Annotated in this window: 50 protein-coding genes; 46 read left to right on the top strand and 4 right to left on the bottom strand. The window is 36.6% G+C overall.

The features are described from left to right. Positions 1-92: 92 nt before the first annotated feature. The 6 genes from ACTJJ9_RS14450 (at position 93) to pruA (ending at position 8,799) form a co-directional block, all read left to right on the top strand. On the top strand, positions 93-401 hold the full coding sequence (locus ACTJJ9_RS14450; RefSeq protein WP_095303127.1) for a YerC/YecD family TrpR-related protein: 309 nt from the start codon (positions 93-95) through the stop codon (positions 399-401). 257 nt (positions 402-658) lie between these two features. Beyond that, positions 659-1,345: a heptaprenylglyceryl phosphate synthase gene (locus ACTJJ9_RS14445; RefSeq protein WP_440768698.1), complete on the top strand. Its 687-nt coding sequence runs from the start codon at positions 659-661 to the stop codon at positions 1,343-1,345. A 122-nt stretch (positions 1,346-1,467) separates the two neighbouring features. Then, a complete protein-coding gene (pcrA, locus tag ACTJJ9_RS14440; protein WP_145581956.1) occupies positions 1,468-3,696 on the top strand; it encodes a DNA helicase PcrA in 2,229 nt (742 codons plus the stop codon). Positions 3,697-3,731: 35 nt separating this feature from the next. Further along, positions 3,732-5,738 carry an NAD-dependent DNA ligase LigA gene (gene ligA / locus ACTJJ9_RS14435; RefSeq protein ID WP_145581958.1) on the top strand — a complete coding sequence of 669 codons (2,007 nt, stop codon included), beginning with the start codon at positions 3,732-3,734 and terminating at the stop codon, positions 5,736-5,738. 14 nt (positions 5,739-5,752) lie between these two features. After that, a complete protein-coding gene (locus ACTJJ9_RS14430) occupies positions 5,753-6,991 on the top strand; it encodes a CamS family sex pheromone protein (protein ID WP_145581960.1) in 1,239 nt (412 codons plus the stop codon). 260 nt (positions 6,992-7,251) lie between these two features. Beyond that, on the top strand, positions 7,252-8,799 hold the full coding sequence (gene pruA, locus ACTJJ9_RS14425; protein ID WP_145581962.1) for an L-glutamate gamma-semialdehyde dehydrogenase: 1,548 nt from the start codon (positions 7,252-7,254) through the stop codon (positions 8,797-8,799). Between the two features lie 61 nt (positions 8,800-8,860). Here pruA and ACTJJ9_RS14420 read toward each other — a convergent pair whose 3' ends face one another. Continuing rightward, the gene (locus tag ACTJJ9_RS14420; RefSeq protein ID WP_145581963.1) at positions 8,861-9,280 is read right to left on the bottom strand and encodes a hypothetical protein; all 420 of its coding nucleotides are present in this window, start codon (positions 9,278-9,280) and stop codon (positions 8,861-8,863) included. A 494-nt stretch (positions 9,281-9,774) separates the two neighbouring features. Here ACTJJ9_RS14420 and putP point away from each other — a divergent pair, with 494 nt between their 5' ends. Further along, entirely contained in the window at positions 9,775-11,247 is a 1,473-nt protein-coding gene (gene putP / locus ACTJJ9_RS14415; protein ID WP_145581965.1) for a sodium/proline symporter PutP, read from the top strand. Between the two features lie 61 nt (positions 11,248-11,308). Here the strand turns inward: putP and ACTJJ9_RS14410 are convergent, their stop codons facing one another. After that, complete coding sequence (locus ACTJJ9_RS14410; protein WP_249922093.1) at positions 11,309-11,608, bottom strand: DUF3219 family protein; 300 nt, start codon at positions 11,606-11,608, stop codon at positions 11,309-11,311. A gap of 152 nt (positions 11,609-11,760) precedes the next feature. On the opposite strand from ACTJJ9_RS14410, the gene ACTJJ9_RS14405 reads away from it, so the two are divergent. The 33 genes from ACTJJ9_RS14405 to ACTJJ9_RS14245 all read left to right on the top strand — a co-directional run bounded on the left by ACTJJ9_RS14405 (position 11,761) and on the right by ACTJJ9_RS14245 (position 47,473). Then, complete coding sequence (locus ACTJJ9_RS14405) at positions 11,761-12,135, top strand: Hsp20/alpha crystallin family protein (protein WP_145581967.1); 375 nt, start codon at positions 11,761-11,763, stop codon at positions 12,133-12,135. Positions 12,136-12,308: 173 nt separating this feature from the next. Beyond that, positions 12,309-12,599 (top strand): Asp-tRNA(Asn)/Glu-tRNA(Gln) amidotransferase subunit GatC, encoded by a 291-nt coding sequence (gene gatC / locus ACTJJ9_RS14400; protein WP_145581969.1) that lies wholly within the window; start codon positions 12,309-12,311, stop codon positions 12,597-12,599. A gap of 13 nt (positions 12,600-12,612) precedes the next feature. Further along, positions 12,613-14,070, top strand: a complete 1,458-nt coding sequence (gene gatA / locus ACTJJ9_RS14395) for an Asp-tRNA(Asn)/Glu-tRNA(Gln) amidotransferase subunit GatA (protein WP_145581971.1) — start codon at positions 12,613-12,615, stop codon at positions 14,068-14,070. Positions 14,071-14,085: 15 nt separating this feature from the next. Further along, positions 14,086-15,516 carry an Asp-tRNA(Asn)/Glu-tRNA(Gln) amidotransferase subunit GatB gene (gene gatB / locus ACTJJ9_RS14390; RefSeq protein ID WP_145581973.1) on the top strand — a complete coding sequence of 477 codons (1,431 nt, stop codon included), beginning with the start codon at positions 14,086-14,088 and terminating at the stop codon, positions 15,514-15,516. Between the two features lie 399 nt (positions 15,517-15,915). Further along, positions 15,916-17,043, top strand: a complete 1,128-nt coding sequence (locus ACTJJ9_RS14385) for an AI-2E family transporter (RefSeq protein ID WP_095302751.1) — start codon at positions 15,916-15,918, stop codon at positions 17,041-17,043. A gap of 329 nt (positions 17,044-17,372) precedes the next feature. Then, complete coding sequence (locus ACTJJ9_RS14380) at positions 17,373-17,993, top strand: DUF47 domain-containing protein (RefSeq protein ID WP_095302752.1); 621 nt, start codon at positions 17,373-17,375, stop codon at positions 17,991-17,993. A gap of 19 nt (positions 17,994-18,012) precedes the next feature. Then, entirely contained in the window at positions 18,013-19,014 is a 1,002-nt protein-coding gene (locus ACTJJ9_RS14375; RefSeq protein ID WP_145581974.1) for an inorganic phosphate transporter, read from the top strand. A gap of 394 nt (positions 19,015-19,408) precedes the next feature. After that, positions 19,409-20,323, top strand: coding sequence for a diacylglycerol kinase (locus ACTJJ9_RS14370; protein WP_095302754.1), 915 nt, complete (start codon positions 19,409-19,411; stop codon positions 20,321-20,323). A gap of 86 nt (positions 20,324-20,409) precedes the next feature. Next, entirely contained in the window at positions 20,410-21,807 is a 1,398-nt protein-coding gene (gene rlmD, locus ACTJJ9_RS14365; RefSeq protein ID WP_145581976.1) for a 23S rRNA (uracil(1939)-C(5))-methyltransferase RlmD, read from the top strand. 234 nt (positions 21,808-22,041) lie between these two features. After that, on the top strand, positions 22,042-22,302 hold the full coding sequence (locus ACTJJ9_RS14360) for a hypothetical protein (RefSeq protein ID WP_095302756.1): 261 nt from the start codon (positions 22,042-22,044) through the stop codon (positions 22,300-22,302). Continuing rightward, on the top strand, positions 22,299-22,682 hold the full coding sequence (locus ACTJJ9_RS14355; protein ID WP_095302757.1) for a retropepsin-like aspartic protease: 384 nt from the start codon (positions 22,299-22,301) through the stop codon (positions 22,680-22,682). The genes ACTJJ9_RS14360 and ACTJJ9_RS14355 overlap by 4 nt, the downstream gene beginning before the upstream one ends. Before the next feature lie 156 nt (positions 22,683-22,838). Beyond that, complete coding sequence (locus ACTJJ9_RS14350) at positions 22,839-23,339, top strand: DUF1456 family protein (RefSeq protein ID WP_145581979.1); 501 nt, start codon at positions 22,839-22,841, stop codon at positions 23,337-23,339. A 29-nt stretch (positions 23,340-23,368) separates the two neighbouring features. Next, positions 23,369-24,076, top strand: a complete 708-nt coding sequence (locus ACTJJ9_RS14345; RefSeq protein WP_145581980.1) for a YgjP family zinc-dependent metalloprotease — start codon at positions 23,369-23,371, stop codon at positions 24,074-24,076. Positions 24,077-24,410: 334 nt separating this feature from the next. Then, a complete protein-coding gene (locus ACTJJ9_RS14340; protein ID WP_141231577.1) occupies positions 24,411-25,619 on the top strand; it encodes a quaternary amine ABC transporter ATP-binding protein in 1,209 nt (402 codons plus the stop codon). A gap of 4 nt (positions 25,620-25,623) precedes the next feature. Then, positions 25,624-27,354 (top strand): glycine betaine ABC transporter substrate-binding protein, encoded by a 1,731-nt coding sequence (locus tag ACTJJ9_RS14335; RefSeq protein WP_145581981.1) that lies wholly within the window; start codon positions 25,624-25,626, stop codon positions 27,352-27,354. 557 nt (positions 27,355-27,911) lie between these two features. Beyond that, positions 27,912-29,009: an ABC transporter ATP-binding protein gene (locus tag ACTJJ9_RS14330; RefSeq protein ID WP_145581982.1), complete on the top strand. Its 1,098-nt coding sequence runs from the start codon at positions 27,912-27,914 to the stop codon at positions 29,007-29,009. Next, the gene (locus ACTJJ9_RS14325; RefSeq protein WP_440768697.1) at positions 28,999-29,802 is read left to right on the top strand and encodes an ABC transporter permease; all 804 of its coding nucleotides are present in this window, start codon (positions 28,999-29,001) and stop codon (positions 29,800-29,802) included. Before ACTJJ9_RS14330 ends, ACTJJ9_RS14325 begins: the two co-directional genes overlap by 11 nt. Continuing rightward, entirely contained in the window at positions 29,803-30,603 is an 801-nt protein-coding gene (locus tag ACTJJ9_RS14320) for an ABC transporter permease (RefSeq protein ID WP_095302762.1), read from the top strand. Continuing rightward, on the top strand, positions 30,600-31,676 hold the full coding sequence (locus ACTJJ9_RS14315; protein WP_145581984.1) for a polyamine ABC transporter substrate-binding protein: 1,077 nt from the start codon (positions 30,600-30,602) through the stop codon (positions 31,674-31,676). Before ACTJJ9_RS14320 ends, ACTJJ9_RS14315 begins: the two co-directional genes overlap by 4 nt. A gap of 537 nt (positions 31,677-32,213) precedes the next feature. Then, entirely contained in the window at positions 32,214-32,927 is a 714-nt protein-coding gene (locus ACTJJ9_RS14310) for a GntR family transcriptional regulator (protein ID WP_440768696.1), read from the top strand. 223 nt (positions 32,928-33,150) lie between these two features. Continuing rightward, positions 33,151-33,990 carry an ABC transporter permease subunit gene (locus tag ACTJJ9_RS14305; RefSeq protein WP_145581989.1) on the top strand — a complete coding sequence of 280 codons (840 nt, stop codon included), beginning with the start codon at positions 33,151-33,153 and terminating at the stop codon, positions 33,988-33,990. Positions 33,991-34,026: 36 nt separating this feature from the next. Beyond that, positions 34,027-35,130, top strand: a complete 1,104-nt coding sequence (locus tag ACTJJ9_RS14300) for an ABC transporter ATP-binding protein (protein ID WP_440768695.1) — start codon at positions 34,027-34,029, stop codon at positions 35,128-35,130. Continuing rightward, positions 35,117-36,277 (top strand): extracellular solute-binding protein, encoded by a 1,161-nt coding sequence (locus tag ACTJJ9_RS14295; RefSeq protein ID WP_145581992.1) that lies wholly within the window; start codon positions 35,117-35,119, stop codon positions 36,275-36,277. The genes ACTJJ9_RS14300 and ACTJJ9_RS14295 overlap by 14 nt, the downstream gene beginning before the upstream one ends. After that, the gene (locus tag ACTJJ9_RS14290; RefSeq protein WP_255451882.1) at positions 36,274-37,146 is read left to right on the top strand and encodes an ABC transporter permease subunit; all 873 of its coding nucleotides are present in this window, start codon (positions 36,274-36,276) and stop codon (positions 37,144-37,146) included. Before ACTJJ9_RS14295 ends, ACTJJ9_RS14290 begins: the two co-directional genes overlap by 4 nt. 22 nt (positions 37,147-37,168) lie before the next feature. After that, complete coding sequence (locus tag ACTJJ9_RS14285; RefSeq protein WP_145581993.1) at positions 37,169-38,443, top strand: hypothetical protein; 1,275 nt, start codon at positions 37,169-37,171, stop codon at positions 38,441-38,443. Between the two features lie 20 nt (positions 38,444-38,463). After that, entirely contained in the window at positions 38,464-40,014 is a 1,551-nt protein-coding gene (locus ACTJJ9_RS14280) for a CehA/McbA family metallohydrolase (RefSeq protein WP_145581995.1), read from the top strand. Positions 40,015-40,452: 438 nt separating this feature from the next. Further along, entirely contained in the window at positions 40,453-40,830 is a 378-nt protein-coding gene (locus ACTJJ9_RS14275; RefSeq protein WP_145581996.1) for a hypothetical protein, read from the top strand. A 43-nt stretch (positions 40,831-40,873) separates the two neighbouring features. Beyond that, complete coding sequence (locus tag ACTJJ9_RS14270; protein WP_145581998.1) at positions 40,874-41,116, top strand: DUF4926 domain-containing protein; 243 nt, start codon at positions 40,874-40,876, stop codon at positions 41,114-41,116. Further along, positions 41,109-41,690, top strand: coding sequence for an SMI1/KNR4 family protein (locus tag ACTJJ9_RS14265; RefSeq protein ID WP_145582001.1), 582 nt, complete (start codon positions 41,109-41,111; stop codon positions 41,688-41,690). Before ACTJJ9_RS14270 ends, ACTJJ9_RS14265 begins: the two co-directional genes overlap by 8 nt. 47 nt (positions 41,691-41,737) lie before the next feature. Further along, the gene (locus ACTJJ9_RS14260; protein ID WP_145582004.1) at positions 41,738-43,135 is read left to right on the top strand and encodes a right-handed parallel beta-helix repeat-containing protein; all 1,398 of its coding nucleotides are present in this window, start codon (positions 41,738-41,740) and stop codon (positions 43,133-43,135) included. Between the two features lie 238 nt (positions 43,136-43,373). Then, complete coding sequence (locus ACTJJ9_RS14255; protein WP_145582006.1) at positions 43,374-44,336, top strand: processed acidic surface protein; 963 nt, start codon at positions 43,374-43,376, stop codon at positions 44,334-44,336. 2 nt (positions 44,337-44,338) lie between these two features. Next, entirely contained in the window at positions 44,339-44,935 is a 597-nt protein-coding gene (locus tag ACTJJ9_RS14250) for a class D sortase (protein ID WP_145582008.1), read from the top strand. 282 nt (positions 44,936-45,217) lie between these two features. Further along, positions 45,218-47,473: a PxKF domain-containing protein gene (locus ACTJJ9_RS14245; RefSeq protein ID WP_145582010.1), complete on the top strand. Its 2,256-nt coding sequence runs from the start codon at positions 45,218-45,220 to the stop codon at positions 47,471-47,473. 361 nt (positions 47,474-47,834) lie between these two features. Here ACTJJ9_RS14245 and ACTJJ9_RS14240 read toward each other — a convergent pair whose 3' ends face one another. Continuing rightward, positions 47,835-48,341, bottom strand: coding sequence for a type 1 glutamine amidotransferase domain-containing protein (locus ACTJJ9_RS14240; protein ID WP_145582012.1), 507 nt, complete (start codon positions 48,339-48,341; stop codon positions 47,835-47,837). Between the two features lie 362 nt (positions 48,342-48,703). On the opposite strand from ACTJJ9_RS14240, the gene ACTJJ9_RS14235 reads away from it, so the two are divergent. The 5 genes from ACTJJ9_RS14235 to ACTJJ9_RS14215 all read left to right on the top strand — a co-directional run bounded on the left by ACTJJ9_RS14235 (position 48,704) and on the right by ACTJJ9_RS14215 (position 55,885). Beyond that, on the top strand, positions 48,704-50,227 hold the full coding sequence (locus ACTJJ9_RS14235) for a glycine betaine uptake BCCT transporter (RefSeq protein ID WP_145582014.1): 1,524 nt from the start codon (positions 48,704-48,706) through the stop codon (positions 50,225-50,227). Positions 50,228-50,468: 241 nt separating this feature from the next. Next, positions 50,469-52,667: an acid phosphatase gene (locus ACTJJ9_RS14230; protein WP_145582016.1), complete on the top strand. Its 2,199-nt coding sequence runs from the start codon at positions 50,469-50,471 to the stop codon at positions 52,665-52,667. Between the two features lie 153 nt (positions 52,668-52,820). Then, positions 52,821-53,588: a class B sortase gene (srtB, locus tag ACTJJ9_RS14225; protein WP_145582018.1), complete on the top strand. Its 768-nt coding sequence runs from the start codon at positions 52,821-52,823 to the stop codon at positions 53,586-53,588. 182 nt (positions 53,589-53,770) lie between these two features. After that, entirely contained in the window at positions 53,771-54,274 is a 504-nt protein-coding gene (locus ACTJJ9_RS14220; protein WP_145582019.1) for a hypothetical protein, read from the top strand. 345 nt (positions 54,275-54,619) lie between these two features. Beyond that, on the top strand, positions 54,620-55,885 hold the full coding sequence (locus ACTJJ9_RS14215; RefSeq protein WP_145582021.1) for an erythromycin esterase family protein: 1,266 nt from the start codon (positions 54,620-54,622) through the stop codon (positions 55,883-55,885). Positions 55,886-55,986: 101 nt separating this feature from the next. On the opposite strand, the gene ACTJJ9_RS14210 is transcribed toward ACTJJ9_RS14215, so the two are convergent. Further along, on the bottom strand, positions 55,987-56,580 hold the full coding sequence (locus tag ACTJJ9_RS14210; protein WP_145582023.1) for a uracil-DNA glycosylase: 594 nt from the start codon (positions 56,578-56,580) through the stop codon (positions 55,987-55,989). A 321-nt stretch (positions 56,581-56,901) separates the two neighbouring features. On the opposite strand from ACTJJ9_RS14210, the gene ACTJJ9_RS14205 reads away from it, so the two are divergent. Next, positions 56,902-57,513, top strand: coding sequence for a LysE family translocator (locus ACTJJ9_RS14205; protein WP_145582025.1), 612 nt, complete (start codon positions 56,902-56,904; stop codon positions 57,511-57,513). Positions 57,514-57,671 lie beyond the last annotated feature (158 nt).

Here is a 57,671-nt window from a genome sequence, read left to right as displayed (position 1 = left end):
ATTAGCGGCTGGAATGAGCTTCATTTCGATTAGGGGGACCTTAGCCCCCTACGTATTACTAATAAGGCAAAAGGCAAAAGGAGAATGGATATATGCAAATTGAAAAGCTACGAGGAAGAGAGCTTGATCAGCTTTTTGAATCGATTTTATCATTAAGAGATTTAGAGGAATGCTATCGTTTTTTTGATGATTTATGTACTGTAAATGAAATTCAATCATTAGCTCAAAGGCTAGAGGTAGCTAGAATGCTAAGAGAAGGGAATACATATCACAAAATAGAAACAGAAACAGGTGCTAGCACGGCAACGATTTCTCGAGTAAAACGCTGTTTAAACTATGGGAATGATGCCTATCAAATGGCACTTGAGCGTGTACACAATAAAAAGGAAGAAACAGAATAAGAGCGGGGCAGTCTTAATGACTGCTCCTTTTTTATGAGAAACAAGTAAAAGGTGCTTATTTCCATAAATAATCAATAGTTTCTTCTTTACTATGTCTCTTGCTCAGCAGAACGTCTTCTTTTCCCTTGCGTCCTGTGCTCGTCGGGCGGACCAAGGTGCATTTCGCTTTTCAAAATATGGATCCTTCTTATAGTTTTTTGCTAGTATGTAATTTGCTATAATAGTGAAATGGATGTTTTGAATGGAGGATTCTATACATGTATGATATTAACGAGTGGAAGCATGTGTTTAAACTCGATCCTGATAAAGAAATAAGTGATGAAGATTTAGAAAGAATATGTGAATCTGGAACAGACGGAATTATTATCGGAGGCAGCGATAATGTGACAGAGGATAATGTGTTAAATTTAATGTCTAGAGTCCGTCGGTATCTAATTCCATGTATATTAGAGGTTTCAACAGCGGATTCCATTATTCCGGGATTTGATTTGTATTTTATTCCAACTGTATTAAATAGTAGAAGAACAAAATGGATGATAGAATTGCATCATGAAGCTGTAAAAGAATATGGAGAGATTATGAATTGGGATGATATTCTTGTTGAGGGTTATTGTATCGTAAATCCTGATTGCAAGGCAGCAAAATTGTCAGAAGCAAATACAAATCTTTCAACTGACGATGTCATCGCCTATGCTCGTGTAGCAGAAAAAATGTATAACCTCCCAATCTTCTATTTGGAGTACAGTGGCATGCTTGGAGATATCGCCTTAGTAGAGGAATGCAAACGAGTATTAACAAATACAAGGTTATTTTATGGAGGAGGAATTAGCTCCCCTGAAGAAGCGAAGCAATTTGCAAAGCATGCAGATGTTGTCGTTGTTGGAAATGCTATTTATACTAACCTTGAAGCAGCTTTACAAACTGTAGCTGCTGTTAAAGAGTAAAGACTTTTAAGAAGACGAAACGCTATAAAAGGGGTTTCGTTTTATGTTGTAGATAAAGGTTTAAAAATTTAAGTGAATTTGTTAAAATTAGAACATATGTTCCTAGAAGGACGGTGAAGACGTTGCAATTTTTATCAAATCAACTCCTTACTGGTTTGAATGACAAGCAACAGGAAGCAGTAAAAACAACTGATGGACCATTGTTGATTATGGCTGGAGCCGGAAGTGGAAAAACGCGTGTGTTAACACATAGAATTGCTTACTTAATGGTAGAAAAGCAAATTGCACCATGGAATATTTTGGCGATTACGTTCACAAATAAGGCAGCGCGTGAAATGAAAGAAAGAATTCAGCATATATTAGGGCCTGGTGCAGATGATATATGGATTTCTACGTTTCACTCAATGTGTGTAAGAATTTTGCGTCGAGATAGTGACAGAATGGGAATAAATCGTAACTTTTCGATTCTTGATACGACAGATCAATTGTCGGTCATAAAAACCGTTTTAAAGGAAAAGAATCTCGATCCTAAAAAGTATGATCCAAGAAGCATTTTAGGAACGATAAGCAGCGCGAAAAATGAATTGCTTACGCCAGATGAGTTTGATAAAACGGCAAGCAGTCATTATGAACAAGTTGTAAGTGATGTTTACAAGGAGTACCAACGAAAGCTGCGAAAAAATCAATCACTCGATTTTGATGATTTAATCATGACAACAATTCAATTGTTCCAACGGGTGCCTGAAGTGTTAGAAACTTATCAACGAAAGTTCCAATATATTCATGTAGATGAGTACCAAGATACGAATAGGGCTCAATATATGTTAGTTAAGTTTCTGGCAGCACGTTTCCAAAACCTCTGTGTCGTAGGGGACTCCGATCAATCCATTTATCGTTGGCGTGGAGCAGATATTGCAAATATTCTTTCCTTTGAAAAAGATTACCCTCAAGCGAAAGTCATCTTACTTGAACAAAATTATCGTTCAACAAAATTAATTCTCGAAGCAGCGAATGAAGTTATAAAGCATAATTCAAATCGAAAGCCGAAAAAATTATGGACGGAAAACCTAGAAGGCTCTAAAATTACCTACTATCGTGCTGATAGTGAAGCAGCGGAAGGACAGTTTGTAGCAGGGAAGATTAAACAGCTCGTAGACTCTGGTCAGAGAAAATTTTCCGATATCGCTATTCTCTATCGTACAAACGCACAATCGCGGATTATTGAGGAAGTTTTACTCAAATCAAATATTAACTATACAATCGTTGGCGGAATTAAGTTCTATGATAGAAAAGAAATTAAAGATTTACTTGCATATTTACGACTAATCGCAAATCCTGATGATGATATTAGTTTATTAAGGGTCATTAATGTACCGAAACGAGGCGTCGGTTCTACTTCAGTAGATAAAATCGCAAACTATGCAATAGCCAATGATTTATCAATTTTTCAAGCGTTAGAAGAAATTGAACAGGTTGGTGTTAGTGCAAGAGTAGTCAATGCATTAGTAGAATTCCGCGAATTAATTCGAAACCTAGGTAATATGCAGGATTATTTATCGGTAACAGAGCTTGCAGAAGAAATTATCGAAAAATCAGGTTATCGGGAAATGCTAAAGCAAGAAAAAACTTTGGAAGCACAAAGTAGACTTGAAAATATTGATGAGTTTTTATCTGTTACACAGACATTTGAAAAGCAAAGTGAAGATAAAAGCTTAGTTGCCTTCTTAACAGATTTGGCTCTCGTATCAGATATTGATAAGCTTGAGGAAGATGAGCAGCAACAAAATGATGCGATTGTCTTAATGACCCTTCATTCTGCTAAGGGATTAGAGTTTCCAGTTGTCTTTTTAATCGGCCTTGAGGAAGGTGTTTTCCCACATAGCCGTTCGTTAATGGAAGAGGACGAAATGGAAGAGGAACGTCGATTAATGTATGTTGGGGTCACGCGAGCGGAACAAGAGCTATACATCACAAATGCTCAAATGCGGACATTATTCGGTCGGACTAGTATGAATCCTGAATCACGGTTTATAAAGGAAATACCGAGTGAATTAATTGAAAATCTAAATGAAGAGATAAAGAAAAAGCAGGCGTCAACAGCGACATCAAGCTTTGCAGCAGCACGCCGTCAGGATAAACGTCCACCTGTTATGAGACCAATTGCAGCCTCAACAGGAGGAGATCAGCTTTCATGGTCTGTTGGCGACAAAGCAGAGCATAAAAAATGGGGAATAGGTACAGTTGTCAGTGTCAAAGGCTCTGGTGAAGGAACAGAATTGGATATCGCGTTTCCGAGCCCAGTAGGCATTAAACGTCTACTTGCAAAATTTGCACCAATTAATCGTATATAAGTAAAGAAATGTTCTAGAAAGGATTGAACATCTGAATGGACAAACAATCAGCGCTCAAACAGGTTCAAGAATTACATGAATTGCTAAACACCTATAACTATGAATATCATGTTCTTGATAAACCGAGTGTTCCCGATTCTGAGTATGACAGATTAATGCAGGAATTAATCAAGCTAGAGGAGCAATTCCCTGAGTTGAAAACCCCTGATTCACCAACACAACGGGTCGGTGGTGTTACGTTAGAGGCCTTTCAAAAGGTTGAACATAGAACGCCAATGCTCAGTCTCGGCAATGCATTTAATGAAACAGATTTACGTGATTTTGACCGTCGGGTAAGACAGGCAGTTGGGGACGATGTTCAATATGTTGTTGAGTTAAAAATTGACGGTTTAGCAGTTTCATTACGATATGAAAATGGTTTGTTTGTACAAGGTGCAACAAGAGGGGACGGGACGACAGGAGAAGACATTACGGAAAACCTGAAAACCATTCGCTCAATTCCTTTAAGGCTAAAGAGAGAGTTGTCATTTGAGGTTCGTGGTGAGGCGTTTATGCCAAGAAAATCCTTTGAACGATTGAATGAGCTTCGACTTGAGCAAGAGGAAGAACCATTTGCAAATCCGAGAAATGCAGCTGCTGGCTCAATCAGACAGCTTGACCCGAAAATAGCAGCGAAACGAAACCTCGACATCTTTGTGTATAGCATCGCTGATTTAGGTGGTATCGGTGTCCAGAGGCATAGTGAAGCATTGGATTTGCTTGAAGAACTAGGGTTTAAAACAAATAAAGAGCGTAGAAAATGTGACAGCATTGAGGAAGTCTTAACAGCGATCAATGAAATTCAGGAAAAAAGGTCGACGTTAACGTATGATATTGATGGTATCGTAATAAAGGTCGATTCGTTAGCACAACAGGAGGAGCTTGGATTTACAGCAAAAAGTCCGCGTTGGGCAATTGCCTATAAGTTCCCTGCTGAAGAAGTGATGACAAAATTACTTGATATTGAATTAAGCGTTGGGAGAACAGGTGTTATTACACCAACAGCGATCTTGGAGCCAGTTCGGGTTGCTGGGACAACGGTCCAACGAGCTTCTCTTCATAATGAAGATTTGATTAGAGAAAAGGATATCAAAATCGGTGATACTGTTGTTGTAAAAAAAGCAGGTGATATCATTCCTGAGGTTGTTAACGTCTTAGTTGACCTGCGAACTGGTGAAGAGAAGGAATTCTCGATGCCAACACATTGCCCTGCCTGTGAAAGTGAGCTTGTTCGTATTGAAGGTGAGGTTGCTTTACGTTGTATTAACCCACAATGCCCAGCTCAAATTAAAGAAGGTCTCATCCACTTCGTTTCAAGAAATGCAATGAATATTGATGGTCTTGGAGAACGGGTCGTAGAGCAATTATTTGTTGAAGGATTAATCAAGGATGTTGCTGACCTATATCGATTAACAAGAGATGAGCTTATCAAGCTTGAACGTATGGGTGAAAAGTCAACAGATAACCTATTACAAGCAATCGAACAGTCAAAGGGAAATTCCCTTGAAAGACTTTTGTTTGGGCTAGGTATTCGTCATGTTGGAGCAAAGGCGGCGAAAACTTTAGCACAGCAGTTTGAAACAATTGAGAATCTTCAGAAGGCATCAAGGGAAGAGTTAATCGCGATTAATGAAATTGGCGATAAAATGGCTGATGCAGTTGTTACCTATTTTGAAAACCCAGATGTCCAGCATTTAATTGCAGAGCTAAAAAGCTTAGGAGTCAATACTGAATATAAAGGTCCAAAGCTGATAAAGGCTGAGGATAGTGATTCGTATTTGGCGGGAAAAACAGTTGTTCTAACAGGAAAGCTAGAACAGTTAACGCGAAATGAAGCAAAAGAGGGTATTGAAGCACTAGGCGGGAAAGTGACCGGAAGTGTTAGCAAAAGCACAGATTTAGTTGTAGCAGGAGAAGCTGCAGGAAGCAAGCTGAAGAAAGCTCAAGAGCTAAGCATAGAAGTATGGGATGAAGCACGACTTTATGAAGAATTAAATAAATAAGAGGTGTAAGTCACTTGAAAAAGAAACTAGGGTTGGTGCTTGCAAGCTTTATTTTATTAACAGCATGTGCACCAAATTTTGGAGACCAGGAAGAACAAATCGTTCAGGAAACGGAAGATGACTCAAAGGAACAGGCGATTATACCAAAGTATAATATTTCTGATTCCTATTATAAAACAATACTAAATACAGATAAAAAAGCTGGTGAATCAAGCTATAAGCCCGGAGCAGCGAGAGGTCATGTGGCAGAGGGAGTTAGCACGCGGTTAGATATTGATGAATTTGAGACAGGACTCATGAGGGTTGCACAAGATACGTTCTCTCCTGATACGTACTTATTTCAAGAGGGACAATATTTAACTAGTGAAGTGATTTCGAGCTGGTTGAAACGTAAACTAGATGGACAGGAATTAAAGGATGCTCAAGCAGCAGCAGCCAAAAAGGATAAAAATACAACAGGTAATGATGAAAAGTACGTTGAAGTGGGATTGAACCCGGCTTTACCTGAAAATATTAATCTTGTAGAGGCGAATGAAAAAAACCCTATTTATCTAAAACAAATTCTGGAACATAATTACTTAATACGAAATGAAGATAATTCAGTTCAACTTGGCGGTGTAGTTATCGGATTGGCGATGAATTCTATTCATTATTATAAGCAAGAAGATGGTTATGAAAAGTATATAGACATTAATAGGGAAACGTTGTTGCAAAAAGGAAAGGAAATGGCTGATACGATACTTAAACGTATAAGAAGCACGAAAGGCTTAGAGAATGTGCCAGTTGTATTCGCGATTTATGAGCTAGAGGATAAATCCTCTCTCGTACCAGGAAATTATATTGCTAAATCGGTAGTAAAGGAAGGCAATAACAGTCTAGGAGGCTGGGACACGGTTGATGAGGATTACGTTTTATTCCCATCTGATGAGGGAACAGAGAAATACCGTGATGATGCTCAAAGATTTAATTCCTTTAAAACAGATGTTGAGGAATTCTTTCCAAATTACACAGGTGTAATTGGCAAGGCGTTTTATAAAAATGGAGAAATGAACTATCTAGATATTGAAATTCCGATGCAGTTTTATAGTAAGGGGGAGGTCATTGCGTTTACTCAGTTTATCACTGGGAAAGTAATGGAATCATTCCCTGACTATATCTCACTTGAAGTCAATATTACGTCGAACAATGGCCAGGAAGCGCTCATCATAAAAGAACCGAAACAAGAGGAGCCGACGGTTCATATTTACAAATAATGTTTTAAGCAAGCTAAATACTTATTGTATTTAGCTTGCTTTTTTATGTTTAGGCATAAAATCCTAATCCGTCCTGCCAGAGGTACCAGTTGGGAAAAGTGTATCATTTCTAGTAACTTGCTAGCATACGAATGAAGCATGAGCGTTCCTCCTTACTAAGGATCCTATGCTGAAATAATGTATCGTTCTGTTCTTAAGTGAAAGGAAGGCAGTTTTTGAGGTTAGATTTAAATTTCTATTACACAAGGAGGAGATAAAACATGGTGATTCCTTATAAACACGAGCCTTTTACCGATTTTTCGGTGCCCCATCATAAACGTGCATTTAAGGAAGGGATAGAAAAGGTTGAATCTTATTTAAACCTGGAGTATCCGCTTATTATAGGTGGAAGGAAAATATCGACGACAGAAACGATCATTTCGACTAATCCTGCAAATAAGGAGGAAGTGATTGGCACTGTTGCAAAGGCGACAAAGGAACATGCAGAAAAAGCGATGCAAGCTGCAGAAGAGGCGTTTCAGTCATGGAGAAAGTCAAAGCCAGAAATGCGAGCGGATCTTTTATTTCGAGCAGCAGCAATTGTCCGGCGTCGGAAGCATGAGTTTTCAGCACTGCTTGTGAAGGAAGCAGGAAAGCCGTGGAAGGAAGCAGATGCTGATACTGCTGAGGCTATTGATTTTATGGAGTACTATGGCAGGCAAATGCTGTTGTTAAAGGATGGAATGCCTGTTGAAAGTCGGTCAATTGAAGTAAATCACTATCACTACATTCCTTTAGGTGTAGGCATTATTATATCGCCGTGGAACTTTGCCTTTGCGATTATGGCTGGGATGACGTCCGCAGCGATTGTAACGGGCAACACCGTCTTATTAAAGCCTGCAAGTGCTACTCCAGTTATTGCGGCAAAGTTTTTAGAGGTGCTGGAGGAAGCAGGCTTGCCACCAGGTGTTGTCAACTATGTTCCTGGTAGTGGAGCAGAGGTTGGCGATTATTTAGTTGACCATCCAAAAACGAGATTTATTAGCTTTACAGGCTCGAGAGATGTTGGGGTAAGAATTTATGAACGGGCAGCAAAGGTACATGATGGGCAAATATGGTTAAAACGTGTAATTGCAGAAATGGGTGGGAAGGATACGATTATTGTCGACTCGACTGCAGATTTAGAATTGGCAGCCCAATCAATTGTTGCCTCTTCATTTGGCTTTTCAGGTCAAAAATGCTCAGCATGCTCCCGCGCAGTTATTTTAAAGGATGTTTATGAGCAGGTGTTAGAGAGAGTAATCGCTTTAACTAGACAGCTTTCCGTTGGTGAGGCGACTGATTCTTCAGTCTTTATGGGACCTGTAATCGATCAGGCTGCCTTCGATAAAATTAACGAATATATTGAAATCGGCAAACAGGAAGGGAAATTAGTTGCTGGGGGAAATGCTGATAGCTCGAGGGGATTTTTTATTGAACCAACCATTTTTGCCGATGTAGCAGAGGATGCACGGATTATGAAGGAAGAAATTTTTGGCCCGGTTGTTGCGTTTTGTAAAGCAAATGATTTTCAGCATGCCATTGCTATTGCTAATAATACGGAATATGGTCTCACAGGGGCTGTATTAACAAATAATCGTGAGCATATTGAAATAGCGAAGGAAGACTTTCATGTTGGCAATCTTTATATTAATCGTGGATGCACAGGGGCGATTGTTGGCTATCAACCATTTGGCGGCTTCAACATGTCTGGTACAGATTCAAAGGCAGGTGGCCCTGATTATTTGCTTCTCCATATGCAAGCGAAGACGATTTCGGAGCAATTTTAAATAATAAAACAAGCCAATCCCTGTACAGGAAATAGGGGTTGGCTTTTCATTATGCCGCGTCTTATCCTTGCCAATAAACACGATCATCCTGCTCGTTCACTTCATCAGGAATTTTCGCTATGCTAGCATTAACAGAAATCTGCTCAACATCATTTGCATCATTTGAAGCTGCTTGTTTTATTTCCTGATGATTGTGCCCTTTTTCGTTAGATAGTGCTTGGAGCAATTGCCTTGTTAGCTCACTGCGTTTTTTATACTCTTCTAAAAACGCAGTAATTGCGATAAGGAAGCCCCCACCGATTAAGCATGTAAAGTAAGGCTGAAATGTACTAATCATTTGGAGCATCATAAATTGGATTGAGCCACCATATAAAGCTTGTTCAGCTTGTACAGATTTTATCGCGATTGAAATATGATTAATAAGTCCTATAATGCCAGCAGCGATTAATAATCCGCCGAAGCCATATAAAAATTTTTTCACATACGTCACTCCTGAAAACGTTCTATTTTTTCGATCTTAACATGTTTAAGAAAAATCTACTAGAAGTTTGAATGATAAAGAAAAAAACAGATCATTCTCTAAATTTCTCCCATGTTCTTAAATCAAATTGAAACTTAATTTTATAAGTTTCAATGAATAGATATAATCTATTTGAACATATAAGAGAAAAAAGATACGTTTTTGTGTATGTTTATTCATTTCACGGTACGTGATTAATTATGTCTATTTGATGAACTTGTCAGATTGTGTTACGGTTATTAAGGACTTTCTTCACCGGTCAATCTATGAGTCTATGTTTTTTATCATCATGAAATTGCATAAGCTTGCATAAGGTTTTGTTAACAACTTTTTAAGGGGGTGATTAAATGGAACTAACAGTAGCAACATGGTGCTGGCTACTCATACCGATGCCATTGTTGATTGTATTATCTGTCATCACATATTTTACGGAAAAAAGGAGTGGTTAAACAAAAATGGATATTAATTATGCCCAGCTTACAGCGATTATCGTCTACTTAATTGGAATGGGCGCGATAGGTGTAGTTGCGACAAAACTGACAAGTAATTTAAATGATTATGTGCTAGGTGGAAGACGACTAAGTGCTGGAGTTGCTGCCTTAAGTGCAGGAGCATCAGATATGAGCGGCTGGCTCATGCTAGGTTTACCAGGTGCTATGTATGTAAGTGGTATGGGAGGAATATGGATTGCGATTGGCTTATCAATAGGTGCGTATTTAAATTGGCAATTTGTTGCGAAGCGGTTTAGAGTTTACACGGAGTTAGCCAATGATGCGATTACGATTCCAGACTATTTTGAAAATCGATTCCATGACAAATCAAAGCTTTTACGAGTCGTTTCAGCAATTGTCATTCTAGTATTCTTCACTTTTTACACATCATCAAGTCTTGTAGGTGGGGCCATTCTTTTAGAAAGCTCATTTAATATGGATTATCGGCTTGCCTTATGGGTTGGGTGTGCGGTTATTTTATCCTATACGTTGTTTGGCGGATTTTTAGCTGCCAGCTGGACTGACTTTGTGCAAGGAATTCTTATGCTATTAGCTCTAATTATTATACCGATCGTTGTTATTTATGAACTAGGCGGTTGGGGAGAAATGTTACAAAAAATTGGAAATATTGATCCATCTTATCTGAATGTCAATAATGGTGCAACCTTTATAGGCGTAGTATCACTACTTGCGTGGGGTCTTGGCTATTTTGGTCAGCCACATATTATTGTTCGCTTTATGGGGATAAAATCGACAAAGGAAATCCCAAAAGCACGCTTAATCGGGATGACATGGATGATTATTTCACTATTTGGAGCTATTTTTATCGGATTTACCGGTATCGCCTATTTTGCAGATGCTCCGCTTAAAAACTCTGAAACTGTGTTTATCATGATCTCTCAAGTATTGTTTAATCCATGGGTTTCAGGATTTTTATTAGCCGCGATTCTTGCTGCGATTATGAGTACAGTTGATTCACAATTAATTGTTGCTTCAAGTGCGTTGGCACAGGATTTCTATAAGCAGCTATTTAAACGAAATGCGACGCAAAAGGAAGAAATGATTGTTGGCAGAATCGCCTGTCTTGCCATTGCGATTATTGCGATCTTCTTAGGGTATGATCGAGATAGTAAGGTTTTAGAATTAGTAAGCTATGCTTGGGCAGGCTTTGGGGCAGCGTTCGGTCCTCTAATTGTCATCAGCTTATTCTGGAAACGAATGACGAGAAATGGTGCGTTAGCTGGAATGATTGTCGGTGCTGTAACAGTTATCGTATGGTCTAATCTTAAAGGCGGAATTTTTGACTTATACGAGCTAGCACCAGGCTTTATCTTTTCCTGTCTTGCCATTGTCATCGTTAGCTTAATTGAAAAGGGTCCTTCAGAAGAAGTGCAAAAGGAATTTGAGAGCTACAAAGAAGAACTAAGAAAATCATAGGAACACAAAAATGCTTGGGTTATACATGATATAACCCAAGCATTATTTGATATGGTAAGAGTTAGTTTTCCTTAAGCAAACTCAATTTAAAGACACCAACATTTCCGGATTCATATAAATTTGTTACAGAGGTTGAGTACTCTTGAATCGTTCCGGTGAATTTTTCATCCTTTTCAGGAAGTTCCACAAGAAATTTCCCTTCGTATAATAATGTCGTTACATCGTGGTAATCCTCGCTTTTTACTTCGAAGGTAAAGCTTATGATATCACCATTTTTTGATGTACTTTCTTTAAACTCATTCACTAAAAAAAGCCGATCATTTAACATAACCTTTGTTTCCAAAAGATCAAATCCTTTCATTATTAAAAGCCTCATCCTGCTATTTAGATTATATCCATTTTCATTGATTTCTTCGCTTTTCATGCTCTAGAAATAAGAAAATGAAGCGCCTAGGCAAAAATCAGGATGTGAACATAGGATAATATCATCTAAAAACATAAGGGGTGTACGCTATGAGTGATCCATTGAACATGATGAATGATTTTTTTCGAAGCCGTCCAAAGCGAACACTATTAGATTCAATCGATGATATGTTTAAACAGCAATCTCCAAGCTTTTTAGTAAATATAAATGAAACGGATGAGCAATATATGGTAATCGCTGAGCTGCCGGGGGTACCAAAGAATGATATTCATGTAGAAATGCGCGGCAATGACCTTATCATTAACGTAACGGAACAGAAGCAACCACCGCGAAATCTTGGCGGTGTTAGAAGGGTACACATACCAGAGCATGTCTTAAAAAAGCAAATGAAGGCAGTTTATCGGAATGGACTTTTAGAAATTAGCTTTAGAAAAAGAAGACCTACTAGAATTGAAATCGAATAGACATGACCGCTAGTTTAGGAGCTGGCGGTTTTGCTCTGTTTTCTGTATAATTTTTATTTTTGAAAAGAGTTAACAAAGGAGTTTTCGCTTTTCTTACTTCGTGTTGATTAAATAGCCTTATTTTTGGTATCATCAGAGTATTGTGAACGTACGATTTTGTGGAGGTGAAAGTCATGTCAAGAATTACGACAGAGCAAGTAAAGCACGTAGCAAACCTAGCACGTTTGGCTATAACAGAAGAAGAAGCTGAGGTTATGACAAATCAGCTAGACGCGATTATTACATTTGCTGAGCTCCTTAACGAGGTTGACACAGAAAATGTAAAGCCGACATCACATGTATTAGATATGAAAAATGTTATGAGAGAAGATATACCGAAAAAAGGCTTGGATAATGAAGAGGTTGTAAAAAATGCTCCAGACCATATCGATGGATATATTCGTGTACCATCAATTTTAGAATAGAGGAGGGACAAGCATGGCACTCTTTGATCAGAAAATATCTGAATTAAAAGATTTATTACATAAAAAAGAAGTATCTGTTTCTGACTTGGTTGATGAGTCGTATAAGCGGATTCATGAAGTAGACGAAAAAGTGGGAGCGTTTTTGACCCTTAATGAAGAAAAAGCACGTGCATATGCTAAGGAATTAGATGAAGCATTAGGTAGTCGTGACGAATTTGGATTATTATTCGGAATGCCGATTGGTGTAAAGGATAATATCGTAACAAAAGGTTTGCGAACAACATGTGCAAGTAAAATTCTTGAAAACTTCGATCCAATCTATGATGCAACAGTCGTTCAACGTCTGCAGCAAGCAGAGGCAGTTACGATCGGGAAACTTAATATGGACGAGTTTGCGATGGGTTCTTCAAATGAAAACTCTGGCTTCAAGCTTACAAAAAATCCATGGGACTTAGAAAGAGTACCTGGTGGATCAAGCGGTGGTTCAGCTGCAGCAGTTGCTGCAGGTGAGGTACCATTCTCATTAGGATCAGATACAGGTGGCTCGATTCGTCAGCCAGCATCGTTTTGTGGTGTAGTAGGATTAAAGCCTACATATGGTCGTGTGTCACGTTTTGGTTTAGTTGCATTCGCATCCTCATTAGACCAAATTGGACCGATAACACGTAATGTTGAAGATAACGCATTCCTTTTACAAGCTATTTCTGGTGTTGATGAAATGGATTCAACCTCTGCTAATGTAGAAGTGCCAGATTTCCTTTCAGCTTTAACAGGTGATGTAAAAGGCTTGAAGATTGCTGTACCGAAGGAATATTTAGGTGAAGGTGTAGCAGAAGAAGTAAAGCAATCTGTTTTAGACGCGCTAAAGGTTCTTGAAGGTCTTGGAGCTACATGGGAAGAGGTTTCCCTACCACACTCTAAATATGCTCTTGCTACTTATTATCTACTGTCATCATCTGAAGCATCTGCTAACCTTTCCCGTTTTGACGGTGTACGTTATGGCTATCGAACAGATAATGCAGAAAACTTACTAGATTTATATATGCAAAGCCGTGCAGAGGGTTTTGGTAATGAAGTAAAGCGCCGGATTATGCTCGGAACATTTGCGTTAAGCTCTGGCTATTATGATGCTTACTATAAGAAGGCACAGAAGGTTCGTACATTAATTAAAAAAGACTTTGAAGATGTTTTTGAAAATTATGATGTCATTATCGGACCAACAACACCAACGTCAGCATTTAAAATTGGGGAAAATATCAAAGACCCATTAACAATGTATGCAAATGATATTTTGACAATCCCAGTAAACCTTGCAGGTGTCCCGGGAATATCTGTCCCATGTGGCCAATCAAACGGGCTGCCATTAGGATTGCAAATTATCGGAAAGCATTTTGACGAAAGTACGATTTACCGCGTTGCACATGCATTTGAGCAAGCAACAGACCATCATAAAGCAAAACCTGAATTGTAAGGGGTGAGAAAAACAATGGAATATGAAACAGTCATAGGACTTGAAGTCCACGTAGAGCTTAAAACAGACTCGAAGATCTTCTCAAGTGCACCAAACCATTTCGGTGCTGAGCCAAATACAAATACAACGGTAGTAGAACTAGGCTATCCTGGTGTGCTTCCAGTGCTAAACAAAAAGGTCGTCGACTTTGCGATGAAGGCATGTATGGCATTAAACTGTGAAGTGGCTACTGAAACAAAATTTGACCGTAAAAACTATTTTTACCCAGATAATCCAAAGGCATATCAAATTTCTCAGTTTGATAAACCGATTGGAGAAAACGGCTGGATTGATATTGAAGTAAATGGTGAGAAGAAGCGGATCGGAATTACTCGGATTCATATGGAAGAGGATGCAGGAAAGCTTATCCATACGAATGATGGCTATTCACTAGTCGATTTAAACCGTCAAGGGACACCATTAATTGAAATCGTATCTGAGCCAGATATTCGTACACCTGAAGAGGCATATGCTTACTTGGAGAAATTAAAAGCAATTATTCAATACACCGAAGTATCTGATTGTAAGATGGAAGAGGGATCTCTTCGTTGTGATGCGAATATTTCACTACGCCCAGTTGGACAAAAGGAATTCGGAACAAAAACAGAATTGAAAAATCTAAACTCCTTTGCCTTTGTCCAAAAGGGATTAGAATACGAGCAAAAGCGTCAGGAGAAAATCCTTCGTTCTGGTGGAACGATTGATCAAGAGACACGCCGTTATGATGAAGCGACGAAAAAGACGATTCTTATGCGTGTGAAGGAAGGCTCTGATGATTATCGCTATTTCCCTGAGCCAGACCTTGTTGAACTGTATATTGATGATGAGTGGAAGGCTAGAATTCGTGCAGAGATTCCTGAGCTTCCAGATCAGCGCAGAAAACGTTATGTTGAAGAATTAGGCTTACCGGAGTATGATGCTCAAGTTCTTACGATGACAAAGGAAATGTCTGACTTCTTTGAACAAACACTTAAATCTGGTGCTGAAGCAAAGCAAGCATCAAACTGGATTATGGGTGAGCTTTCAGGCTATTTAAATGCTGAAGGAAAAGAGCTAGGTGATGTTGCATTAACTCCTGAAGGCTTAGCTGGCATGATTAAATTGATTGAAAATGGAACGATTTCTTCAAAAATTGCAAAACAAGTATTTAAAGAGCTTGTGGAAAACGGTGGAGATGCAGAAAAAATCGTCAAGGAAAAAGGACTTGTCCAAATTTCTGACGATGAAACGTTACGTAAGTTTGTAACAGAAGCATTAGATGCAAATCCACAGTCTGTTGAAGACTTTAAAAACGGAAAGCAAAAAGCGATCGGTTTCCTTGTAGGTCAAATTATGAAGGCAACAAAGGGACAAGCAAACCCTCCTATGGTAAACAAGCTATTAATGGAGGAAATCCAAAAGCGTTAAATGGTGAGACTGAGGAAATCTACTTCTAGCTTTAAAAGTGGAACTAGATTTAAATAATGAAGAAAAGCTTGGGTTGAAATTTTCAATCCAAGCTTTTTTTATAGATATGTTGAATTTTCCCCTTTAAGTGAGATGGTTTACTTAGAGATAATCGCATCTCCCATATTTGTTTTATAACAATCTATTCATAGAACAGAATCCTACTAAGCAGCAGCCATTATACAAATTTTCAGTAGCATAGTGACATAAAAGGCAGAGGAAATGAAGAAAAAATTAATTTATTCTTAAACTAAAGTGAAAGTAATTTACAATATTGTGAAATGAAAGGTAAGATAAGTGATATAGGTTTGAAAATTAAGGTAAAATAGAAGTAGGAAAGGCTTTGAGAGGGGTTCTAGTATGAATAAAGGTGATATCTTTAAAAAGTTTATTATAAATAACCGATTTGTTCTATTTTTGCTTGTATTGCTTTTGATAGGAATAAATATCTTAATATTTAGAGAAGTTTCATTTATTTTTACTCCATTAGAGGTATTGGTAAAAACAGTCATTTTACCAATTATGATGGCAACAGTTCTCTACTATCTATTAAATCCAATTGTAAACTATCTTGAAAAATGGCGAATAAAAAGGGTCTACTCCATTTTATTGTTATACATTATCATTATCGGCTTATTGACGATTATTATCGTGTCGGTCATTCCATTTTTGCGTGACCAAATTATGAGTCTTGTCACAAAGTTTCCTTACTATGTAAAGGATGTCGAGAAGCTGACAAAGGATATTGTTGGCAGTCAATTTATAAATGAAGCGCAAAAAACATTAAACATTAATGTACCTGACCTAGTAAGCAATGTGTCAGAGCATGTCACGAAAATTCTTAACAGTACATGGTTAGGAATAGGTGTTTTTGTTGGAGCGGTAAAGGACTTTTTACTAGCATTAATCATCCTACCATTTGTGCTTTTCTATTTATTAAAGGATGGCAAAAAGCTGCCAAAATATATTTTAACGTTCTTGCCAGTTCCATTGCGAAATCAATCCTTTTCGGTTATGAAGGAAATAAATACGAGCATTAGTCTTTATATAAGAGGACAAATTATTGTTAGCTTTTGTATAGGGATTTTAATGTATATCGGGTTTATGATAATCGGTTTAGAATATGCGTCCCTCTTAGCATTAATTGCCGCATTTACGAGCATTGTCCCATATTTAGGACCTGCGATTGCGATTACACCAGCATTGATTATCGCGATTGTCACATCGCCAATCATGCTGTTAAAGCTTATTGTCGTATGGACAGTTGTTCAGCTCGTCGAAGGAAAATTCATCTCACCGCAAATTATGGGAAGAAACCTTCATATTCATCCGATTACGATTATATTTGTTATTTTAACGGCGGGAAATCTTTTTGGTGTCGTTGGGATTATTTTAGCCGTTCCAGGCTATGCTGTCTTAAAAGTTATCGCAACACATTTGTTTGAGTATTTAAAATCTAGAAGTGATTTATATAAAGAGGCGAAGTAATTGGTTCTTAATGCTCGACCTATTGGATAAAATTTTACAGAGGGATTCCCCTCTGTTTTTTTATGTTTGTTTTGGAGCAAGCTATCGCGAGGTGGCGGTGAGCAATTTCTTTACTACACTATTAAAAAGTAACAAAGTTCCCTAAATATGCCTTTTAAAAAACAAATCTACGCGAAATGTAAATTCTATGTAAAGATACATAACGAAAACGATGTAATGTTAAGTTTTTGTAAATTTTCTTTAAAGATATTGTAAATTCGACAAAAACTAATAAAATTAGACATTGGGGTTAAAAAAAGAAAATAGAAAAAATCTTGGAGGGTTTTCACATGGCATTTGGCTCAAAGAAAGATGTTTTTTTTGACAAGATCCTATTAATAGCAAAAAACTTAGACGAAGCTGTTAAATATCTTGTCGATATTGATGTGAAAAAGATTAGTGATTTAAAGGAAGTTGCTTCAGTAATGAAGTCATATGAAAGCAAAGGTGATACATATATACATGAACTAATTGTTGACTTAAATAAAACGTTCATTACGCCGATTGAGCGTGAGGATCTTTTACAATTAGCGATGAAGATGGATGATGTCCTTGATGGCTTAGAACAATGTGTTGCCTACTTTGAAATGTTTTCCTTTAAAGGGTATGACGAGTACATTGAAAAGTTTATTAAATATATACACAGCAGTACAAATGAGATTTTAAAAGCAATGCAATTATTATCAAATAAAAAATTACTTGATATGAGAACACATTCAATCGAATTAAAGGATATTGAATCCAAATGCGATGATTTGTTAAGAGTTTCAATCAAGCATTTATTTGCTACACAAAAGGACCCAATTAAAATTATTCAGCATAAGGAAATTTACGAAATGCTTGAAAAGGTAACAGATAGTTGCCAGGATGTAGCGAATACGATTGAAACGATTATCATGAGAAACGCATAAGGGAGCGCAATATTAAAAAATGGATACTATTTTAATACTAACGATTTTAATCGTGATATGCGCACTAGCCTTTGACTTTATCAATGGGTTTCATGATACAGCGAATGCGATTGCAACGTCCGTATCAACGCGCGCACTTTCACCAAAAGTAGCAATTATATTAGCAGCTAGTATGAACTTCATCGGAGCAATCACCTTTACAGGGGTTGCAAAGACGATCACAAAGGATATTGTTGACCCGTTCGCATTAGAGAATGGTTCAGTCATTATTTTAGCAGCTCTTATAGCAGCAATCGCATGGAATTTAATCACTTGGTATTATGGTATACCTAGTAGCTCTTCACATGCGTTAATTGGATCCATTGCAGGTGCAGCTGTATCAGCAGCAGGATTAAATATTTTAAACTGGACTGGATTTATAAAAATATTACAGGCACTTCTCTTTTCACCATTTATCGCATTAGCAATCGGATTTATTATGATGAGCTTATTTGCTGTAATTTTCCGTAATACAAATCTATATAAATCAAACCGTAGATTTCGGATATTTCAAATCTTCACTGCTGCATTACAATCATTTACACATGGTACAAATGATGCGCAAAAGGCAATGGGGATTATTACGATGGCATTAATTGCCGCAGGATATCACTCATCACACGGTGACATTCCATTATGGGTAAGAATTTCTGCAGCATTAGCAATGGGGATCGGAACATCGATAGGTGGTTGGAAAATTATTAAAACTGTCGGTGGGAAAATTATGAAAATCCGCCCGGTAAATGGAGCAGCAGCAGACCTTTCTTCTGCACTTATTATCTTTGGAGCAACAACAATCCATTTGCCAGTTAGTACAACCCATGTTATTTCTTCTGCGATCATGGGGGTTGGATCTGCTCAACGTGTGAAAGGTGTAAAATGGGGTGTAGCTCGTAAAATTGTCATCACATGGATAATTACATTACCTATTTCAGCTATCCTAGCAGCTCTAATTTATCAATTATTAAATTTATTTTTTTAACTCAGCACGGACTTACTCATAACGGGTAGGTCCTTTTCGTATCATTCACCAAATTTTGTTTAATAACTTTACTTTTTTTTCGAAACATGGTGATAATAATAGTTAGGCAAATTTGAAATTGTTGTGGACAATTACGGATGTCACTTGTGATCTTTCTATAGAAGCGTATAATGTTTTTGTTAATATAAAATATATAAAAAAGTTGACGGATGTAAGGAGATTTTTTCTCCATATTTAGAAGAGGAATGAAAATAGAATAATTTCTACTATAGTCTTGATGTTAAAGCTTAAGGCGCGAAAGGTACAAGTGATAAGCATATGCTTGTTGCCAAAAGCGGACACCTCATGCTTTTTGATTCGAGAACTTAACTTTTTGTAATAGGATGATGGTATCATGCAAAGAGCAAGAATAATATATAACCCAACTTCAGGTCGTGAAGCCTTTAAAAAGCATTTACCTGATGTTTTGCAAAAATTTGAACAAGCCGGGTATGAAACTTCATGTCATGCAACAACATGTGAGGGTGATGCGATTGATGCTGCAAGGAAAGCAGCTGAGCGTGGCTTCGATTTAATTGTTGCAGCAGGTGGTGATGGGACGATAAACGAAGTCGTAAATGGAATCGCAGGCTTAGAAAATCGCCCTAAACTAGCAGTAATCCCAGTTGGAACAACAAATGATTTCGCAAGAGCAATCGGAATTCCGTTAAATAATGTTCTTCAGGCAGTTGAGACGATTTTAACTGGGGAACCTAAAAAGATTGATATTGGACAGGTTAATGGTCAATACTTTATTAACATTGCTGGTGGCGGCCGATTAACAGAGTTAACCTATGAAGTGCCGAGCAAGCTAAAAACAATGGTCGGACAGCTCGCCTATTATTTAAAAGGGATGGAAATGCTTCCTTCAATTCGTCCTGCAGAGGTAAAAATTGAATATGACGGGAAGTTATTTGAAGGAGAAATCATGTTGTTTCTCGTTTCCTTAACAAACTCTGTTGGTGGCTTTGAAAAGCTAGCACCAGATTCAAGTCTAAATGATGGAATGTTCGATTTATTAATCCTCAAGAAAGCAAATCTAGCTGAATTTATTCGCATTGCTACATTAGCTTTAAGAGGTGACCACATCAATGATGAACATATTATTTACACAAAAGCAAACCGTGTAAAGGTCATTAATCAAGATAAAATGCAATTAAACTTAGATGGTGAATATGGCGGCCTGTTACCAGGAGAATTCGTTAACCTTTACCAGCATATTGATTTCATGGTATCAGCAGATAAAGCAAGAGTGTTAGAGGAAGAGTAAGAAACTTGGCAACAAATAGCCAGGTTTTTTTACTGCCTTCTCATTATGATAAAATAAGTTAAATCATAGAAAAAAGGAAGAAGCAAATGGCGAAAATTGAAGCACCCGTAGCAAAAAATGAATATTACGATGTGACCTTTGAAGACTTAACACATGAAGGTGCCGGTGTAGCTAAAGTAGAAGGATTCCCGATTTTCGTTGAGAACGCCTTACCAGACGAACGAGGGAAAGTGAAGGTTGTGAAGGTGAAAAAGGGCTTTGCCTTCGGACGGTTAATTGAGCTGTATGAAAAAAGTGAACACCGTGTCGATGCACCATGTCCGATTTATTCACAATGTGGCGGCTGTCAGCTTCAGCATGTTAGCTATAAAGGTCAGCTTGACTTCAAACGGAAGCAGGTCGAGCAAGTCCTCACACGCATCGGTAAGCTAGATATGACGAAGGTAAAGGTTCACCCAACTTTAGGAATGAACGACCCTTGGAATTATCGTAACAAAGCACAGGTTCCAATCGGTGAACGTGAAGGTGGACTAGTAGCAGGCTTTTACCAAAAGCGCAGCCATGACATTATCGACATGGAAAGATGCCTCATTCAACAAGCCGAAAATGACGACGTCGTCCAAGCAGTCAAAAAAATCTGTGAACAATACGGCATCCGCGCTTACAATGAAGAAAAGCATAGCGGTTGGCTCCGCCATATCATGGTTCGCTATGGACTCGTCACAGGCGAAATGATGGTCGTCTTTGTGACAAAAACGAAGGAATTTGCCCATAAGAAGGAAATCATTGAGCAAATCACAAAGCAATTCCCACAAGTAAAATCAATCGTACAAAACATCAACAATAAACGAACAAACGTCATCTTCGGAGATGAAACAAATGTCCTTTGGGGCGAAGAATATATTTATGACAAGATCGGCAACGTCAAGTTTGCGATTTCAGCTCGTTCATTCTATCAAGTAAACCCAGAGCAAACAAAGGTTTTATACGATAAAGCATTGGAATATGCCCAGCTAACTGGTAAAGAATCGGTTATTGACGCTTACTGTGGCATCGGAACAATTTCTCTCTTTCTTGCCCAAAAGGCAAAGAACGTCTTTGGTGTTGAAATCGTCCCAGAAGCAATTGAGGATGCAAACCGTAACGCCCAATTAAACAACATCACAAACGCAGAATTTGCAGTAGGTGAAGCCGAGGTTGTGATCCCTGAATGGTACAAGCAAGGAAACGAAGCAGATGTCATCGTCGTTGACCCACCGCGTAAAGGCTGTGATGAGGCGTTGTTAAAGACAATTATTGAGATGAAGCCTAAGCGTGTTGTTTATGTATCTTGTAACCCTGGGACGTTGGCGAGGGATTTACAAGTACTTGAACAGGGTGGGTATGAGACGGTTGAGGTGCAGCCGGTGGATATGTTTCCGCATACGACGCACGTTGAGGTAGTATCGCAGATGATTTTAAAAGAAGAAGCAGGTTCCCGATAAGGGGGAATCCTGCCTCTATTCAATTGTAATGGCGCAAATCGATAATGAAATAAACGGTATGCGTCTTTTAATACATCGAATTGATTGATGAAGTTAATCTTTAAAAAGTTATTAATATTTTTAATGTAGTTTCCCTTAATTGCATTTTATATTTGTTTGTAACAGGTTTAACTGAAATAAAACTAATTAATGTTATAATAAATGTAAATGCTTTTCATACGGAGGGACTTTGAAATGAAATGGTCTGAAGTTCGTCAGCATTTTCCAGAACGCTGTGTCTTAGTAGAAGCATTAAAAACAGAAACAAGAGGAAAAGAAAGAATTATTGAAGAAATGTCTGTAATTGATGATTTTGAGAACGGCAATGCAGCATGGAAAGTTTATAAAAAGCTGCATTTAGAAAATCAAAAACGCGATTTATATATCTTTCACACAAATAATGAAGAAATAAAGGTAATCGAGCAGCCATATATTGGAGTACGTAGAAGAGTATGAAATTTCTAATGTATGATCAATTACCTTTAGTCTCTGTTGAGATTGAATATGATGGACGGAAAAAGATATTTAGCAACGTACTACTTGATACTGGCTGCTCTTCAACCATTTTAGATACGGACTTGTGTGAAGAAATCGGGTTGATGCTAGATTTAGAGAACGCTATTACACGTAAGATGTATGGAATTGGCGGTACGGAAATCTGTATTGAACAAAAAGTGAGCAGCCTGATAATAGATAAGTTTCATCTTAGTGATTTCACTATTCAGCTTGGTGATGTTAGAGAAATGCATGGATTTGACGGAATCATCGGTAATGATTTTTTTCTTGCAAATAAATTAATCATCGATTTTGAAAATATGGAAGTGCGAAAAAACTAGGTTAAGGTAAACTAAACACTACTACATCTATATGAATCTGCCATCACCACACGAGCCACGCAAGGTAGTTGCAATGTTTGAATTAGGATAAACTAAACTAGGTACCTGTTACAGTAAGTAACAGGTACTAATTTTTTAAAAACAGGAGATCAAATAATGGATAATAACGATATTTTAATACGCTTAAGATATGCATTAGAAATAAAAAATAAAGAAATGGCAGAAATATTTAAACTTGGCGGTATGGAAGTATCAGTACCAGAGGTAGTCAAGATACTCACAAAGACATACGATGATGAGGAATATGAAAATGAAGATCAAATAAAATGTACTCACAGTATGTTAGACTCATTTTTAAATGGCCTTATTATTTACAAAAGAGGGAAACAAGAGCCGAAACCAGGACAGCCTAATCCACAGGAACCTTCTCTGAAGACGAACGGAAACGTGAATAATCTCCTTTTAAAGAAGGTTAAAATCGCACTAGCTTTAACGACTGAGGATATGCTCGATGTTTTTGACCATGTAGGATTACGGGTATCAAAAGGAGAACTTGGGGCTTTATTACGGAAAGAAGGGCATAAAAATTATAAAGAATGTGGCGATAATTTCGCTAGAAACTTCTTAAAAGGGCTAGCTGTTAAATATAGAGGATAATGCCGTTAAAGGAATCTATAGGTGAAGAAATGATACATTCATACTCAGGGAAGACAATACAATTTCAGATAAAATACAAAAATCGAGCCTCTATAAGAATTTTGATTGATAGCTATGGGACAGTTGAAGTACAGGCTCCGAAAAGGACACCTGATGAAAGAGTCCTTCTAGCATTAGAGGAAAATTGGGAGCTCATTCAGCAAAAATTAAACGAAATAAAGGATCGGATGAATGGGCCACAGGAAAAGCTCTATGAGAATGAGGAGACCTTTCTTTATTTAGGTGACACTTATCCGATAAAGATTATCCAAAATATAAATATCAAACAGGAGCATGTTGTGTTTGAAGGAGATAGGCTGCATGTATACGTCAAGGAGCTCGACGATGACAAAATAAAACAGGCGTTAAAACGATTTTATTATCAGCAAACTAAGACATTAGTGGAGAAGAGTATCCGCACCTATCAATGGAACTTTAAAACAAAACCACGCTCTATTCGTATTACGGATAGTAAACGTACATGGGGAACCTGTGATTCAAAACTGCAATTAACATTTAATTGGAGGCTGGCAATGGCGCCTCGTGAGGTAATTGACTATGTCGTTGTTCACGAAATGTGTCATATGGTTCATCTAAATCACGACCGATCCTTCTGGCGCCTTGTCGGAAAAATCATGCCTGACTATAAGGAAAAAGAAAACTGGCTAGCTTTATCAAATTGGAAAATGACGGTTTAATATGAGAATTGAATTCATAAATTTTTTGTATGTTTAGATGTTTATATAGGTCTAATAAATTAACCAGCACCTTACGTGTAACCACATAACCTCAAGCCATGTAGAAGCATTTTTTCGAAGGTAGAGTTGAAAGTGTAATACAAAAAAAGATCGTTAAATGTAAAAGGATATGAAACTTTTCTTTCAAAGGGAAGACTTCATATCCTTTTTTTGTTTGGAAAAAGAATTTGGATTTCGTCCTATGTTCTCTTCTTCATGGGAAATCTTCATATCTGGATGCAGAATAGGGAAAACTCAAAATGGTATAGGTAAATCAATAAAATGAGGTGATGATATGGTGGAGCCGTATGTGGAGGTAAGGAACGTCTCGAAGATATTTGGTAAATCTCCTAAAGTTGCGATTGAATTGTTGAAGCAGGGCAAATCAAAAAAAGAGATTTTAAAAGCAACAGGGCAAACGGTTGGTGTTAATAATGTTAATTTTAAAATTTATCCAGGTGAAATTTTTGTCATCATGGGTTTATCTGGTAGTGGAAAGTCAACCTTAATCCGCATGTTTAACAGGTTGATCGATCCTACAATTGGAGAAATCCTAATAAAAAACGAAGATATCGTCAAGATGAATGCCGCAAGATTACGGGAAACCAGGCAAAAAAGAATAAGTATGGTCTTTCAAAACTTTGCTCTTTTTCCACATAGAACGGTTTTAGAAAATACTGAATTTGGTCTTGAAATCAAGAAAGTTGCTCCTGATGAACGTAAGGAAAAAGCGATGCAGGCTTTAGAAGCTGTCGGTTTAAAAGGCTATGAACATCAATACCCATCACAATTGAGTGGTGGAATGCAACAAAGGGTTGGTCTTGCTAGAGCTCTTGCTAGTGATACAGATATTATTCTGATGGATGAAGCGTTTAGTGCCCTTGACCCGTTAATTCGAAAAGATATGCAGGATGAATTGATTGACATTCAAGAACAATATAAGAAAACGATTATATTTATCACCCATGATTTAGATGAAGCACTGCGAATTGGGGATCGGATTGCCTTGATGAAAGATGGCAGTGTTATTCAATTAGGGACACCAGAAGAAATTATGATTAAGCCGGCAAATGAATTTGTCGAGAAGTTTGTTGAGGATGTTGATTTATCTAAAGTCCTAACAGCCTCTCATGTGATGAAGCGAGGAGAAAGAATCAGTGTTGACCGTGGTCCGAGGGTTGCATTGGAAATTATGCGAAATCAAGGATATTCCAGCATATTTGTCGTAGACCGTAAAAGGAAGTTGTTGGGTGCGATTACTGCTGAACAAGCACGTCAAGCCATTCAGCAAAATCAATCCATCGCCGACGTCATGACAACTGATATCCCAACCGTTTCAGAAGATACATTACTGACAGATTTGATGGATGTCATCGCCACATCCAGCTTCCCGATATCTGTTATAGATGAAGAAAACCGATTAAAAGGGGTTGTGATCCGAGGGGCCGTCATTGGTGCCTTAAGTGGTAATAAAGATTCCTTGAACGAATTGGAGAGTGATTAAACCAATGAATATTCCCAAAATTCCTCTAGGAGAATGGGTAGATTCCTTTGTCGCATGGTTAACGATAGCATTAGGTGGACTTTTTACCTTTATAACCAATGTAATCGATGGTCTATTGGATATTATCGTAAATGTATTAAGTGTAGGTCCTCCGATTGTCTTAATTCTTATCCTGACTCTTTTGGTTACATATACAAGCAGATGGCCATTAGGAGTATTTACGCTCATTAGTTTGCTATTGATTGATAATCTTGGGTATTGGGATTCAAGTATTCAAACACTTGCGATTGTATTATTATCAGGATTACTTACAATCATCATTGGAGTCCCTTTAGGAATATGGTGTTCCCAAAGAAAAACCGTGCAAAGCATCGTTACGCCGATATTAGACTTTATGCAGACAATGCCAGCATTTGTTTATTTAATTCCTTCCATTTTATTTTTTGGAATTGGAGTCGTACCAGGAATTATTGCGTCATTTATTTTCGCTATTGCACCGACCATTCGTATGACGAATCTTGGAATTCAGAAGGTGCCGAATGATTTAATTGAAGCTGCAAATGCTTTTGGTTCAAGTACAAGTCAAAAGTTGTTCAAAGTGCAATTACCTTTAGCTACTCCAACGATTATGGCAGGAATTAACCAAAGTATTATGCTTGCCCTATCAATGGTTGTTACGGCTTCATTAGTTGGGGCACCTGGACTTGGAGCAGATGTTTACCGAGCGGTAAGTCAAATTGACGTTGGACAAGGCTTTGAAGCTGGATTATCGATCGTCTTTATTGCAATCGTTCTTGATCGTATTACGCAAAACTTACGTAACCCGGCTTATAGGCATGCTGTTAAGCCTAAAATTGCCTTTTCAATTTTAGCGTTACTTATCGTTGTTACGGCAATTGTAGTAACAATTTTTGAAGGCAAGGGTGCAGTGAATGAGGATGCGAATGGTATTGGTGCCCAAGTAGACTATGAAATCGTTGGGATTGAACCAGGAGCAGGATTGATGGAGTTGACCAATACAGCACTAAAGGATTACGAGTTAGATGATTGGACGTTACTTGAAGGCTCTTCTGCGGCAATGGTTGCACAATTGCAGAAAGCAATAACGAATCAAGAACCAATTATTATTACTGGATGGTCACCACATTGGATGTTCTCCTCATTCGATTTGAAATACCTCGATGACCCGAAAGGATCCTTTGGAGGTGCTGAAGATATTCATACAGTCGTAAGAAAAGGACTCGAACAGGATGCACCTGGTGCTTATAGGATTCTTGATCAATTTTCATGGGAACCAAGTGATATGGAGGCAGTGATGGTTGATATCACAGATGGAATGGATCCATCTGAAGCTGCGGAAAAATGGATCAATGCCAATCCCGACAAAGTTTCTGAATGGACAAAGGGTGCCCAATCGGGGAATGGTGAACGGATTAAACTTGTTTATGTTGCTTGGGACACAGAGATAGCTAGCACAAATGTTATTGGTAAGGTTCTTGAGCAAAATGGCTATAAAGTGACATTGAGCCAAGTTGAAGTTGGGCCAATGTTTGCTGGTGTAGCCAATGGGAGTGCAGATGCTATGGTTGGTGCGTGGCTCCCAACAACACATGCTGAATACTATAATACCTATAAGAACGATATTGTTGACCTTGGACGAAATCTTCATGGGACGAAGAATGGGTTGGTTGTGCCAGAGTATGTCGATGTTGATTCGGTTGAAGACTTGAAATAAAGGAGCGAGAATCTACTCGAGACTCTCTTACCAAAAAAATATTTGTATTAGGGTAAACAACCACTACATCAATGATACCCGCGATCCACGTGGAATGTAACTCGAAACGAAAGGCAACTACCCTGTTTGGGAGTTGTCTTTTCTGTTTCTTGTAATGTAAATACTAAAAGAAACAATCACATTACTATTATTTAAACTTAGGAGTGATTGATGTGAGCAATCAAAAAAGCAAATAAAAGACATACATTAATAGAAAGACCGCGAATTACTGCAAACAAGAAAAAATAGTTGATTTTTTAGCCTTTCTAAGTTTAAACTCAATTCGATAGCTTTCACTAATATTCTACATTTTTCGCTCCTACTATTCCTATTTCCATTAAAGCTATTTACCAAATATTAATATGTTAAACACTCTTTAAGTGAGACATTTAGCCGTTTTTATAGTGCATAATTATCTTTCATTTCAGTAAAAAATGTAGCGATAAAGCGACTTTGTATATCACTGCTATTAAATAAAGTTTAGTAGAGCTAATTATTCTTATTCATAGGAGGCTTCCATGGCAAACGATATTATTATCCGTTTTGAAAATGTAACAAAATCCTACAACAGTCATATGAGAGTATTAAAAGACGTAAGCTTTGAGCTTGAACGTGGAAAATTTTATACATTGCTTGGTCCTTCAGGCTGTGGGAAAACGACGATCTTACGTATCATTGCAGGCTTTGAAAAACCAACAACAGGGGATGTATTCATTAATGGCAAGTGTGTAAATGACGTACCAGCAAATGAGCGTCAAGTAAACACTGTATTCCAAGACTATGCCCTTTTCCCGCATTTAAATGTATTTGAAAATATAGCTTTCGGTTTACGCATTAAAAAAGTAAAAGAACCTGAAATTAAAGAACGCGTAGCTGAAGCGTTAAATTTCGTAAACTTAGCGGGTTATGAAAACCGTGAAATTACTGAAATGTCAGGTGGTCAGCGGCAAAGGGTTGCGATCGCACGGGCTATCGTTAATGACCCAGAAGTGATTTTACTTGATGAACCATTATCAGCACTTGATTTAAAGCTGCGCACAGAAATGCAATATGAGCTACGCGAGCTCCAGCAACGACTTGGTAAAACATTTATTTTCGTTACACATGACCAAGAGGAAGCTTTAGCGATGAGTGATGAAATTTTCGTTTTAAATGAAGGGATTATTCAGCAATCTGGGATGCCAGTTGATATTTATGATGAACCAATTAACCGTTTCGTTGCGGACTTCATTGGGGAGTCAAACATCGTTGACGGCATTATGCTTGAAGATTATAAAGTTGAATTTGCTGGAAAAGTATTTGACTGTGTCGATGGGGGTATGAAGCCTAACGAAAAAATCGATGTGGTTATTCGTCCAGAAGATTTACACATTACATCGCCAGAAGAAGGGAAAATTGTTGTTCGCGTCGATACGCAATTATTCCGCGGTGTACATTACGAGTTATCGACATATGATAAAGATGGAAATGAGTGGCTTGTTCACTCGCTGAAAAAGGCTGAAGTAGGTGCACAAGTAGGTCTTGATTTCGATCCAGAGGCGATTCATATTATGCGTCTAAATGAAACAGAGGAAGAATTTGACGCACGTATAGAGGCATATACGAATGAAGCTTAAGTCAAAATCAGCGTTCATTCCATATTTACTATGGATTGCACTCTTCGTAATTGCACCGATTGGACTCATATTGTATTATTCAATGCTCGATTTAAACGGAGAATTTACGCTAGTAAACTATAAAAATTTCTTTACATCAGCATACTTAACGATGACGTTAACGAGCTTTTGGTATGCTTTAATTATTACGTTTTTCACGTTACTTATCTCATATCCAACTGCGTATCTTTTAACAAAAACAAAGCATAAGCATTTATGGCTCATGCTCATTATTATTCCGTCATGGATCAATTTATTATTAAAGACGTATGCATTTATTGGGATTTTCGGTTTATACGGACCAATCAATGCAGTAATGGAAATATTGGGCTTTGACCCGACGCAAATATTATTTATTGACTTTAGCTTCGTGTTCGTTGCAGTGTATATTTTTATCCCGTTTATGATTATTCCAATTTTCAATGCGTTAGACAAAATGAATCCGTCCTTGATTTATGCATCACGTGACTTAGGCGCTTCACCGCTTACGACGTTCAGACGAGTTATTTTTCCTTTAACGATTGAAGGGGTTAAATCAGGGATTCAGGTAACGTTCATCCCTGCTCTTTCACTCTTTATGATTACACGCTTAATTGCTGGGAACAAGGTAATTACGCTTGGTACAGCGATAGAGCAGCAATTTTTAGTTGCGCAAAATTGGGGAATGGGTTCAACAATTGCTGTGTTCCTCATTTTAATCATGTTTGTCATTATGGTGTTTACGCGCAAAAAGAAAAAAGGAGGTCGAGCATAAATGCGATCAAGGTTAACGATGTCAGCTAAAGTATATTTAGCAATCGTGTTTGTTATTTTATATGCACCGATCTTCTATTTGATTTTTTATTCCTTCAATAGTGGCGGTTCAATGAGTTCATTTGAAGGTTTTACACTTGAACATTACCAAGCCGTATTTGGTGATAATCGTTTACTCGTTATTTTAATCAATACCGTGATCGTTGCCTTATTATCTGCGTTAATAGCTACTATTATCGGAACACTTGGAGCTATTGGTATTGTTTCATTAAGAAATAAAAAATTACGAAACACGATCTTATCATTAAATAATATTTTAATTGTTAGCCCAGATGTTGTGATTGGGGCAAGCTTCTTAATTTTATTCACAATGATTGGTGTTAAGCTTGGCTTTGCATCTGTATTAATTTCACATATTGCATTCAGTATCCCGATCGTTGTCATTATGGTTTTGCCGAAAATATTGGAGATGAATACGAACTTAATTGATGCAGCGCTTGATTTAGGAGCTAGTCGTCGCGATGTTTTAACACGTGTTATCATTCCATATATTAAACCAGGGATATTAGCTGGTTTTTTTATGGCGATAACTTATTCATTAGATGACTTCGCAGTCACATTTTTTGTTACAGGTAACGGTTTTAGTACATTGTCTGTTGAAATCTATTCGATGGCACGTGCAGGTATTTCCTTAACTGTTAATGCAATCTCAGGGCTAGTGTTTATTGTGACAGTCGGTATTGTTGTGATGTATTATCTCATTACGATGCGGTCGAAAAAAACGGAGGGCTCTACTCAATGAAATCGTTAATTCATATAATGTTAGCAATCGTTATAGCATGTGGTCTACTTTCATTTGTTGCATCGAAGCTTGAAGCAACAAGCTCAACTGGTGGAGAAGACACGTTAGTTGTATACAATTGGGGAGAATACATTGACCCTTCGTTAATCGAGCAGTTTGAAAAAGAAACAGGCATTTCTGTTATTTATGAAACGTATGACTCAAACGAAGCGATGCTAACGAAAATTAGACAAGGTGGCTCAACCTATGATGTCGTTGTCCCATCAGAATATACAATCGAAACAATGATTAAAGAAGATTTATTAATTGAAATTGATCATTCAAAGCTTCCAAACTTGAAAAATATCGATCCCTACTTTTTAGATTTGCCATTCGACCCGAAAAACAAATATTCCGTTCCGTACTTTTGGGGAACGGTTGGGGTAGTTTATAATCCGAATGAGATTCCAAAACATATTACGTTTGATTCTTGGGACGATTTATGGGATCCAGCATTAAAAAATAAGGTATTTTTAGTTGATGGTGCACGTGAAGTGATCGGTATGGGATTAAACAGTTTAGGCTATTCGTTAAATTCACGTGACGAGAACGAATTAGATGAAGCATTAGAAAAATTAAAAGCACTAAACGGCAATGTCAAAGCGATTATTGGAGATGAAGTTACTCCTCTAATGATAAATAATGAAGCTACAGTAGCCGTAACATTTTCTGGCCAAGCAGCAGACATGATGTCTGAAAATGAAGAGTTGAATTACGCAGTACCTTCAGAAGGCTCAAACCTATGGTTCGACAACATGGTTATTCCTAAAACCTCATCAAATGTGGATGGAGCGCATCAGTTTCTTAATTTTATGCTGGATGCAAAGGTTGCTGCACAAAATGCTGATTATGTCGGATATGCGATTCCAAATAAAGCAGCATGGGAACTATTAGATGAAGAAGTGGTAAACGATGAACGTTTCTATCCACGTGAAGAAAGTCGCAAAAACTTAGAAGTATATGAGAATCTAGGACTTGAGCTTCTTGGGACATATAACGAATACTTTTTAGAGTTTAAAATGTCGTTAAATTAATTTTCCGTGAGTAAAATAGTGAGCTAAAGTTGTGGGGAGATAACTTGTAACTCCCATGTTTGAGTGTCTATCTTATTAATATTGAAAGTGTAACCCAAAAGAAACCTTTCTCAGTTTAAAGAAAATATTTCAGATTCAATATCATCCCGGGATTTTCATTAATTCGATTCCGGGATTTTCATTTTTAATCATTAAAAACACAACGCAATATTTATCTATTCTCTTTCCTTTTTCTCCTTTAAGTCTTTCAATCCTAGATTTCCCAATAGCCTCTCTAAAGTGGGAGATTCTTTAAGTTAGAATAGGATGTTTTCTGCGAACGCTTACGAATATTTTGATTTATTTTTATAAATGCCAGCCTTCTATAGACATTAGCTATGATTTCGTGTCAAATAGGTTATTGCTTAGTATTACAAAATAACCATATAATAAAACCTGTATTATAGATAGAAATAGAGTTTAAGAGAGTATATCGTTATAAAAATAATGAGCGTGAAAAATCTAAGCAACTAACTAGCTTAATAAAGGAGGGATATGGTGAAACCTCTTTACATATCGATAAAAGAGAAGATTGAAGCAGATATTCAAGAAGGGGTACTAAAGTCAGGGGATCGTCTACCTTCTGAGATAGTACTTGCAACAAAGTTTAAAGTTAGCCGTGAAACTGTAAGATCTGCAATCCGATTGCTTGAGGAAGAGGAAAAAGTTTATGTTAGGCATGGAGTAGGAACATTTGTCGTTAACCCGCTACCGAAAACACCTAATAGCTTAGAAAAACTAATGAGTGTTACTTCAATGATAAAGTATGCAGGCTTAGAGGATGGGGAAAAACGGGAAAGAATAAAGGTTATTAAACCTACAGATGAATGGGAGGAGCTTCTTCAATTAAAAGAAGGTGAAGAGGTAATCATTCATGAAAGAATCCGAACAGCAAATGAAGAACCAGTTGTGTTTTCACAGAATATCTTAGCGGAATCACTTGTTAAGAAAAAAATGATCAATCAAGGATCGATAGGGTCATTATTCGATTATTTGAAAAAGGAATGTAATATTGATATTAGTAGAGCAACGACTGAAATTGTTGTGCCACTTCATACAGATAGGAATTGTCAGAAACTCCTTATTCGTCCAGAAACGACTGTCTTGTTATTAAAGCAGCTGCATTATAATTATCAAAATCGTCCAGTTCTCTATTCATTGGACTATTTTAGAAATGACGTATTTAAATTCACTGTAAATAGAACACGATAAAAATCAAATAACCTTAACTAGTGAACAAACCGAACAATTTCTCTTAATTGGTCGGTTTTTTGTTTTTTATTTTTATAAAGGTATAGACAACTTTGGGAGCGATGAAAGTGTATGTGTGAATATTTACAATAAAATTACAATCTAAACAAAGTTTATTAATAAATATTTGTTACATTAAGTTTGAGAGGTATAGACATCTACAGTATAAAGAGAATTAATAAAGATGAGAGGAGATGATAAATTGTGGTACTTTAAAACACTTGGTTTGAGGAAAATTGTTGAATTCATTCTACTTGCAATTTTTCTGCTATTCTTTTTTGGTCCTTTATTGAATTTACTTTTACTGGCATTTTCAGGAGAGTGGCAATATCCTGATGTTTTGCCAACGTCATGGTCGTTGGAATGGTGGAGCTTCGTCTTAGCTGATGAATCAATCCTAAGATCGATGTGGCTATCTTTTCTAATAGCTGCTCTTGTTACATTAATCTCTTTAATTATTTGTATACCTGCAGCATACGCTTTTGCGCGGATTAGCTTTCCATTAAGAAGGTTTTTCCTATTCTCCTTTTTGCTAACAAACGCTTTTCCGAAAATGGGGTTATATGTTGCAATAGCTGTTTTGTTTTATCAATACGGTCTAATGAATACATTCATTGGGATTATATTAATTCATCTAATTAATACGCTCATGTTAATGACGTGGATCCCTTCAGCAGCATTTGAAAATGTTCATCGATCACAAGAGGAATCGGCTCGCGATGCGGGAGCATCTCCATTTAAAGTATTTTGGCATATCACTTTGCCAATGGCTAAGCCGGGAATTATTGTTGCCTCTGTATTTACTTTCTTATCTTCTTTAGATGAAGCACAAGGAACCTTACTTGTAGGGATTCCAGATTATAAAACAATGCCAGTTATTATGTATTCCATAATAGCTGATTATCCAAGTACAGCAGGTGCTGTGTTTTCTGTAATTTTGACATTACCGACTATCATCTTGCTCTTTGCGGCGAGAAAATTTGTTGGGGCAGATTCATTTGCAAACGGAATGCGACTTAAATAATGATTTGAAACGAACAGGAGAAAGGAAGGTAATGGAGTGTCAACATGCTTATCAATAACTAATTTAAGCAAGGTCTATCCTACAGGTGATGGTGTTAAGGGTTTTTCTTTAGATATTAAAAATGGAGAAATGGTTACATTACTCGGCCCTTCAGGTTGTGGTAAATCTACTATTCTTCGTAGTGTCGGTGGATTTATAGAACCAAATGAGGGATTGATTCTTATCGATGGGAAAGAAGTGAATCATCTTCCTCCAGAAAAGAGACCTAGTGCGATGGTATTTCAAAGCTATAATTTATGGCCACATATGACTGTGTTTAATAATTTAGCATTTAGTTTAAAGCTAAAGAAAGTCAAGAAAGCTGAAATTGTAGAAAAAGTGAAATGGGCATTAAACTTAGTTCAGCTTCAAGGTTATGAGAAAAAGTACCCGACTGAGTTATCAGGAGGTCAACAACAACGGATTGCGCTTGCACGTGCGTTACTTCTTGAACCGAGAGTACTACTGTTGGATGAACCATTCTCAGCTCTTGATGCGAAATTAAGACATGAATTACGTGAAGAATTGAGAGAGATTCAAGCAAAACAACAGCTTACGATGCTTTTTGTTACCCATGATCAAGAAGAGGCACTTTCAATCTCAGATCGTATCGTGGTCATGAACAAAGGGGAAATTGAGCAAATCGATACTCCTCAAAATATTTATAATTATCCTGCTTCAATGTTTGTTGCTCAATTCATAGGTAAGATGAATTTTCTTAAGGGATATGCACAAGGTGAGAAAATTAATATCGGATCTTTAGCTTATCCTAATCTTAATCATTATAACGGAAATGTTACTGTTGCAGTCAGACCAGAAGATGTTGTTATTGCTAATGAGATAGAGAATGGTATTGAAGCCTTAACTGAAAAAGTGATGATGTTAGGCCATTACGCAGAAATAAGCTTAAAAACGGATTTTGGTAAGTTGAAGATGTTTGTCGATCGAAGTGATATCAGTCAGTTTAAAATGCAACAAAAAATCCGCATTACCTTCGCAACAATCCAAGCCTTTCCAGAAGACAGTAATGTACATAAGGATGGATATTCAAAAATACTAAATCTAACAAAAGAGGAGATCAAAGTATATGAAAAAGCCTAATCCATTAAAAAGAATTGTAGCAGGAACAATGTTGGCTGTAAGTGTCTTTTCATTAGTTGCATGTAATGATAGTAAGACAAACAATACTATGGGTGATGGAGAGGAACAAGTAACAAAAATATCTCTATACAGTTCCGGTTCCCAAAATGTTGAGAACTTTTGGGAAACAGTGATTCCTAAATTTGAAGAAGAGCATAAAAATATCGATGTAGAATTTGTATTCGTTCCATCGGGTACAGGTGGACAGGCTACGATCGATCGAATCATTGCTGCTAAAAAGGCAAATAAAGATTCAGAGGTTGATATTTATGAGGGAGCGCTAGCAGATATTTTACGAAGCGAAGATGAAGGCGGACTATTTTATGAGCTTTCAACAGACACTATACAAAATTTAGAGAATGTTCAAGAAGAAAATATGGTGGGTACTCAAAATCTAGCAGTACCATATCGTGCTTCATCAGTTATTCTTGCATACAATTCAGAAAAAGTAAAAGATGTACCGAACACCGCAGAAGAATTAAATGCATGGATAAAAGAAAACCCAGGTCGCTTTGCATATAATGATCCAAATACAGGAGGAGCAGGAAGTTCATTTGTCCTATCTACTGTTTACAACGAACTTGATGCAGATGCTATGAATGTCCAAGATGAAAGCATCATGGAAGATTGGGACAAGGGGATTCAAATTCTAAAGGACATGGCACCATACCTTTATAAAGAAGGGGTATATCCTAAAAAAAATCAAGGAACTCTAGACCTACTTGCAAATGGCGAAGTGGATATGATTCCTGCGTGGTCTGATATGGCACTAGAACAAATTAGTTCAAAATTATTACCGGACACAATTAAACTAAAACAAATTGATCCAGCATTTACAGGTGGACCTTCATATTTAATGGCTGTGGATAATGGTGATGAAGAACGAAAAGAAGCCTCAGAAACGTTCTTAAATTATGTTCTTACTCAAGATGTTCAGAAGTTAGTTATTGATAAAATGTATGGATATCCAGGTATTAAGTGGGAGCTTTTATCAGAAGAGGATCAAAAGAAATTTGAATCAGTTAGTGGCGGTTATCGTACTTTTAATGGTGGCGAACTTGGAAATGAATTAATGAAAGTATGGCAAAAAGAGGTTGCAAGTCAATGAGTAGGGAAGTTGCCTTAGAGGAGAGTTTTGTAATCAAGAAAAAAACAAAATTAGCGATGTTAGGGATAGGGCTAGTTATGCCTTCTTTCCTAACTTTGCTTGTTTTGGTTATCTATCCGGTGGCACTTGCTATAATGGAAAGTTTTCAAAATGAAGAAGATGTTTTCTCACTTGAAAACTATATATATATCTTTACTGAACCATTAATCTTACAAAATATCCAACATACATTAATTGTTACGTTTGTTTCTTGTATCTTAACTTTAGGAATAAGCTATATATTAGCGATTTATTTAAATTTTAGTAAAAGTATTGTTGCTAAAATAATCAACAAGCTGTATTTTATCCCTTTATTTATTCCTGGAGTTATCGCCATTTATGGATTTATAAATTTTTACAGAGACAATGGCTGGGTTTCAAGAATCATTGGAGCAGATAATATGCCGTCGATTATATATGACATGAAAGGCTTGTTAATGATTAATGTGTGGTTTAATATTCCGTTTACAACAATGCTAATATTATCTGCTTTACAGGCTATTCCTCATTCTGTGATTGAAAGTGCAAAAGATGCAGGAGCAACAAAAATAAGGTTGTTTCTTCATTTTATCCTGCCTCTTTCATATAAGACAATGCTCGTAGCTTTGACATTTCTTTTTATGGGCTTAATTGGTAGTTTTACAGCACCTTTTCTTGTCGATAGAAATGCACCACAGATGCTAGGTGTATCTATGCAACAGCACTTTTCTGTCTACAATGAGATTGGTCAATCTAGTGCCCTTGCAGTTTTTATGTTTTTACTATGTTCGATAGTAGGTTATGTATATATTCACAATAATATGAAAGAGTCCAAAAAAGACATGTTTTAAAATGAGCTGGGAGATGGATATGATGACTGTATTAAATCCTATTAAAATGAAGCATTTAGAACGTGATAAATCAAGCATAAAGATTGAAGAGAGAGGATATTATTCCATTAATCTTAAAGCTTCAGCAACAACCTCTTGGCAGGAAGATAATAATGAGTCACTCATGCTAAGACTATATGTCGACAAGGAGCATCACCAAGACATTATTTTATTTTATGGAGGACAGAATTTCACATATAAGCGTCTTCTTGGGTACATGGAACCCGGAACATACGAAGTAGAATGGATTTGTGATTCTCCTCGCAACAGTCAAGCGTTTGCTCAGATAGATAGCTTTACGGTAGAGAAATTAGATTTGTCTACCCGAGAGGTTCTTGCTGTTCAGTATGCTCCAAAGCTCTATGGAAGGGCAGTATATACCCAATTTGATAACCTGTATACAGATACTCCTTTAGAAATGATTTATTTTTTCGACAAGTGGGAACAGGGAATGGTTATTGAGTACCATATGGTATTTAGTCATGAAGACGAGGGTACCCCTGCAGTATTATTAATGTCAAAGTGGGGCCGTCTATTAGATATTGAATATATGGCAAGAGTTTATTTGAATGAACAGCATGAAATCGATCATGTTGAATACCAAGGAGCAGAACATCAGATAAAAACGTATAAGGGTCCGTTAATAGATGGTAAAAAGATTATTCTTCAAACTGCTACATGTAATGGTAACTTTACTGATGAAATTACGAGCTCCTATCATTTTTCTTTTATTCCTAGTTATGAATGGAAAATTGAGCAAGAAGCGCGTGAAGTTGTGATGCAACGCTTTCCATATATTAACCATGTCATGACTTGGGAAGCTGAGAGACAGTTGAAAAACTCTTCGTTGCCATACAATAAAATCGAAAATATTAGCCAATATATTTATATCCAATCCTCTGTATGGGGGATTAAGCATGGTTTACCAAGTATAGACATTCTTTGTAGACTTAAAGGAGAAAGTGAGTGGCACTCTAGTTCTTTAAAACATAAAATGTTTGGCTCCTTTTCTGCAGCTTACACTGGCCCGTACAATCACTTTGGAACAGCTATTTGTTTACCTGACGGGGAATCTATTAAAAACATAGTAGAAATAAAGATCGCTCTTATAAATGAAAAGCTACCTATGGCTAACGTAAAAAATTTGAGCGTTTTTGCTTACGATGAAAATGGTGATTTACAAAAATATATCGAAACTACTTTTGATGAGAATTTAGACATTCTCCAAAAGGAAAAGATCATTTGGCGAAAAGTTTAAGGAAGGTGTAAAATAACACGATGAGAGAAGAAGAGGAACATATCTTATTTGAAATTAATTCAAGCATTACAAATAAAAGTACGCAATCACATATAAAACACACCTTTTTTGTACCGGAAAATACTGACACAGTTTACATAGATTTTTCCTTTGAGCCCCCTCATCAAACAGATGTTAATGAGAATAAGCGACTAACTGAAGAAGCATCGAAGTATTATGAAACAAAGTTATCACAAGATGATGTCGACCCGATAAGGAACTTACTCACATTATCAATTGATGATCCTGATGGATTTAGAGGTGGGCGACATTATCATTCACCTATTCAACATGTAATCATTCGTGATCACAATTCATCTCCGGGGTTTTTAAATAAAAGAAATCTAGCGGGGTTATGGTTCATTACGGTAAGTGTTCATGCGTTAGTGACGGATACATGTCAATTTCAGTTGTGTGTATATAAAAAATCCAATTCGATAGCCACAACAACCTCTCTCCCGTGGAGAAATAAACCTTTAATTCAACAAATAAACAATAATGGTTTTAATATTCCAAGGTATCCTAAAATAGAAGGTATAACACAATGGGTACCATCTGAACTGCACACCCATACATTTCATAGTGATGGGAAACAGTCAGTTATTGAAATGGCAGAGGTTGCAAAGGAAATGGGCCTTAAAGCGGTCGTTATGTCAGATCATAATACAATTAGTCCCTTTGAGGATATAGAACAAGCAGAAAATCAATCAGGCATACACATTCTATACGGTTTAGAGTGGACAACCTTTTATGGACACTTACTAACAGTAGGTTATGAGACTCCAACCTATACTGATTGGAGAATAATAGGGCCGCTAGATATTGAAAGAGGGATTAAGGAAATCCGTCGGCATGGCGCATTAGTTGGCATTGCTCATCCGTTCCGTATAGGTAATCCGATTGGGACAGGGTGTCACTGGGAATTCCCGGTCGAATCATTGAACGTTTTTGATTTTATTGAGGTTTGGAATTCTACAAGACCAGGAGCTAAAGCTTATAATCAACGGGCTTTTAAATACTGGACGGATTTGTTAAATAAAGGATACAGAATAACTGCAACTGCGGGAAGGGATTGGCATCATAATGAAGAAATCAATCCTTTGCCAGCAATTACATATGTACAAATGCCTGAAGTCAATGAAGATAAAAATTCTTTCAGAAAAGCATTTTTACGTTCTATCCGTGCTGGACGAGTCAGTATTTCATATGAAAAACCACTTAAACTTACAGTGAAGCATGGAGAAGGCGTATTTCAAGTAGGAGATGTAGTAAATCAAGTAGAGCATCAACCATTCATCGTACAAGTGTATTCAGAAGAATGGGGACATAATGAACGCATTGATAAAAAGAGCGCATTCATGGCGATAGTAACAAACGATGGAGAACGACTACGTGGAAGCTCAGGGCTATTCCAACTTGAAACGGAGATAAAAGAAAAAGATATAAAATGGATTCGAGCAGAATTATATGCATCGGTTGAAAATGAAAGACCAGAGTTAGTTGCATTTACCAATCCCATCTATATTAGATAAAGAATATAACCCTATTTTTGGAAGTGCAATAATAACTATATAATTCTAGGATTAAATTACAATGGCAAGCCTGGAGAGTATCAAGTTATTTTTTCTAGCAAATCCATTTTTTAAACAGGAGGCATAAAAAAACACTACCTCTGAAATGAAAAAAGCCGGTGGCATTTTACGAAAGAAAATGTCATCGGCTATATTTACATTTAAAAAAGGAAATTTTCTGTAAGAGTAAAATCAAAGGTAAAAAATGAATTGGGTCTCGCGTTAATGGCCAGTTAATTTAAGAAAATTCACTACCAAAAAGTAGTGTAATAAAAGATTTTATACAAAAAGATAGCGAAATTAATGGCACTTTATAAAAATAACTCGATAATTGAAAAGATTCACTTTAAAAAGAATGAATTATAATGATAATAAAAATAAGGAAATAAGGTGTAACGTTTGAATATTAAAATATCACAAAGTAACATAGATTTCTCAAATTTTATTGGCAGGAAAGTTATTGAGATTCTCCCGATTGGTAAGGATCTCATTAATGTAATATTAGATAAGGGGAGCTTAAATGTTGAATGCTCTTGGAGATTAAGAGATAAACAGGGGCTAATTATTGGGACAACTGAACGGAAAGAAACCGATAGATTGTCAATTATAAAACAGCATTTAGTAGATACTTCAATTACAGAAATTTATCATTTTGAACCTACAGATGACATGATTATAGCATTTAATAATGAAACCTATTTAGATTTATTTTCTGATTCATCCATTTTTGAACAGTATCAATTATATAACGGGGAAGATATATTTTTGATTGGTTGATAAATTAGAAAAGAATGGGTAATTAAATAGAGGTGAAAAAGCTTTGTATAACGAATTCGATGTCGTACGTTTAAAGGAATTGAGTATAGATGCTATACATGTTAAGGTAGGAGATATTGGAGCAATCATAATGGTATTTGAAGGGGAGATATACGAAGTTGAATTTGTTAATAATCAAGGAAAAGTCATTGAGATACTGACTTTACATACGAAGCAAATAAAAAAAATCGATGGATCAGGAAGTTTAATAACGAATTTTAAAAGGCTGAAAAATAAAAATGTATAGGAAAGAAATTTTAACGACCCTATCAAAATTTAATCATACAATTTCAGATAATGATTTCATCCAAAACAAATTAAAACGAATTCAATTAATAGAGGAAAGCTATAATCTTTTTCTACCTGATAGCTATAAATGTTTTCTTTTATTATGTGATAATGGTTTTTTCAAAGATATGATATTGTTTCAACATGGAAAGTTAGAAAGGGTGCTTGAAGAGTTATACTGTTTAACAGGTAATGATAGTCTTATTGAACAGCTTGAAACCTATTTATATAGAATACCAGAAGCTTTAATACCAATCGGGATGTACCCAAATGGTGACCAAATTTGTATTGGTGTAAAAGATGAAATGTTTGGCAAAATCCTATTATGGGGTCATGAAAATGAATTGGAAGCTTGGAAAATGATAGGTGGTATAAACTCTAAAGCAGACATTAATTCATATTATGAAAATATTGAATTAATCAATGCTAGTTTTTTGGACTTTCTACGTTTACTTAAATTAAATGATGCGTTAAATGAAGAAAATTATGATCACGGTGACATTTGGCTACATGAAGACTTACTGAAAGATTAACCACCTATAAAATACGTATCACGACTACTCAATAAGGACTTGAAAAAATGAAAAAACTAATCTTCTTACTCTTAACTTTATCTGCATTCATCATTGTTTTTACTATAAACAACACAAATGCAGAGCCAGAAAAGACAATATACGTAGCTAAAAATGGGAATGACCAAAATAATGGTACAAAATCAAAACCATTTCGTACACTGAAAAAGGCTGCTGCAGAGGCTACAGCGGGGACTACGGTCTTCATACGAGAAGGAACGTATAAGGAAAAGCTTGTCATTAAGCATAGTGGTACAAAATCCAAACCGATTCGTTTTCAAGCCTATCAAAAGGAAAAGGTTGTCCTTAGTGGAGATGGTTTGAAGGATGTTGAAGGTGATTCCTCTTTGGTGTTGATACATAATAAACATCACCTGACGATTAGCGGGTTAACAATACAGGATTTAACGACTGATTTAACAGATGAAACGGTCATGGGGATTTATGTAACAGGCTCTAGCAGTCATATTACATTAGAAAATAACCATGTTCATCAAATCCAAACCTTTGGGGATGATGGAAATGCTCATGGGATTGCTGTCTATGGAACTGGCGCAATGAAAGATATCAATATTATCAATAACACGGTTGAGGATTTGAAGCTTGGTGCGAGTGAAGCTCTTGTTCTTAATGGGAATATTGATGGCTTTCGAGTTGAACATAACCTCGTTCGGCGAAATGATAATATCGGGATCGATTTAATTGGTTATGAAGGCATATCCTCTGATAAAAAGGCTGATTATGTAAGGAATGGGATTATAAAAAATAATCAAGTATATGAAATTTCCTCATACGGAAATCCAGCTTATGGAGAAGAATACTCAGCTGGAGGAATATATGTCGATGGTGGGAAAAATATTACGATCGAACAAAATAGGATCTATAAAAGTGATATTGGAATTGAAGCAACCTCTGAGCATGCGAAGAAATATGCTGAAGATATTAAGATAATTAACAATGTTATTTTTGACAATCATTACACGGGAATATCAATTGGCGGGTATGATGAAGAGCGGGGAGGTACGATCAATTCTACAATCTCGCAAAATATTATTTATCGAAATGATACGAAGGGACTAGATGGAGGACAGCTTTTATTACAGCATGATACGAGAAATAATTTGATAGAACGAAATATCATCACTGCTGGACCATCACGCCTTTTTATTGTTAACTATTTCTCGACTAACAAAGATAATCTTCTAAAGAAGAATGTTTTTCATAAGGAAAAGAAAAAAACGGGAATATGGGTATGGAAAGAAGAAGAATACACATCTTTTTCAGAGTTTAAAAAAGCCTCAAAAAGTGATAAGGACTCTAGTTATGTAAATCCAGGATTTAAAAATGCTAACAACTATGATTTCGAACTGAAGAACGATTCGCCTGCATTAGAAATTGTTGAATAAGATGTTGTTTTTCGTAAAAGCTTGAAACTTTATGAACTGATAGAATATTTTCATTTTTTAATTGAATCAAGCTAACTAGAATAAATACTCTTACGATAAAAAAGGTAGGAGTATTTTTTGTATGTAACTTTATAAGATGGGGAAAATCTATATTTCCCTTCTCCCCTAATCAGATGAATTGTCCTATGATATTTACACATAATACCAATGTATTTCAAAAGACATTGGAGGAAAGTTCATGAAAAAACTTGTATCGGCACTATTTGTAGCTGTACTCTTATTTAATAATAATATAATTTCTGTATTTGCTGCTCCACCTGAAGAGGAAGTGAATAAACTCCTCTCTGAAATGGGATGGACTCAGGAAGATTTGCAAAATTATTTAGATTATTATGAGATGAGTTTAGCTGATTTTGACACGATTGAAGACTTAAAAGGTGAATTAGGAACGCCGATTAATGAAAGAAGTTTAACTAAGCTTTTAACCAAATACAATATGTCTAGGGATGAGTTAGATAAGCTACTTGCTGGATTCGGGGAGACAGTTGATGATTATTGGTTTATTGAAGAACTTGATGTCTCTATTGATTTTTACTTAAATCATGATCAGTATATGAAAGAAGCAGAAGAGATGTTAGCTTTAATTGGATTAGAGGAGGAAGAGGTGGATCGGTTCTTTAACCACTTAATGGCCCTTGATGAAACGGTACTAGAGCAAAGAATGGAAGAGGTTGCTGCTAGATTAGAACCATTTCTAACAGTAGATCCTGAGTCTGAGCTTACCGAGGATCAATTGAATGAGCTAGCTTCGATTTGGGAAGAGATGATGGGACTTTTACAATTAGCTCCTAAACTTTATTTAGTTAATACAGAAGGAAATAAAACGGATATCTCGTTCGGACGCTTAATGAATATGGAAGAAATGAATGGCAATAGCTTATTAATTGAAATCTATGATACACAAGGAAATCTCCTATTAGATATGCAGCTTTCAGAGGATATGTTGTCTTCAGAATTCCTTTTAGATGCAGCATCTCAATTTACGAATGTTGGAGACCTTGCTGGAGAATTAACGAATATAAAACATGAGCAACTTCCAAAAACAGCATCTCCATTTGGCATGAATATGATAATCGGATTATTCGTATTCGTAATTGGCTTATCCATATACGTCAAATCAAGAAAGACACAGCGTGTATAAATATGAAAAAGCTTTCAATTATGATTATCATATTTGGGGCTAGCATTTTCATTTGGAATTTATATTTTTTTTGGCAAGGGCATACTGCATCAACCGAGGTAGAAGTTAATGTTGAAAAAACAAAACTAAAAAGGGAAAAAAAAATTGCTCACTATCATGATATTCCTAATATAGGTGAAGAAATGGGAAAACTTGTTATTCCGAAACTTGAACGGGCTTTTCCTATTTACCAAGGAACAAATGCTAACGTATTAAAAAAAGGTGTCGGACATGTTCCTACTAGTGCCTTACCAGGTGAAAACAATCACTCCATTTTATCTGGTCATCGAGATACTGTATTTAGAGGACTTGAAATATTAAAAGAGAATGAAAAGTTCATTGTTACTACCCAAGCCGGAGAATTTTTATACAAGATCAAACAAATCAGGATTGTTGATGCAGAGAATCAAACTGTAATGACTCCAAAGCCTAAAGGGATGTTGACATTAATTACATGTTATCCTTTTGGTTTTATTGGTGAAGCCCCTCAGAGGTATGTTATTACTGGAGAATTGATTTCATCCAATATTTACGATGATATAGACTATAAAATGGAATGATATTAAGGAAGAAAGAGACTAGTTGATACCTTACTCTTAATGGGTAAGGTATTTATTATTCGATTCAAGTTTAATCAACAATACCCTGTGCTAATTATAGTTGATTTACTCTTGAAAACACATGAGTAAATGCCTACGCAAAGTGTAATGATCCCACCGAAACAAGCATATATTTATTAGAGGACAAGCTGCCTATTCAATTACAAAACAAAATGATGAATGAGGAGGTGTGCAATAACTTTTAGGTTTAAGCTTGATACTATTTTTGTCTGGGGGAAAATCATGTTTAAAAAATCTAAAATTGCGCTTGCGACAATCTTAACACTATCAATGGTGTCTGAATTTGTTTTTTTAAAGGAACCTGTTTCTGCTGCAACTGAAGTACATACGACAATACCAGCTCCAAGTGGAATTGAAATTCCTTCTGTAACTAAGGACTCTATTTCCTTGAAGTGGGTGGCTGTAGAGGGTGCTTCAAGCTATAATGTGTATCGAGCGAGATTAGGTTATAACGATTATAAACTTATTGGGAATACAAAGACGGCTGATTTTGTAGACGACAAAGTTGAAAGCGATTCCAGTTATTTGTATAAAATTTCAGCTTTAAATGCTTCTGGTGAAGGGGAGCAATCTCAAGAGGTGTTAGGGATGCCTCAATGGTCTTTCCCAAATCTTGTTAGTAAGATTGATATAAGTGCTGCTGGTACTGGGAATCGCATGCGTATTGGCGATATGAACGGGGACGGCCGCAATGATATTTTAATGGTACAGCCAGCATATGAAAGCAGAGATGCTTATAATCCTCGTTATGTCGGACATTTAGCAGCATATGATATTGAAGGGAATCTATTGTGGCAGCAAGGAACAGTCGATCCGCGGGTGACAACAAGTGGGGCGGATGAGCCTGTTCAAATTTACGATATTGATGCAGATGGCGAAAATGAAGTATTAACGGTAATGAAGCTAGGGGAAGATACGGAAAAGTATTTTTATGTTTTTGATGGGAAAACGGGTGAGATGGAGAAGAAGTATCAGCTTCCAGATCAAAGAGCCCATGATGCGATTTTTATCGCCAATTTCTCAGGTAATAAAACACCGCAAGACATCTTATTGAAGGATCGATATTCAAAGATTTGGGCGATGGACAAGGATTTTAACCAGCTATGGCATTATCCTGGTAATACTGGACATGGGTTGCTCCCTTATGACTTTGATGGAGATGGCAGAGATGAATTAGTTAACAACTATTCCTTAATTTCTCACGATGGCAAGGAGTTATGGAGACATGACTTACCAGATCATGTAGATACTCACTGGGTAGCTGATATCAATGGTGATGGAGAGCAAGAAATCATTCTTGGTGGTTCTGATACATTTGCCTTCGATGTTAATGGCAACCAACTATTTAGAAATGGCGATACGGTGGAGCCGCAACAGATACTTGTAGGGAATTATCGCATCGATTCTCCGGGCTTAGAGCTTGCGGGACTTGATCGAATAAATCGAGGAGATCCAGGGCGGGATGGAATGTTCCTTTTCAACTCAGGTGGCGAAACATTATACCACGAACAGCGGGCTATGGGTGATTGGGGAACGATTGTACGTCCACTTGATAACTGGACTGGAAGCTATGCACCACTTATTACTGCGTACAGAAGAGGAAAGGATGCAGAAAATCCAAACGGAATCGTACCAAAGCTATATGATGGGTATTTTAATCCGATTGTTACCTTTAATGAACATACAGATGCAAAAGAGCAAGTCATGGTAGCTGATATGAGTGGAGATTCAAGAGATGAGCTTCTCGTTTATAATTTGACAGGTGAACTTACCGTATCAATTTATTCGAATGGAACAAGCAGTTTGAAGGAGCATATTACCGGTGAACCGCGTATGCCTGATTTTAGAAACTATAATTTCAGCAGGTATGATTCGCGAAGATATGATTTGACGATTAAAAATCTTGTACCGGCTGGGATTAAGGCAGCTGTAACAAACAGTGCAGATATTAACGTAAGCTGGATTCCGATTTTAGGGGTGGAAAAATACAATATTTATCGCTCTGCAACACATAATGGAGAATATATAAAAATCGGGACTTCAAAGGTTCCGGAATTTACCGACAATACTGCACCTATCGGAACTTCTTATTATAAGGTAACGGCTGTAAATAATGAAGGTGAATCGAATTTACCGATCGTAGCAGCAAGCGAAACGATTCATTCAAGCGGAATTCTTCCACCTGTAAAAACCGATGAATCTGTTACTTATAAGGCAGGTAGGACACTTCCTATTAAGTTCCAATTGAAGGATAACGCTGGGAACTACCTTACTGAGGCATCTGCAAAGCTTTATATAGAAGATGCTAATGGAGTTTCGACAAGTTCAGCTGTAAAAGATAATCAATTCCGCTACGATGCTAGGGAAAATCAATATATTTTCAATCTCAGCACGAAGTCTATGTCTGCAGGGAAATATCAAATTCGGGTAGAGGGAGGGAATCGTACATTATACTCTTTCAAGATAATCCTTAAATAGGGATATCGATCCGTTTATTGATATTGAAAAAAGATGAACAAGAGGCTGTGCCAAAAGTGTGACACTTTCTGGTATAGCCTCTTTTCTCTTTCTTGAACAATTAATCAATGAACAACATAATAATTAATTAGGAAATAAGGGGTTGTGAAATGGACGATAAAACAACTAAACTAGTTGTACGTGAAACCTTAACCTGCTAGATCAGTTTGCACTGGAATTGCCAAATATGGGGTTTGTACAGCTGGAGTTATTGGCATTGTGGATGAGTATTTCGTCTTGGTTCGGATTAGTGTTTTCTGCTTTTGTCGTTTTCTAGTAGAAAAGGCTTGGAGAATTCTTTCTTCCAAGCCTTTTAGGTATATTACAATTTTGCTAAAATCTCACGGATAAACGCAGGCTCATCCTTTGGAGTGCGGGATGTCACAAGATTTCCACTTACAACGACTTCTTCATCTCGATATTCGGCACCAGCTAATTTTACATCATCACGAATGCCAATATAGCTTGTTGCAGCTTTGTTTTTTAGAATGTCAGCGCTAATCATGACCTGTGGTCCATGACAAATTCCAGCAATTAGCTTTCCTTGTTCATTGAGTTCCTTTACAAAGCGGACAACATCGTCATTAACACGTAATGCCTCTGGTGCAGCTCCTCCTGGAATAATAGCCGCATCAAAATCGCTTGCATTTACTTCAGAAGCAGCTACATCGCTAGTATACGATACAGTGCCTTGTTTTCCTTCGCAAACAATCCCTTTTTCAAGACCAACGATTGTTGCTTCGTGACCTGCTTCCTTAATTGCTTCGTAAGGATTTTTCATTTCAGAATCCTCAAAATAGCTTGCGAGTAAAAATGCAACCTTTGCCATAAACTATCACTCTCCATTTTTTATTTTACTTTTACTAATTAAACTATAATGGAAACCTTATGTATTTTTCAAAGATTTATAAACAAGACAAACATAATAACCATTTCACTTGAATTCAAATGTATATATAGTTTAGAATTAATAATTCGGGGAATAAATTACCAACAAGTAAATTCATAGTGAGATATGCAATATATTGATAATAAAAAATATAAAAATAGCTCAAACTATCATGATGAAGTGTATATAGGACCCTTCATTTAGTCGATTTTAAGATTCATCTGAAGGAATAGCTGCATGTGAAAGGGCAAAGTGAAAATTCCTATCTTATAGAAGAGATATTTTATAGAAAGGAAAATCAGATGAAAAGAATATCAAATGTGTTTTGGATAACTGTTGCCATTGTATTAGTAGCAGTATTATTCGGTGTAACTGCACCTGATAGCTTTGAAGAAGCTACAAATAATCTACAAGCTTTTCTGACAACGAGTTTTGGATGGTATTATTTAATTTTGGTTACGATCATTGTTGTTTTTTGTATTTTTCTTATTTTTAGTCCTGTTGGAATGATTAGATTAGGTAAACCTGATGAAAAGCCTGAGTTTTCGAAGGTCTCTTGGTTTGCCATGTTATTCAGTGCAGGGATGGGGATCGGTCTTGTGTTTTGGGGAGCTGCCGAGCCATTATCACATTTTATCGACCCTCCATTAGCAGAAGGTGGAACACCCACTGCACATAAAGAAGCGATGAGATATACATTTTTTCACTGGGGTATTCATGCTTGGGCAATATATGCGATAGTTGCTCTAGCTTTAGCTTATTTTCAATTTCGTAAAGATGAGCCTGGACTAATTTCAGCCACTTTAAAACCAGTATTAGGAAAGTGGATGGATGGACCTCTAGGCACAATTGTAGATGTGTTAGCTGTTTTTGCTACAGTAGTTGGCGTAGCAACAACCCTTGGTTTCGGGGCAGCACAAATTAATGGTGGTTTAACTTATTTATTTGGAATACCTAATAATTTCGTCGTTCAATTAATAATTATTGTAATTGTTACTGTCCTTTTTATGATTTCAGCATGGTCTGGATTAGGCAAAGGGATAAAATATTTAAGTAATATAAATATGGTTCTGGCAATTTTGTTATTTCTTTTAATGCTTATCGCAGGTCCTACAATCCTTATATTAGATATGTTTACTGATACGCTCGGTGGTTATATTCAAGACATTGTTCATATGAGCTTTAGGATTGCTCCTCTTAATGAGGAACATCGTGCTTGGATTAATGGTTGGACGATTTTCTATTGGGCATGGTGGATATCATGGTCCCCGTTCGTAGGAATCTTTATTGCCCGTGTATCTAGAGGTAGAACAATAAGAGAATTTATGATAGGCGTTTTATTACTTCCAGCTGTTGTAAGCTTTTTATGGTTTGCAGTCTTTGGTACTTCAGCAATCGAAGTTCAGAATGCTGGAAATGTTGATTTAACTAGCTTTGCTACAGAGGAAGTCTTATTTGCAGTATTTAGTGAATTCCCATGGTCGACGCTTCTTTCAATCGTAGCGATCATCCTTGTTAGTACATTTTTTATTACTTCTGCTGATTCAGCAACATTTGTACTTGGAATGCAAACAACATATGGCTCGCTTACTCCGCCAAATTCAGTGAAGCTAACTTGGGGAATTGCCCAGTCTTTAGTCGCAGTAATTCTCTTATATAGTGGTGGACTACAGGCGCTACAAAATTCGTTAATTGCTGCTGCATTTCCATTCTCGATTATCATTGTGTTGATGATGATTTCGTTGTACCGTTCCTTAACAAAGGAAAGAAAAGAATTAGGGTTATATATAAGGCCTAAACCACGTAAAGACAAGTCTAAAAAATAACGTTTTATTAAAGCGTGTGTATTCTCTGCAAACCAAATGTTGTTGTACGGATTTGAAAAGCTTCCCGATCTATATTTTCGGGAAGCTTTTTCTATGCAAGAAAGGAGACCTTGTCAAAAGGGCAAGAAATTCATCACAATATGTAAAAAATATAATTCTTTACCGTCAATTCACATTAAATTTACAATTAAAAATTAAAATAAATTTTGTAATTATTATATAAATCTAGGGAGACGGTAAAATGGTTTTATCCAATAATGGAGGAAAATTCAATAAAAAGCGAAAAGCTAAATGGCCTGTTTTATTGTTAACATCGGTTTTATGTATTCAAGGTGCAACTACTACTTTTGCAGCAAATGTTGTTGATGACTCTGCAATCGAACCGAAAGCAGCAGCATATGGATATTATGTAGACGCTTATCAAAATAATTCAAAGGATAACATGACTCCAGAATCAAACCCGGCTATCGGTGTGCTTTCAAAGTTTCATGAGCTTTGGACACCTGGAACATCATGGGATAACGGAACAGTTTTAAATTCTCAAGTACATAATCACAATATCGACAGTGTTATTTCAATTACAAACAATCGAACTGAAGAGGAGGCAGCGGCAGCTTACTTAGATGATCGACGCCATCAGAGCTATAGTGTCATTTCAGGTCTTGGTAATTATTCTGATAAGTTTAAAGAAGGTGCCAATGCTGGGACAACGATTTCAGATGATATCCCAGAAGATGCGACATCAGTGAAGTATGAGGACGGCGGCAATCCTAATGGGAATTGGGCTGATGAGGATTCTAGCCTTGGTAGCATGGTGAAACTAGTTAATACATTGCGTGGAAGTGCAGCAACAACGAATCCAGCAAAATCGTACTATAATTATATGCGTCCGTTTCGCTGGAGTGATGAGGTAAGCTTAGTTCCAGCCCTTGTCCCTGCGAAAAAAGACGATCCTACTAGTGATGGTGGATTCCCAAGCGGTCATACAAATGCAGCATATTTAGCTGCTTATGCTTTAGCATATTCCGTGCCTGAAAAATATGAAGAGCTGATGACGAGAGCCTCTGAATTAGGGAATAGCAGAATCGTAGCTGGTATGCATTCACCGTTGGATGTTATTGGTGGACGAGTTATGGCAACAGCAACAGCAGCAGCAGTTTTAAATGACCCGGCAAATGCAAGCTTGAAGGAAGCTGCTTATCAGCAAGCACATGATGTATTACTTACACAAGAGGGCACATCTGAAAATTATGAAGCAAACAAAGAAAAATTTACCGAGCGACTAACTTACGGGTTTGAACAAATTGGTGATACGACAAAACCAATGATCGTACCTAAGGGTGCTGAAGTACTACTTGAGTCTCGTTTCCCATATTTAGATGCGACACAACGCCGTTGGATTTTATATACGACAGGTCTGCCATCTGGATATCCTGTATTAGACGATGCTGAAGGCTGGGGCAGATTAAATCTTTTTGCCGCAGCAGGTGGTTATGAAGCATTTGAGACAGATGTAACTGTTACAATGGATGCCGCGCAAGGAGGATTTAATGCTTCAGACAGCTGGAAAAATGATATCGCTGGTCCTGGAAAGTTAACAAAATTAGGTACAGGTACTTTAACTTTAACTGGTGATAACAGTTATTCTGGTGGTACGGTTATTGAGGAAGGCTCTTTAGTGGCAGATTCCAGCACTGCATTAGGACAAGGTGAAGTGATTAATAACGGTGGTACGTTAAATGAAGATGTAACAAGCAGCTTAAATATAGGTGATGATTTTACACAAGCAGAGGCAGGTACACTTGAGCTTACGATCGGAAACAGTGAGGAAGTTCTTGCGATTGATGGTGAAGCGACATTTGGCGGAACGTTAAATCTGAATTTTGTTGACGGTTATGTTCCTAATGAGGATTCAGCGATTATTACCTATGCTACTTTAGCAAAAGGCAGTACATTCTCATCAGTAGAAATAAATGGTCTTCCAGATACTTACGATGTCGTTTATGATGAACAAGCATTACGAGTTGTAGACACGACTAAGGAAGAACCAGATCAAGATAAAGATACTGATAAAGATACTGATAAAGAAACAGACAAAGATGTTGATAACGGCACTGAAACAGACAATGGTACAGAAAATGAGAAAGATACAGATGATGTACCTAATGTTCCAGTAGAATCAGAAGATGATAAAAATAAAAAAGATAATAATAAAAATCATACAGACGTAGACTATCCAACTTATGAAGCAAGTAAGCAATCAGAAACGAGTAAACAAATAAATGCGGACGATTCAACGAAAAAAGAAATTGATACAGTTAAAAACCCTAAAACAGGAGATGATACAAACCTAATCCCCTATGTCGTGCTATTAGTTGGTTCAGTGCTTACAGCAGGGTTTGTACTCTTTAGGAGAAAGTTAAAAAGAGTAGATAATTAAAACAATCACATAACAAAATCAAGGAAGATTGCTAGAATATGTTCCCCTTGTGACTATAGACTGTTCATTTTGAGTCTTTGTCTATCAAGGGGCACATTTTGTTTTTACCGAGAAAATTCAACAAAAGATAATTTTGAACTGTAAAGGTGTGGATTGAATTTGAGGAAAAGGAAAAGACTGAGCTGGATTCAATCATTAATCCTCATCATTTGTTTAGGCACATTTCTATTTTCTGTTATAAAAATTGCGACGATTTACTATGAATATTCAAAAAATGAAAAGGTTATGAACGAAATTCAAGTAGAGTATCAAGAAATCCAGCAAAACAGTGAGCCAGTGGCAGAGGAAAATCAAATTCGTTCTCCATTCCAAAGTCTTTTAAAAATAAATCCCGATATTGTCGGTTGGCTAACAATTGATCATACAAAGGTTCATTATCCTATTTTGCAAAGCTCAGATAATGAATATTATTTAAAGCGAAATTATAAAAAGGAGGAATCAAAAGCAGGAAGTATCTTTATGGATTATCGGAATCAAGTAGATACACTAAATAAACAGACGATTATTTACGGACATGAAATGAAGGACGGCTCGATGTTCGGGCAGTTAAAGAAATTTTTAGATGAGGAATTTGCTTCACAAAACAAGCATTTTCAGTTTAATACAATTTATGCAAGCTATGATGTGGAAGTCTTTTCAGCGTATGTAACGACAACAGATTTTCATTATATTGAAACTGATTTTGCGAGCGATGAAGAATACAAACAATACTTGAAAGTAATCAAAGAAAACTCAGAAGTACAGACAAATGTCCAAGTAAATGAAAAGGATCATATTATCACCTTATCGACATGTAACAACCTGTCTGACCCAGATGAAGGAAGATTAGTCGTACATGGTAAATTAACGAAGATTGATTAATGTAACATTGTGCAGTGGTAGATTCCTAGCTCCTTTCACTTTAAAATTAAACTGACGAAGATGACACTCATAATCGAGTGTCTTTTTTTGATAGAATAGTAGATAAATACATGAGGTTTTGAACAGGAGAGAAGAAATTCAAAGCCACTTTTAGGAAATAATCCTTAAAAGGAGAGTAGTTTATGGTTAAGGTTCAGGAGATAAAAATTGACGGTGAGGGTCTTCATGTTTTTAATAGTGCAATCTATATTATTGAATCGAGTACAGGCTATACGTTGCAATTAGATGCCGTTGTAAGTGAGGTTGTTGTACTGAAATATCAAAATGAGGAAACCCTACTTGTAGAAATAGAATTACAGGATGGAAGACAAATTACTTCATTTATGCATTTGAAACGATTGTCAGGAGGATTACCGCAGTTAAACTTATTTTGTGAACTAAATGATATTGATGATTTTCATGATTTTCTTATGATAAACGAAAATGATTCGTCTTATCCTAATGTAGAGGACGGAATCACTTTAGAGGAAATTAGAAAATATGAAATGCCAAATGAAAAAATTACTTTAAAATTAAAATTACCAATTGAGCAAACAGAGTGGTTAAGTGAGCAAAAACCTGGGGATTTATCAAATATCATCAAGGAAGCTATATATGATTATTGGAGAAAATATGAAATGAAATAATGCACTTTCTACCTAGCGAATCTCTATTTAACGATAGAAAAGTAAGACGTGTTGTTGTGACACAATAAGTCAAGAATAAGAAAATGTCTGTAACGTTTTTGTTTGTTAATCACCTTTAAATATCACTTTTTGTAGTTTGTAAAAGACTGTCTATTATCAAATCTTGATAATAGACAGTTTTTTTTGTTTTTTAGTATATGTTGAATATTAAAACAAAACAGTATATACTGTACATATATGGAATATACAGTATACACAGTATAGACGCAAGTGTGATATGCTTTTCAATTTTAATGGTGGATTTTGAAAGGTAACAAAAAGTAATCGAAAATAGGAGGATATCTAATGTCTTTATCAAAAATCGGCTCTGTAGTCATTTTGGCTATATCACTTTTCTTTTTACTAGTAGGATGTGGGAGAGGAAAGGCAATTGATGATGCAGCACAATATTTATCACCGGTAGAAAAAATAAATATCCCGGAAAATGTGAAGGTAATTGGCTTTGGAGAGGCAACACATGGAAATAGTGAATTTCAAAAGCTTAAAAAGGATTTATTTGAAACATTAGTATTAAATGAAAAAGTCCGAGTATTTGTCTTAGAAGGAGATTTTGGAGGGGCACAGAAAATTAATCAGTTTATTTTAGACGGTACTGGTTCAGCTGAGGAAGCAGTTTATGCTCTTGATTATAATATATATAAAACAGAACAAATGATTGATCTTGTTCAATGGATGCATGATTATAACCTAACTGTTAACGAGGAAGAAAAGGTATATTTTTATGGTAATGATATGCAGCGCTATGATTACAGTAAGAAAGGCCTTCTCGATTACTATGACATGGTTAATGATGATCGGGCTAAAAAATATACGAAGCAGTTGGAACATGTATCAAATGATACAATGCGTGATTTAACAATGAAGCAACTGGAAGATGTGGAGAATAAAATAGACAACATCATCCTAAATTTGCAGGAAAATCAAGCGACGTATGTGGAAAGCTCCTCTCCTGATGCCTATGCTTTTGCCTTACAATACGCGCAAGTTATGAAACAACGGACACAATTATTTTTAAATGAGAAGGACTATACAAAGCTTCGTGACCAATATTTGGCGGAAAATCTACAATGGATTGTTGATTTCGAGACATCTAACGGTCATGATAAAATATTTATCTCTGCTCATAATGGACATATTGAAAAAACATCGGCATCACTTGCAGACTATAAATCAATGGGGAATTATTTAGATGAGGTATATGGTGAGGATTATTTTGCAATCGGTACAGACTTTATCGATAGTACATTCCAAGCATTAAAAGGTGGTTCAACTGAACGGGAAAATTACAAAGTAGAGAATCATAATGAATTAGTAGATGCGTTCAGTGAAGTAGAGCAAAATATTTTTTACGTAGATTTTAAAAAGACCCTTGAATCAGAGGAGTTATCAGCGATTATTGCAAAGGAGCAAAAAATGGCAAATATAGGAGACGAATTTCAACCTTGGTATAAATTGATGAAGATGTTTTACACGATAAAAATGGTTCCAAATGAAGCATACGATGGAATCATTATTGTAAAGAAGGCAACACCAACCATTGTATTAGAATAATGAAAGTGTTAAATGACTCTCATAACAGCCAAGGTTTGCTATATGAATATGGATAAAGTTAAACAAAAAGGCATCCTAAAAAGCCTTATATCAAAACTTCATTATTCCTTGATATAAGGTTTTTTGGACGTTAAATATTCCTTAGCAACAAGCATCCAATCTTCTAAAAATAATCGCCATAGATTTGGGCGTCTTCTTACAGCTAAAGGATGGTAGGCAGCTGTTGTTTTATAGCCATGTACATGATGAAATTTGCCCCGTAATGACTTCACATCAGCTTCAGGATTGTGGGAAAAGGATTGAACAGCAACGTTTCCTAGGCAAACAATTAATTTAGGCTGCTTTGCTAGCAGTTGTTGGTTTAGGTGGTTCATGCAAATTTGTCTAGTGTGTTCCTTTTCATATGATCGTGTCGGTTTTCTTTTTAAAATATACGTTATGTATAAATCATCGACTGTTAAGCCAACTTCACCAACTGCTTTTTGTAACGTTTGTCTAGTCCCGCAGACAAATGGCTTGTTATCTCGGTCCTCACGTGCCCCCGGATTATCCAATAGAATCATGAGCGATGCTTCTGGATTCCCCTCACCCCAAACCATTCGTGACCCATGCTTATCAAGACCGCAATCACTGCAGTTTATTTGCTCCTCTGGTGTAGATTCTTCAGGCCATAATGAAGCGCAAAAATCAGACAAAGCTTTTCCTCCTTTGTAAGACGAATAATGTTAATTTGCCCAATAAATATTGAGGTTAATTCGTCTTTTTCATAAACTTTGTTGTTTTTTATTAAGTTAGCGTTTTCTTGATTTCCAGAGTTTTACGATAATCATCAATTTTTTCAAAAAAACAATATTCGGTGTGTCGTTACACACTCTTTTTCTGTATAGTAATTAGTGCAACGAACAAAAGATGAAGTCTCTGTTACTATCTACTTTTATTACCATGGACAGATAGGTAATTTATAGGTATTTTAATATTATTGTAGTATTGTTTTTAAAGGAAGGAAGAAGTGAAAAATGGTTGCGTTTATCTTAGTAGTTTTAGCGTTATTTCTTATTCCAGGTCCTGCTGTTATTATCACGATTTCTCAAACGATTAAAGGTGGGAAAAGGAACGGAATCATCACTGGAATCGGATTAGCTGCTGGAGATTTAGTTCATACCTTTGCAGCGGTTCTTGGACTTTCAGCTATTTTAATGACATCTGCATTAGCATTTGAGGTTGTAAAATATTTGGGTGCTGCATATTTAATTTATTTAGGAATATGTGCGTTGCTGGCAAAGTCAAAAAAGACAAAAAATCCTGTTGAAAAGGAAGTAACAACGACTGGTTCATTTCGTCAGGCGTTTTTAATAGAATTATTAAATCCTAAAACAGCGCTATTTTTCCTAGCCTTCTTGCCGCAATTTGTTCAAAATAATGGTACTCCTGTTACGATACAGCTATTAATACTTGGTTTAGTCTTTGTTTTAATGGGCATCATCTATACAACATTATTAGTATTTATCACAAGCGCAGTAGGCAATAAGGTTATGGTGAAAAATCAAGGTAATGGCTGGCTTGGGAAAGCAATAGGGGTTCTTTACATTGGCTTAGGTTTAAAATTAGCACTGCAAACACAAGAATAAGAGATTTAAATGACACTTATGGAGAGTGTCATTTTTTTATTATTGTGGTTTCGAAAACCCCCTGCTATGCTGGGGGTTCTAAAGAGCTTCAAGCGTGGTATTAGGTATTAAAAAACCTCACTTCACATGGTAGGATAAAGTTGGTTTCCCGACCACTT

The sequence above is a fragment of the Metabacillus sp. 22489 genome (genome assembly GCF_052044855.1).
Classification (GTDB): domain Bacteria; phylum Bacillota; class Bacilli; order Bacillales; family Bacillaceae; genus Metabacillus; species Metabacillus niabensis.
The sequence above is the reverse complement of the archived record's forward strand: the minus strand, read 5'-3'. Positions and strand labels throughout refer to the sequence as shown.

Excerpts from the sequence above, each read along its gene's own strand:
- ACTJJ9_RS14450 (WP_095303127.1), top strand. The coding sequence starts at position 93 with ATGCAAATTGAAAAGCTACGAGGAAGAGAGCTTGATCAGCTTTTTGAA.
- ligA (WP_145581958.1), top strand. The coding sequence starts at position 3,732 with ATGGACAAACAATCAGCGCTCAAACAGGTTCAAGAATTACATGAATTG.
- ACTJJ9_RS14335 (WP_145581981.1), top strand. The coding sequence starts at position 25,624 with ATGAATATTCCCAAAATTCCTCTAGGAGAATGGGTAGATTCCTTTGTC.
- ACTJJ9_RS14240 (WP_145582012.1), bottom strand. The coding sequence starts at position 48,341 with ATGGCAAAGGTTGCATTTTTACTCGCAAGCTATTTTGAGGATTCTGAA.
- ACTJJ9_RS14215 (WP_145582021.1), top strand. The coding sequence starts at position 54,620 with ATGTCTTTATCAAAAATCGGCTCTGTAGTCATTTTGGCTATATCACTT.
- ACTJJ9_RS14325 (WP_440768697.1), top strand. The coding sequence starts at position 28,999 with ATGAAGCTTAAGTCAAAATCAGCGTTCATTCCATATTTACTATGGATT.
- gatC (WP_145581969.1), top strand. The coding sequence starts at position 12,309 with ATGTCAAGAATTACGACAGAGCAAGTAAAGCACGTAGCAAACCTAGCA.
- ACTJJ9_RS14360 (WP_095302756.1), top strand. The coding sequence starts at position 22,042 with ATGAAATGGTCTGAAGTTCGTCAGCATTTTCCAGAACGCTGTGTCTTA.
- gatB (WP_145581973.1), top strand. The coding sequence starts at position 14,086 with ATGGAATATGAAACAGTCATAGGACTTGAAGTCCACGTAGAGCTTAAA.
- putP (WP_145581965.1), top strand. The coding sequence starts at position 9,775 with ATGGATATTAATTATGCCCAGCTTACAGCGATTATCGTCTACTTAATT.
- ACTJJ9_RS14205 (WP_145582025.1), top strand. The coding sequence starts at position 56,902 with ATGGTTGCGTTTATCTTAGTAGTTTTAGCGTTATTTCTTATTCCAGGT.
- ACTJJ9_RS14285 (WP_145581993.1), top strand. The coding sequence starts at position 37,169 with ATGACTGTATTAAATCCTATTAAAATGAAGCATTTAGAACGTGATAAA.
- ACTJJ9_RS14230 (WP_145582016.1), top strand. The coding sequence starts at position 50,469 with ATGGTTTTATCCAATAATGGAGGAAAATTCAATAAAAAGCGAAAAGCT.
- rlmD (WP_145581976.1), top strand. The coding sequence starts at position 20,410 with ATGGCGAAAATTGAAGCACCCGTAGCAAAAAATGAATATTACGATGTG.
- ACTJJ9_RS14255 (WP_145582006.1), top strand. The coding sequence starts at position 43,374 with ATGAAAAAACTTGTATCGGCACTATTTGTAGCTGTACTCTTATTTAAT.
- ACTJJ9_RS14370 (WP_095302754.1), top strand. The coding sequence starts at position 19,409 with ATGCAAAGAGCAAGAATAATATATAACCCAACTTCAGGTCGTGAAGCC.
- ACTJJ9_RS14385 (WP_095302751.1), top strand. The coding sequence starts at position 15,916 with ATGAATAAAGGTGATATCTTTAAAAAGTTTATTATAAATAACCGATTT.
- ACTJJ9_RS14295 (WP_145581992.1), top strand. The coding sequence starts at position 35,117 with ATGAAAAAGCCTAATCCATTAAAAAGAATTGTAGCAGGAACAATGTTG.
- ACTJJ9_RS14340 (WP_141231577.1), top strand. The coding sequence starts at position 24,411 with ATGGTGGAGCCGTATGTGGAGGTAAGGAACGTCTCGAAGATATTTGGT.
- ACTJJ9_RS14290 (WP_255451882.1), top strand. The coding sequence starts at position 36,274 with ATGAGTAGGGAAGTTGCCTTAGAGGAGAGTTTTGTAATCAAGAAAAAA.
- ACTJJ9_RS14305 (WP_145581989.1), top strand. The coding sequence starts at position 33,151 with ATGAGAGGAGATGATAAATTGTGGTACTTTAAAACACTTGGTTTGAGG.
- ACTJJ9_RS14410 (WP_249922093.1), bottom strand. The coding sequence starts at position 11,608 with ATGAAAGGATTTGATCTTTTGGAAACAAAGGTTATGTTAAATGATCGG.
- ACTJJ9_RS14315 (WP_145581984.1), top strand. The coding sequence starts at position 30,600 with ATGAAATCGTTAATTCATATAATGTTAGCAATCGTTATAGCATGTGGT.
- ACTJJ9_RS14280 (WP_145581995.1), top strand. The coding sequence starts at position 38,464 with ATGAGAGAAGAAGAGGAACATATCTTATTTGAAATTAATTCAAGCATT.
- ACTJJ9_RS14345 (WP_145581980.1), top strand. The coding sequence starts at position 23,369 with ATGATACATTCATACTCAGGGAAGACAATACAATTTCAGATAAAATAC.
- gatA (WP_145581971.1), top strand. The coding sequence starts at position 12,613 with ATGGCACTCTTTGATCAGAAAATATCTGAATTAAAAGATTTATTACAT.
- ACTJJ9_RS14260 (WP_145582004.1), top strand. The coding sequence starts at position 41,738 with ATGAAAAAACTAATCTTCTTACTCTTAACTTTATCTGCATTCATCATT.
- ACTJJ9_RS14235 (WP_145582014.1), top strand. The coding sequence starts at position 48,704 with ATGAAAAGAATATCAAATGTGTTTTGGATAACTGTTGCCATTGTATTA.
- ACTJJ9_RS14355 (WP_095302757.1), top strand. The coding sequence starts at position 22,299 with ATGAAATTTCTAATGTATGATCAATTACCTTTAGTCTCTGTTGAGATT.
- ACTJJ9_RS14350 (WP_145581979.1), top strand. The coding sequence starts at position 22,839 with ATGGATAATAACGATATTTTAATACGCTTAAGATATGCATTAGAAATA.
- ACTJJ9_RS14330 (WP_145581982.1), top strand. The coding sequence starts at position 27,912 with ATGGCAAACGATATTATTATCCGTTTTGAAAATGTAACAAAATCCTAC.
- ACTJJ9_RS14265 (WP_145582001.1), top strand. The coding sequence starts at position 41,109 with ATGTATAGGAAAGAAATTTTAACGACCCTATCAAAATTTAATCATACA.
- ACTJJ9_RS14250 (WP_145582008.1), top strand. The coding sequence starts at position 44,339 with ATGAAAAAGCTTTCAATTATGATTATCATATTTGGGGCTAGCATTTTC.
- ACTJJ9_RS14220 (WP_145582019.1), top strand. The coding sequence starts at position 53,771 with ATGGTTAAGGTTCAGGAGATAAAAATTGACGGTGAGGGTCTTCATGTT.
- ACTJJ9_RS14375 (WP_145581974.1), top strand. The coding sequence starts at position 18,013 with ATGGATACTATTTTAATACTAACGATTTTAATCGTGATATGCGCACTA.
- ACTJJ9_RS14405 (WP_145581967.1), top strand. The coding sequence starts at position 11,761 with ATGAGTGATCCATTGAACATGATGAATGATTTTTTTCGAAGCCGTCCA.
- pruA (WP_145581962.1), top strand. The coding sequence starts at position 7,252 with ATGGTGATTCCTTATAAACACGAGCCTTTTACCGATTTTTCGGTGCCC.
- ACTJJ9_RS14445 (WP_440768698.1), top strand. The coding sequence starts at position 659 with ATGTATGATATTAACGAGTGGAAGCATGTGTTTAAACTCGATCCTGAT.
- ACTJJ9_RS14245 (WP_145582010.1), top strand. The coding sequence starts at position 45,218 with ATGTTTAAAAAATCTAAAATTGCGCTTGCGACAATCTTAACACTATCA.
- ACTJJ9_RS14320 (WP_095302762.1), top strand. The coding sequence starts at position 29,803 with ATGCGATCAAGGTTAACGATGTCAGCTAAAGTATATTTAGCAATCGTG.
- ACTJJ9_RS14380 (WP_095302752.1), top strand. The coding sequence starts at position 17,373 with ATGGCATTTGGCTCAAAGAAAGATGTTTTTTTTGACAAGATCCTATTA.